We start from the raw sequence: 57671 nt of genomic DNA, 5'->3' as shown, positions 1-57671 counted from the left end.
ACAATGCTAAGCCTTCTCCCTTGGCACCGTGACAGTTTTGGCAATGTTTTTCGTAGGTTGTTTTTCCGTTGATATAATAGCGTGCTTCCTCGATTTGTGAATTGTTTTTACAAGACGAAATCAGGATACCGATAGTCAAACAGGTAAATAGGGCATAGATAGACTTATTTCTCATATTCCTTAAGGAGTATGTCCATATCCTTCATCATTTGCTCTACTTCAGATTCTTCTGTGCCGTTGTAAGCACCGCGTATTTGCCTGTCTTTATCAACAAGTATAAACCACCCCTGATGTTCAAAACCTCCAGGTGCAGCTTCATTTTCCTCTGCAAACACCATGTAAGCCGGTGAGATGCCATAGATTGTCTCACGAGTACCTGAAGCGAATTGCCATTGACTACCATTTACTCCCAATTTTTCGGCGTAACGCTTTAAGACACTAGGCTTGTCATATTTGGTATCAATACTGTGTGATAAAAACATTACATCATCGTTCCCTTTGTATTTTTCGTATACTTTAAGCATATTTCTGTGCATAATGGGGCAGATGCTAGGGCAGGAAGTGAAAAAGAAATCAGCGACATAAATGCCATTTGTAAAAGTTTTATTAGTGATTGAAACACTATCCTGATTCAAGAACTCAAATGCAGGGATCTGATGATAGACCGTATCGGTAATTGTCTGTCCGTTTACTTCTTTTGTTACCGGTTCCCTAGATCCAAGTATCGGAAGCGTTTTGTTGGATTCGGAAGATTGGCAAGCATAAAAAAATACCGAGGCAATAGCTAGTAATAAGACGGAAAATTTCTTCATTTTAAAGTTGGTATTTACTTAGTGTTTGTTTTGCAACGTCGGATACTTCAATAAACTCGTTATTAATATCCTGAATTTTGTCCTTTTCAACTTCCAGATAGGCTTTAATCTGATCGTCAGATTTACCTTCGAAATTTAAATTGAGGTCATGCATCCAGTCGTTCATAGAGTCATGGGTCGTTTCCAGTCGATCGCGAAGCTGGGTCAGCTCTGCAGTATCCAAACGTGGGTTTTGAGTCTTATATTCGTCTATATTTAGCAAAATTGAATCAATTTTCTGAATATCGCGTACAAAGGTACCCATCATCGGCATTACCTCGTCATGGATAGCGATCATTTCATCCTGAATCTTGCGATTGTTGTCAGACGAAGAACTGCAGCCGACAAAGAAAAGAGCGAAGGTCAATGAAAGTAAGAAAATGTTTTTCATGGTCTTGTTTTTGAACAAATATACAAACTATTATTTCCCAAAATCTAAATTGCGGATATAGACTTCATTTCTGACCGTTGCACACAGTAGCCCCTCCTGATCATGCAGGTCGAATTCGAACTCAACGACATGTTTCCCAATTTCATTTAAATCAATTTTAGCTTGTTCTATCTGGGTCGGAATAATTGTAATTGAAAAACCAAGGTTCTTCCGTGCTGGTTTTTTATATTGAATATGTGCGCTTTTTAACCAGATTAACACTTTGTATCCCTCGCGTTGAAGGATCTGGTCAAACAAGATGGCATAGAAAGGGTCTGTTGCTGAGAAAATCGTCCCGCCAAAAATAGAACCATTATAATTTCGATTCAGAAGACTGCGGTGAATCTTTACTTCAACACCTCGGAAGTCTTTGTGGAATTTTTTAACCCAAACCCTTTGAAACAGCAGAGGAGGGTAGAAACGCATGGCCCATTTAAGTATATTTTCTGATACCCGCATATCATTCAAAGATACAGAGAAGTACCCAAAGTAGCTATTTCTTTCTTTTCAAAAATTAATGGATATTTGCCTTTATGGACTTTAAAGAAAAGGTAGCAGAGAGTTATAAGCTGATCCAAGATGAAATTTGTCGTGGACTTGAAGAGGCAGATGGCAGCGCAAAGTTTCAAGAAGAATTATGGGATAGAGAAGGCGGCGGCGGCGGGCGTACACGAATTATACAAGACGGCTCTGTACTGGAAAGAGGTGGTGTTAATTTTTCAGCTGTGCACGGCACACTACCTGAACCCATCAAAAAATCATTTGGAGTACAAGACGATCAGTTTTTTGCAACTGGTGTATCTATTGTTATTCACCCTAAGAGCCCTTGGGTTCCGATTATTCATATGAATATCCGATATTTTGAACTCAATGAACAAACACGCTGGTTTGGCGGAGGGATTGACTTGACCCCACACTATATTAACACAGCAGATGCGCAATTCTTTCATCGTTCTTTAAAAGATGTCTGCGACCGATTTTCGGCTGACTTTTATCCCGAATTTAAAACTTGGGCTGATAACTATTTTTTTATTAAGCATCGAAATGAAACAAGAGGGATAGGTGGTGTGTTTTATGATCGCTTAAATCCTGCGAAAACATCCTTAGATTATGAAGATTTCTTTTCGTTTTCAGAAGAGCTTGGTCGCTCCTTTGTTCCTATCTATAGAGAACTTATTGAAAGAAATAAGAATAGACCCTTCGGCGAAAAAGAAAAACAGTGGCAACTTATGAGGAGGGGGCGCTATGTGGAGTTTAACCTGGTTTATGACGCTGGGACCAAGTTCGGTCTGGAGACAAACGGACGGATCGAATCTATTTTAATGAGTTTGCCACCCTATGCAAACTGGACTTATAACTACAAAGCTGAGCCCGGTAGTGACGAAGAGAAAACACTTCGCTTTTTAAAGAAGGGGGTTGATTGGATTTCTCTATAAAAAGCAGTCTAAAAGGGCTTTTCAATTCGGTAAATATGCTTATTTTTGCTAACTTCGCAACGCTCACTATGTGTGAGTTTATAGTTTAATTGAACTAATTATATATGGCTGACGAAACAGAAAACGAAAACAATTTAATACCAGCTAACGATCGTATAATCCCTATCAATATTGAAGATGAAATGAAATCAGCGTACATTGATTATTCAATGTCGGTGATCGTTTCAAGAGCATTGCCTGATGTGCGCGATGGCATGAAGCCGGTACATCGTCGGGTATTGTATGGTATGTTGGATCTTGGTGTTACCAGTAATAAACCTTATAAGAAATCTGCCCGTATTGTCGGTGACGTTCTGGGTAAATACCACCCACACGGAGACTCTTCTGTATACGGTACGATGGTTAGGATGGCTCAAGACTGGAGCATGCGTTATACCTTGGTTGATGGTCAGGGTAACTTCGGATCGGTTGATGGTGATTCACCCGCGGCCATGCGTTATACGGAAGCCAGATTGCAGAAGATTGCCGAAGAGATGTTGGCCGATATCAACAAGGAAACAGTTGATTTTCAACTGAACTTTGATGATACCCTGCAAGAACCTACAGTATTGCCCACCAGGATACCCAACCTATTGGTAAATGGAGCTTCAGGGATTGCTGTTGGGATGGCGACAAATATGGCGCCTCATAACCTTTCAGAGGTCATTGACGGCACCATCGCATATATTGATAACCGGGATATTGAGATCCCTGAATTAATGCAGCATGTAAAGGGGCCTGATTTTCCAACAGGGGGTATTATCTACGGTTATAAAGGACTTCAGAGTGCGTTTGAGACTGGCCGAGGAAGTATCATTATGCGCGCAAAGGCTGAGATTGAAGTGACTAAAAATGACCGTGAGCAGATTGTTGTCACTGAGATTCCTTACCAAGTCAATAAGTCTACCATGATTGAGCGGACAGCCGAGTTGGTCAATGAAAAGAAAATAGAAGGAATCTCATCCATTCGCGACGAATCTGACAGAGAGGGTTTACGTATCGTATACGACATAAAACGGGATGCTAATGCTTCTGTCGTACTGAATAACCTCTTTAAGTATACAGCTTTACAAAGTTCATTTAGTGTTAATAACATTGCATTGGTACAGGGAAGGCCAATGCTGTTGAACTTAAAAGACCTGATCCACCATTTTGTAGAACACCGTCACGAAGTGGTAATCAGAAGAACCAAGTTTGAACTGGCTGAGGCTGAAAAAAGAGCACATATTTTAGAGGGTCTTTTGATAGCTCTAGATCATATCGAAGAGGTTATTAAGTTGATTCGTGCATCAAACACTCCCGAGGAAGCTCGTACAGGCTTAATGGAGAAATTTGGTTTGTCTGATATCCAAGCCAGAGCTATCCTGGATATGACACTCAGACGCTTAACCGGATTGGAACGTGATAAGATCAAAGAGGAATATGCGGAATTGATGAAGACGATCGAGTATTTGAAATCGGTTTTAGCTGATGAAGGTCTGAGAATGTCAATCATTAAAAATGAGCTAACAGAAGTCAAAGAGAAATACGGCGATGAGCGTCGCTCCCAGATTGTTCACTCTGCGGGTGATATGAGCATGGAGGATTTCATCGATGACGAGGAGATCGTCATTACGATTTCGCACGAAGGTTATGTAAAACGTACTCCACTAAGTGAATACCGACTACAGAACCGGGGTGGAAAAGGAGCTTTAGGTTCGAATACAAAAGAGTCTGATTTTACGGAACATATCATCACCGCAACAGCCCATAACTACCTGTTATTCTTTACTGATGCGGGTCGCTGTTTTTGGTTGCGTGCATTTGAAATACCGGAAGGGTCGCGAGTATCAAGAGGTCGCGCACTGCAAAACATAATCAACATTCCGAAGGAGGAAAAGGTTCAGGCTTATATCAAGGTGAAGAACTTGAAAGATCAAGAGTATCTGGATAATAACTTTATCATCATGTGTACCAAGCGAGGTACAATAAAGAAAACCTCGTTGGAAGCCTATTCTCGTCCACGTGCCAATGGTATCAATGCGATTAATATACACGAGGGTGATCAGCTTATCGAAGCTAATCTGACAAATGGAGAGAGTGAAATATTGATAGCTTTACGTTCGGGACGAGCCATACGTTTTAACGAGTCAACTGTACGTCCGATGGGTAGAACGGCTGCAGGTGTGCGGGGGATTACGTTGGCTGACGATCAGGACGAAGTCATTGGCATGATTAGTGTGAATGATAGTGCATCCACTATTTTAGTGGTTTCGGAAAATGGATACGGAAAAAGAACCGATCTGGAAGATTATCGAATCACAAATAGAGGTGGAAAAGGAGTTAAGACAATTAATATTACCGAAAAAACTGGTAAATTAGTTGCTATTAAGGATGTTACGGATCAGGACGACTTGATGATTATCAATAAATCAAGTATTGTTATTCGTATTTCTGTACAAGAATTGAGGGTGATGGGACGTGCGACACAAGGAGTGAAATTGATCAATCTAAAGAAAGGAGATCAAATTGCTTCTGTCGCTAAAGTAGAGAGCGAGGAAGATGAAGAAATAGATGTGGAAGAAAATACACAGAGTGATGTTGCAGAAACGGGAAATGAAAATGAACCGGATACACCAACAGAAGATTAAAGAAAAAGCATACTGTAAAATGAAAAAAGCTTTCTTATTATTTTTCGTAACGTTCATGATGGGACAGCCTATTGTGTGGGCACAATCGGACGAGAAGGAAGGAAACAACGCCTTTGCTATGTATGCGAAGACAGCAGACTTCAAGCAATTGGAGAATGCCAGAAAGTTCTCCGATAATGCCTACAAGGAACGCCGTGACTCTAGTGCCTATAAGAACAATCTTTTAAGAGCATTGGTATATAGTAGTTTAGCGGTGGCAGACTCAAATCGTAGCTTGAAATATTCAAAGGATCCAATCGACGAAGCAAAGTTTGCTCTGTCGAAGTTGAATGACGAACAGCTTAATTACGAAAATGAGGCGCAAATAACCTATATTCATAGAAAACTGGGGAATGCGCATTTGATTCTCGGACGTCGGGCTTTGAACAATAATAAATATGAAGAAGCCTATAATCATTTGAAACAAGTAGATACCCTTAGCCGGGGAGATATTCAAGTGAATCGTAATCTCGCTGTACTCGCTTCACAGCTCGAAAAAAATGACGAAGCTATTCATTATTACAATGCATATCTAGAGAGTAAAGACAACGCCTCGGCAGAGGATATACTCATTATGGCTGACTTGTATAATAAAACCGGCAACCAAAATGAAAGACTAAATGTTTTGCTCTCGGGTTCCGATTCTTATCCGGATAATAAAGACATTCTTTTTCAGATTATCAATATTTACGCAGGCAATGGTTCCTATGATGCAGTCGTTCCCTTGATAGAACATGCCATTCGTTTAGAGCCTGAAAATGTGGAGTTAAATTATCTTGCAGGTTATGCTTATGAAGTAACTGGTAATCGAAAGCAAGCAGAGCAATATTATAAGACTACTTTAGATCTTGACGATAATAACTATAACGCCAATTTCGAGTTAGGGCTGCTTTACTTGCGAGATTTTGTAAGTGATACGGCAAATATGGAGAAGAAAGATTTGGCCGAAAAACATTTGCTTAAAGCAAACGAAATTGACCCGAACTCTGTTAATGCATTACAGTCTTTGGCTGTGTTGTTTGATAAGTCGGGTGATACTATCCAATATGAACGAGTAAGTAATCAATTAAATCAGAACACATTCAATTAACATGAAGATTAAATCACTACTATTAATTGCCTCATTGTTTTGCTCAGTTGTTGCTTTTGCGCAAAAGGGTGAACTGAATAGAGGAAAAGCAAGCTACAGCAAGTTTAACGAGGTTAAACAGATTGGTAGCGCTGAATTAGGCTTAAAAGACTTAGAAGCCGCAAAAACCTCATTGGAAAAAGCTGCTGAAAATGATAAGACCAATAATTTATCTGAGACTTGGACATATCTCGCATTGGTTTATTCAGATTATGTATTGCTTGATTCTACAGGAGGAGCTGACGAGTACAAGCAAAAAGCACTCGCAGCGATAGAAAAAGCAAAATCTACAGAAGGTGCTGATGAGCAAGCCGAGAACATCGATGTAGCTGCAAAAACACTTGCACAAGCCGAATTAACTGTCGGTGTTAAAGCCTTCGAAAATCAAGATTTTGCTGGTGCCTATACTGCGTTTGCCAAAGGGTTAGAGTATTTGCCTGGAGATACCTTGTTCTCTTATTATGCAGGTTTAGCTGCAATTAATGCGCAAGACTATCCAAACGCAATAGAGAAATATAAGACTCTTCTGGATCATGATGATTTCTCAAGTCTTTCACAGGTATATTTAGATTTGTCGCGTCTATATTTGATGCAAGAAGACACAACTTCTGCCATTCAATATGCAAAAGAAGGGTCAGCTAAATTCCCGGAGAACCAAGAATTGGCTACGCAAAATATTGAGCTGAATTTGCAAGCAGGCAATGAAGCGGAAGTTATTGCTGATATATCATCACAGATAGAGAAAGATCCATCGAATGCCGTGTTGCATTACTATCATGGTATTGCGTTAGGAGCTAGTGGTCAAAATGATGAAGCTGAAGCCGCATATAAGAAGTCAATCGAGTTAGATCCTCAGTCGGTTAATGCCTATATTAACTTAGGAGGGCTAATGCTGAACAAAGGTATCGAGGTGTTTAGAGAGGCTAGTAAGCTGCCTGCTAATGAGCAACAGAAATATAATGAACAAGCCAAAATTGGTAATCAACTGGTTGACGAGGCATTACCTTTTTTAGAGAAGGCTACTGAAATTGATCCAACGTCGGCCGTTGCTTGGCAGAATCTTAGAACCTATTATCAGTTGAAAGAAAATACTGAAAAGGTTAATGAGATCCAAGAGAAAATGAACTCGCTCAATTAGGGAGTTTTCAACTATATATGTATAAAAAAAGAGCTGTTTCTTAGAAGCAGCTCTTTTTTTATTGAGTTTTTTTTGAAACTTATCTAAATTTAATTATAGCAAAGAGCTCCGGTTCTCAGTGTATTGATTGGGTTCAAATCCTCACCCAATCAATACACCCGGTTTATTCAGAAGTGGCAATTTTATAAAGTTAGAGTCGACGATACTTTCGGGTAGAAAGATGAATTTCTTGTCATAGATAACGTCATCGATATAATAACTTAACCAATACTCATTGGTGAGGCCAAAGAGTGCATCATCGATTGGTTCGATTAACGCTGAGGATCGTCCTTTAACATCGCCAAGAAAATGGCGCAAAATACTTGTCTTAATATCTTTTCCCTCACTGCGATCGTATCCCTTTGACGTTACCAACACATTTCTAAGTGTTTCGTTTTTCTGGTTGATCAGATAGACGCGCCATATTTTCGTCTCAGGAGTCCCACCTTCCAAGCTAACCGCAATACTAATGTCCTCGACAATATTTTCAGGTAAATCCTTCTTCATGACATACTAATTCTCTTTGGCTTTCGTTTTACTTGTCGTTTTCTTTTTTGCGGGTGTCTTCTTCTTCGTAGCAGCGGATTTGGCTGTCTTATTCGCAGCCTTCGCACCCCTTTTAGTAGCTGGTTGCTCACCCGCGAGTTTCTTTATTTCCTCAAAGGTCAGGTCTTCTGCAACTGTATCTTTTGGGATTTTGATATTCTGTTTTCCAAAACGTATAAACGGACCCCAACGTCCATTTTCAACTCGGACATTCGGGTCTTCTTCAAAAGTTTTTATGATTTTATCTTTGTCCTTTTGTCGTTTTACCTGAATAATTTCTATTGCTTCGTCCTCCTCTACATCCAGCGGATCTCTGCCTTTCGGTAAAGAATAAAAAGCTCCGTCATGACGGATGTAGGGGCCGAAACGGCCGACCGCAATAACCATGTCTTTGTCTTCAAAGTTGCCAACCTTTTTGGGGAGCTTAAATAGTTCCATTGCTTCCTCAAAAGTGATGGTCTCAATCATTTGACCGGTACGCAAACTCGCAAAACGTGGTTTTTCCTCATCATCTGTGGAGCCAATTTGAACTAACGGCCCAAATCGTCCAACCCTCACGATGACTTTTTTACCTGATTCAGGATCAATACCCAACTCACGTTCATGGCTTGCCCGCTCGGCAGTCTCCAAGGTGTTTTCTACATCATTGTGAAAGGGGCCATAGAAATCACTGAGCATCTTGGTCCATTCTTTCAATCCCTGCGCTATCTCGTCAAACTCTTTTTCAACAGTCGCCGTAAAATTGAAATCCACGATATCCTGGAAATGCTCAACAAGGAAATCGTTCACCATAACCCCAATATCCGTAGGGAATAGCTTTCCGCGCTCAGCGCCCGTCATTTCTGTCTTAACAACAGAGGAAACTTTCCCGTCGCTAAGTGTAAATACCTGATAGTTTCTTGGTTTTCCATCGCGATCTTCTTTCACAACATAACCCCGGTTCTGTATCGTGGAAATCGTCGGAGCATACGTTGATGGTCGCCCGATCCCCAGTTCTTCCATTTTCTTAACTAAGCTAGCCTCTGTATATCGCGCTGGAGGTCGTGTAAAGCGCTCTGTAGCGCTCATCTCCGTTAAGTTAACCGTTTGGTTAACCGAAAGAGGAGGGAGTAGTGTATTGTCGCTATTGTCTTCTAGGTTTACTTCAGATTCCTCGTCTGTTGATTCAAAGTAGACTTTCAGAAAACCATCAAACTTCATAACCTCGCCGTTCGCTGTCAATTCTTCCTCTCGGCTGGAGATGGATATTTTTGCGGTTGTTTTTTCGAATTCAGCCTCACTCATCTGCGAAGCGATTGCTCGTTTCCAGATCAATTCATAAAGCCGTTTATCAGCTGCATCTCCCTGGATGGTATGACTAGCGAAGTTCGTCGGTCGGATAGCTTCGTGAGCTTCTTGCGCTCCGGACGACTTCGTTTTATATTGTCTTTTTTTATGATATTTCTCTCCATATGCACCTTTGATTTCCTGCTCCGCTGCGTCAATTGCGGTTTGACTCAAATTTACCGAGTCGGTACGCATATAGGAGATATAACCCGCTTCATACAGGCGTTGCGCTACTCGCATCGTACGGGCAACCGAGAAGCCAAGCTTTCTGCTCGCCTCCTGTTGCAGTGTAGATGTTGTAAAAGGTGCTGCTGGCGAACGTTTGCCGGGTTTCGTTTCGAGAGACTTGATTTTAAATTCAGCATCAGAGCAGTCTTTTAAAAACTGTTCAGCCTCTTCAGCCTTATTAAAACGTTTTGCCAGCTCCGCTTTAAAAAGTTCTTTCGGTTTTCCGGTATTGAATATCCCGATAGCTTTAAAAGAAGCCGTCGGAACAAAATTATTGTATTCGCGTTCACGGTCTACCAATAAGCGGACCGCCACAGATTGTACACGACCCGCAGAAAGGGAAGGTTTTACCTTCTTCCATAACACTGGTGACAGTTCAAAACCAACCAAGCGATCCAGTACTCGTCTCGCCTGCTGTGCATTCACAAGATTATAATCAATTTTTCGTGGGTTCTCAATGGCTTTAACGATAGCAGGCTTGGTGATTTCATGAAAAACAATACGCTTGGTCTTATTTTCATCAAGGCCCAACGTCTCAAAAAGATGCCAGGAAATAGCTTCTCCCTCGCGGTCCTCATCAGATGCCAACCATACGGTTTCAGAAGCTTTTGCCAACTTTTTTAATTCACTAACTACAGCCTTTTTATCCGCTGGAACTTCATATTTTTGTTTGAAGTTATTCGCTACATCAATCGCCTCATCAGTTTTTACGAGATCCCTGATGTGTCCATAACTTGACTTGACTAAAAAATCTTTTCCTAAATATCCTTCAATTGTTTTCGCTTTTGCGGGTGACTCTACAATCAGTAAATTCTTTGCCATTAACGTTGTTGGTTTTTGCAAATAAAGGCAATAAAAAAGGGATTTTCAAATGAATGGAAATATTTAATCATCAAGGAAGGCCGAAAACAAGAATTGCCTTAAGCCAAGAAACCACCGCCGATCACATCGTTACCTTCGTAAAAAACAGCGGATTGCCCAGGTGCAATTCCTTTCACTGCGTGGTGAAATTCTACCTGCATCGTATCTCCGTTTTGACTAAGTGTGCTGGTCATTCCTGCATCTTTATACCGTACCTTAGTTATTGCTTCCATGGGCTCTTCCAACGAGGCATATTTCATCAGGTTGATATTTCGGACAGTAGCGGCAGAGCGTTGCAATTCAACCTCATCGCCGATAACTACGGTATTGGTTTCCGGGATAATCTCCAATACAAATACCGGGCGCCCTAAAGCAATGCCCAAGCCTTTACGCTGACCAATAGTATAATAAGGATAGCCTTCATGTTTCCCCACAACGGTTCCATCGCTTAGTGTAAAGTTACCTGGTCCGATACGATCATCCAGATCCGTTACCTGGTGGCGAAGGAAAGAACGATAATCATTGTTTGGTACAAAGCATATTTCATAACTTTCTGATTTGGTAGCAAGCTCATGTTGCCCCATATCTTCAGCCATTTGCCTAATTTCCGTTTTGCTAAAATTCCCCAACGGAAAACGAGTCCGCGCTAAATTCTCTTGAGACACGCCCCAGAGTACATAAGACTGATCCTTATTTTCATCTTTTCCTTTTGACACCACATAGCGGCCATTATCGTGCACGCGTATATTGGCATAATGTCCTGTAGCAATAAACTCACAATCCAAATGGTTCGCTCTTTTGAGCAAAGCTTCCCATTTGATGTGTGTATTACACAAAACACAGGGGTTGGGTGTACGCCCCGCAATATATTCTTCAACAAAATTATCTATAACAGATCCCGAGAACTCATTTCGTATATCCAATATATAATGCGGAAAGCCATAGGCTACTGCCAATGCACGAGCATCGTTAATGCTATCCAGACTGCAGCACCCCGTTTCTTTTGATGAACCGCCAGAAGAAGCATAGTCCCATGTTTTCATGGTCAGGCCAATAACCTCATAACCTTGTTCATGAAGCATAACGGCAGCTACCGAACTGTCCACGCCGCCACTCATTGCCACTAAAACTCTTCCTCTTTTGCTCATAATATTAATTTGAATTTGCAAAGGTAAGTCAAAAAGTACAGATACTCAGCTTTGAAAATTCAGATGAAAGTCAAAAACTTATTGTTTTTGCTCTTCACTTATTGTTTTGCTCTTCGATTTCTTTCGCTGTTTCTTCAACTTTTTGTCTTAGTTGTTCTTTATAATGTATCAGGTTTTGAGCTAACTGTTCGTCTGAGGTGGCTAAGATTTGCGCTGCTAAGATACCCGCGTTTTTAGCAGCATTCAGGGCTACCGTCGCTACTGGGATACCATTGGGCATTTGTAGAATCGATAAAACCGAATCCCACCCATCAATCGAGTTGGACGATTTAACCGGAACTCCAATAACAGGTACATGCGTGATCGAGGCCACCATACCAGGAAGATGCGCTGCACCGCCGGCACCGGCTATGATAACCTTCAATCCACGGGAAGCCGCGCTCTTTGAAAAATCAAACAAACGTTCGGGTGTGCGGTGCGCAGAAACAATTGTAATTTCATAGTGCACACCCAGTTCTTTCAAGATATCCGCTGCATCCTGCATGACAGGAAGGTCAGATTTACTACCCATGATGATAGCGACTTCCGCGAGGTTATGATTTGCCATATTTCTATAATTAAGCAATTACTTTAATAGTCTGTTGAACCGTCCTTGCCGTTTCGATCGCCTTTTCACGATTTTCATTAATAATGGTAATATGTCCCATCTTTCGGAACGGCTTGGTATACTTCTTTCCATATAGGTGTACATAGACACCTTCCATCTTTAATATTTTTTCCAGTCCGGTATAACGTGCTAAGCCTTGAAAATCTGGTTCACCAAGCAGGTTAATCATCACGGCATTGGTCAAAACGTCCGTACTCCCAAGTGGCAGGTTGAATATTGCTCGTAAATGTTGCGCAAATTGGGAGGTAATATTCCCTTCGATGCTATGATGCCCACTGTTGTGAGGTCTTGGCGCCAGTTCGTTAACAAGAAGTTCACCCTCTTTCGTCAGAAACATTTCTACCGCTAGCAGACCAACAATTTGCAGATCTTCCGCAATTTTTATGGCTAGCCTTTCTGCACCTTGCTGAACTTCTAGGGGAAGGAGCGAAGGGGAGATCAGGTATTCAACTAAGTTTACATCAGGATTAAACTCCATTTCCACTACCGGAAAAGCTTTTACCTCTCCATTTTCATTTCGAGCCACGATGACACTGATTTCCATTTCAAAGTCTATCCAGGTTTCAATCAGGCTTGGTGCTTCAAAAGCCTTGTCAATATCACCTTCTGACATGATTTTCATAACACCCCGCCCATCATAACCATCCCTTCTTAACTTTTGAATATAAGGAAGTTTAAAATGTGTTGTTTTCAGATCTTCTCTCGATGAGATTAGTTGAAAAGGTGCAGTCGGAATATCATTTTGTTTAAAAAACTCTTTCTGTAAGCCTTTATCCTGGATCAGTCTGATAATCCGCGCCTGAGGGTATACCACAACACCTTCATCCTCTAATTTCTCCAAAGCATCCACATTCACCTTTTCAATTTCTATGGTGAGGAGATCGACCCGTTTTCCAAATTTATAAACAGTGTCAAAGTCATCCAGCGCACCCACTTCAAAATAATCACATAGCTTCTTGCAAGGAGCATTAGCATCCGGGTCAAGCACTGAAATGCTCGCATTAACATTAATTGCTTCTTGGATTAGCATCCGGCCTAATTGTCCCCCGCCCAGAATGCCTAACCGCAAATCGCTATAAAACTCTTTTGCCATTTATTATTTATTTAGTTTATTAATGATCGCTTGAATTATTTGATCCGCATGGATCCTTGAATTTTCTATAAACCAGGAATGAGTGTTCAGTCCCCCACAAACAACGCCAGCCAGGTAAATGCCTTCTACATTAGTTTCCATTGTTACCGGATCGTAAACCGGCGTTTTACTAATTTTATCGCTGTTTTTGATGCCGATTTTCTTTAGGAAAGAAAAGTTTGGTCGATACCCTGTCAGGGCCAGTACAAAGTCGTTCGGGATCGTTATCTGTCCTTCCGGTGTCTGGATATCAACTTCGTTCTCACGAATTTCGGTCAGATTACTAGAAAAATAAATCTGAATAGACCCTTCTGAAATTCGGTTCATTATGTCTGGTCGCACCCAATACTTTACACGCTGTCCAATTTCCTGTCCGCGTACCACCATGGTCACATTAGCACCTTTTCGGTAAGTCTCCAAAGCTGCATCTACCGAAGAGTTGCTTGCTCCCACCACCACGACATTTTGATTAGCAAAATAATGAGGTTCGCGATAATAATGGAATACCTTGTCCAGATTCTCACCCGGTATATCCAATAACATGGGTTCGTCGTAAAAACCAGTTGCAATAACTACGTTTTTGCCATGATACTCTCCTTTACTTGTTTTTACCGTAAAGTGCTCTTTTTCATCAGCAATATTTTTCACCTCCTCGAAAAGGTGAATATCCAGGTCATACGTGAGTGAAACCCGACGGTAATATTCCAGCGCTTCCGCCCGCTTAGGCTTCGGATTGATGCTAACAAAAGGCAGCCCTCCAATCTCCAGCTTTTCGGCTGTAGAAAAGAAAGTCATTCCTAGAGGGTAGTTGTAAAGGGAGTTAACAAGACATCCTTTTTCAAGGATTAAATACGACAAACCAGCTTTTTTTGCGGCGATCCCACAGGCTAAACCTATGGGGCCGCCGCCGATTATAAGTATATCAATTAAGCTACTGACTCGCATTTAAATTAAGAATGTTTATTTACCAGCCGCTTTCGCATGATCAGCAAGGAACTGAGCTAGTCCACTGTCTGTTAACGGATGTTTTAGAAGAGCTAAAATTGCAGATAGAGGTCCTGTCATGACATCTGCACCAATTTTCGCACACTCCAGAATGTGCATGGTGTGCCTTACGGATGCAGCTAATATTTGAGTTTCAAAACCATAGTTATCGTAAATCATACGAATATCTTCGATTAATGATAAGCCGTCTGTTGAAATGTCATCTAACCGACCGATGAACGGAGATACGTAGGTGGCACCAGCTTTTGCGGCCAACAAAGCCTGACCCGCTGAAAATACCAACGTACAATTGGTCTTAATTCCCTTCGAGCTAAAATACTTCAATGCCTTTACACCGTCTTTAATCATGGGAACTTTGACAACGATCTTCTCATCTAGTTTCGCCAATGCTTCACCCTCTTTGATAATCCCATCATAGTCTGTAGAGATTACCTCTGCACTAACATCCCCTTCAACAATATCACAAATAGCTTTATAGTGGTTAATAACGTTTTCTTCTCCGCTAATACCTTCTTTAGCCATTAAACTTGGATTGGTGGTTACACCGTCTAAAACACCTAAATCTTGTGCTTCTTTAATCTGAGAAAGATTGGCTGTGTCAATAAAAAATTTCATCGATTGTTCTTTTGATCTAAATTTTATTAAAAATTCCCTATGAATTCGTGAACAAATTTAGCCAATAAAATTATCAATTTATAACCTATTGTACTAAAGATTAAAAGGCGCTACTTCTGCATGTATCATGTAAAGATTAAAAAAAGGAGGCAGGCGAAAAAAGAAAGAGGCCGCACGAGAAAATCAGGAATAAAAAATGGGCAAGCCCCTTTTATCGCACCGCTACAACCTTTTACCCTTGCTGCGTTCCCGCCCTGGGGGATTTAAAGGGAGCTGGTCGTAAAAGACTTACCCACCGCAAAAGTAGCAATAAAAGTCGTATTTGCATAAAGAACGTGGCTTTTGTTGCTATTTGCTTGGTAATCTTAATGTTAATTTTTTGTTTCCTATGCGATTTGTTTTCGGTGGGTTTCGCATAATGGTTCAGGTTGTAGTAGTCGCCGATATTACTTTGAAGCATTTCCTTTCACGAATAAAATAATTTTCACTATAATTTAGAAAAATTCAAAATAAACCATTTAATATACGTTTTTTATAAAAAAAATGAGAAAAAGTATTGAAAGTATAATAAAATATCGAAAAAAATATTAATTTAGCAAATCAAATCATATTTGAACACACACAGAAACAATGAACAAATTAACACAGACAGAAGGCTTGTATCGTACTGAATTTGAACACGATGCTTGCGGGGTGGGGTTCGTGGCCCATGTAAAAGGAGAGAAATCGCATCAGCAGATCGTTGATGCATTGGTTATGCTGGAGAATATGGAGCACCGCGGAGCTTGTGGTTGCGATCCGGATAGTGGTGACGGCGCAGGGATCATGTTTCAAATTCCACATCAGTTTTTATGGGATGAATGTATTTCTTTAGATATTCTACTGAAAGAGCCGGGGCATTATGGTGTCGGTATGGCTTTTTTACCGAAAGAAGAAGAGGCTCATGCCCGTTGTCGCGCCATCATTGAGGCAGCCGCCATCGACAGAGGCTTTGATTTTCTTGGTTTTCGTGAAGTTCCTGTTAATCCTGAAGGGATTGGTGTAACTGCGTTAAGTGTAGAACCTTCCATTGTTCAATTCTTTGTAGATCGTCCCCGTGACATCAAAACAACTGAAGATTTCGAGCGTAAGCTATATGTTCTCCGCCGACTGATTGTTCAGGAAATCAAAAAAACACAGCAGGAAATACAGGAGCACTTTTATGTGACTTCTCTTTCTTGCCAAACCATTGTTTATAAAGGTCAATTGACCACCGCTCAGGTCCGGTCTTATTTTACGGATCTTCATGACGAGCGTGTTGTGTCAGCATTCGGACTGGTGCATTCACGTTTTTCAACCAATACGTTTCCCTCGTGGAAGTTGGCCCAGCCTTTCCGTTTTGTAGCTCATAACGGTGAGATTAATACATTAACCGGAAATTTGAATTGGTTTTATGCAGGAATGGAATCCTTGGTCTCGCCTTATTTTTCGGAAGAAGAAATGGAAATTCTCTTGCCGGTGATTGATAAGGGTCAGTCAGATTCCGCTTGTCTGGATAACGTAGCCGAGCTATTGATGCACTGTGGGCGTTCGCTTCCTCATGTGATGCTGATGATGGTTCCGGAGGCATGGGATGGCAATACGCAGATGGATCCGATAAAAAAAGCTTTTTACGAATTCCACGCCACATTAGTTGAGCCTTGGGATGGGCCTGCTGCGCTATGTTTTACAAACGGGAAGATGATCGGGGCAATGTTGGACCGCAATGGACTTCGTCCGCTGCGCTACTCGATTACAAGTGACGACCGGGTGGTAGTGGCTTCAGAAACTGGTGCGTTGCCGCTGAATGAAGAGTTGGTTATTAAAAAAGGTCGCCTGCAACCAGGAAAGATTTTTTTAATCGATATGGAAAAAGGTGAAATCAGCAGCGATGAAACTGTCAAGGCCGAACTTGCGAATAAACAACCTTATGCCGATTGGTTAGATCAATACAAGATCAGGTTGGATGATCTGGCTGAACCACGTGTCACCTTTACCTATCTTGCTAAAGAATCTGTATTCCGTTATCAGCAGACCTTTGGCTATTCCAGAGAGGATATACAGGATATTTTAATACCGATGGCTTTAGAAGGTAAAGAACCGATTGGAGCTATGGGTACCGATGTGCCTCTGGCCGTTTTGTCCAATCAGGCGCAACATCTTTCAAGCTATTTCAAACAGTACTTCGCTCAGGTAACCAATCCGCCGATCGACCCGATCCGCGAACGATTGGTCATGAGTTTGGCTACTTTTATAGGTAACGGTGGCAATATCGTCGATGAAAATAAAATGCACTGTCATTGTGTAGCACTTGAGCACCCGGTATTGACCAGCAAAGAACTGGAAAAGCTGCGGAGTATCGATACAGGGGTTTTCCAGGCCAAAACTTTGCAGACCTATTTCCGTGCAGATGAAACTCCCGGCGCATTAGAGGACGGATTAACGCGACTATGTCGCTACGCTGAAGATGCAGTAAAAGACGGTTTTGAAGTTATTATCTTATCCGATCGGGCAATCGACTCCCAACATGCGGCTATACCTTCGTTATTGGCGGTTTCGGCTGTCCATCATCATTTGATTAAAACAGGTCATCGAGGTTCGGTTGGTTTGGTTGTTGAAGCAGGGGATGTATGGGAGGTTCATCATTTTGCCTGTCTGTTGGCCTTTGGGGCGACAGCCATTAACCCATACCTTGCACTCGCTTCCATCCGCACGCTAAAAGAACAGGGATCTATTGGTACCGATCTGAAATGGGCAGATCTGAAAAAAAATTATGTAAAGTCGATCTGTGCCGGACTGCTGAAGATATTCTCGAAAATGGGTATATCGACACTGCAATCTTATCACGGTGCTCAGATTTTTGAAATACTGGGAATCAATAAGGAAGTTGTGGATCGCTATTTCTGTGGCGCTGTCTCCAGAATCGGGGGGCTCGGTCTGGATGAGATTGCAAAAGAGGTTCTAATTAAACACAGAAGGGGTTTTACTTCCAGTAGATCAAAAAGTCATTTATTACCAGAAGGGGGCTTGTACTCCTGGAGGCGCAGAGGTGAGTCGCATCTATTTAACCCCGAAACCGTCCATTTGCTCCAAAAAGCTTGTCGTACAAACGACTACGAGACATACAAAGCTTATTCAGCGACAATCAGTCAGCAAAGCGATAAGTATTATACGTTGCGCAATATCCTTGAATTTGCTTACCATCGTCCGGCAGTTCCGTTAGAAGAGGTGGAGCCGATTGAAAGCATCATGAAGCGTTTTGCTACGGGGGCTATGTCTTTTGGATCGATTTCACATGAAGCACACAGCACACTGGCTATTGCGATGAACCGTATTGGTGGAAAGAGTAATACAGGTGAAGGGGGAGAAGATGAAATTCGCTATGAAAAGCTGGAAAATGGCGATTCGATGCGTTCCGCTATTAAGCAGATCGCCTCAGCGCGTTTTGGTGTGACCTCTCACTATTTGAGCCAGGCTGATGAATTACAGATCAAAATGGCACAGGGCGCTAAACCCGGTGAAGGAGGGCAACTTCCCGGACATAAGGTGGATGACTGGATTGCAAAAGTTCGCCATTCCACTCCCGGGGTAGGTTTGATTTCACCTCCGCCACATCATGATATCTATTCGATCGAAGATCTAAAGCAATTGATATTCGATTTGAAAAATGCGAACCGTGCGGCACGGATTAATGTTAAACTGGTCTCAAAAGCCGGAGTCGGTACAATAGCTGCGGGTGTTGCCAAAGCCCATGCGGATGTTATTTTAATCGCCGGTTATGACGGCGGAACGGGGGCTTCGCCTATCAGCTCGATTAAGCATGCCGGATTGCCATGGGAACTTGGTTTGGCAGAAGCACATCAAACCCTTGTGAAAAACCGCTTGCGCAGTCGGGTGGTCCTTCAAGCAGATGGACAAATGAAAACGGCTAAAGATATTGCAATCGCCACACTTTTAGGTGCAGAAGAGTGGGGCGTGGCAACAGCCGCCCTAGTAGCAGGAGGGTGTATCATGATGCGTAAATGCCATCTGAATACCTGTCCCGTGGGCGTTGCTACGCAAGATCCGGAACTGAGGAAATTGTTTACCGGTCAACCGGATCATATCGTCAACCTATTTCAGTTCATCGCCGAGGAGCTCCGTGAAATCATGGCATCATTAGGCTTCCGGACGATCAATGAAATGGTGGGTAAAGCTCAATTTTTAAAACGTAAGGAAGAAATCTCACATTGGAAAATTGATAGGCTCGATTTAAGTGATGTATTATATGTGGCCCATGATGCGGATCCCAAAGCATTGTACAATACCGAGGCACAGGATCATGAAATGGACAGTATTCTGGATTGGGAGCTGTTGAAACAAGCACAAAATTCGCTTGAAAGCAAAACACCAGTTTTTGGAACCTTTGATTTGAAAAACACAGATCGTACCATCGGTACGCTGTTGTCGAACGAGGTGTCGAAAGTTTACGGATCTGAAGGCTTACCTGACAATACCATCAATTACAAATTTACTGGTTATGCCGGACAGAGTTTCGGGGCTTTCGCCGCAAAAGGCTTGTCTTTCGAATTGGAAGGTGAGGCTAATGATTATGTAGGCAAGGGGCTTTCCGGAGCACAGTTAGCCATTTATCCGCGAAAAGAGAGTGTCTACAACGCCAGTGAAAATATCATCATCGGAAATGTGGCTCTCTACGGCGCAACTTCCGGTCGACTATTTGTTCGTGGGCAGGCCGGTGAGCGTTTTGCAGTGCGTAACTCTGGTGCTGCGGCCGTAGTAGAAGGCTTGGGTGATCATGGATGCGAATACATGACCGGAGGAAGGGTTCTGGTACTTGGTGAAACCGGCCGGAACTTCGCTGCGGGGATGAGTGGCGGTATTGCCTGGATATACGATGTTTCCGGAACTTTCCATGAACGATGCAATGGTGAGATGGTCGATCTGGAGAAACTGGACACGCAAGACGAAACGGAAATTATTTCCTTACTGAAAAAACATATACACCTTACAGGTAGTGATTTGGCAACACATCTTCTGGATCATTGGCAGGATGTTAAACCTTTCTTTATCAAGGTATTCCCACGCGAATACAAACAGGTTTTATTAGCTAAATCATTGGTAAACAATTAAGAAACAGGAACCATGGGAAAAATAACAGGATTTATGGAGTTTGATAGAAAGGCTCCTGAAAAAGAAATAGTAGCTGATCGTCTAAAACATTCAGGCGAGTTTGTGAAACCGTTGACTGATGATGAACTGAACCGTCAGGCAGCGCGTTGTATGGATTGCGGAATACCCTTTTGTCACTCGGGCTGTCCGCTTGGCAATGTGATTCCGGAATTTAACGATGCAGTCTATAAGGGCAAATGGGAGGAAGCTTACGAAATACTTTCATCTACCAATAACTTCCCCGAATTCACGGGTAGAATCTGTCCCGCACCCTGCGAGTCCGCTTGTGTATTAGGGATTAACCGTTCACCGGTGAGTATCGAAGAAATCGAAAAACACATTGCAGAGATAGCCTATAAGAAAGGCTATGCAAAAGCACGGCCGGTATTGATCAGCAGTGGAAAAAGCGTTGCAATTGTTGGCTCTGGCCCTGCAGGGTTGGCCGCTGCCGCTCAGTTGAGTAAAGCAGGTCATCAGGTCACCGTTTTTGAACGTGAAGATAAGCCGGGCGGGCTGTTGCGCTATGGTATACCGGATTTTAAACTGGACAAGTGGGTAATTGACCGCAAAATTCGGATTATGGAAGAGGAAGGTGTGAATTTCATCTGCAATACAGAAGTAGGTAAAGACGTTACCGCAAAGGATTTGAATGCCTTCGACGCGGTCGTGCTGGCTGGCGGGTCAACCATCCCGAGAGATCTTCCGATTCCCGGTCGAGATGCTAAAGGCGTTCATTTTGCGATGGATTTCTTAAAACAGCAAAACAAGCGTGTCGGAAACTCAACCTTTGATGATGAAGACATCTTGGCAACCAACAAACATGTCGTGGTTATCGGCGGTGGTGATACAGGGTCCGATTGTGTTGGTACCTCAAACCGTCACGGCGCAAAGTCTGTCACCCAGTTTGAGCTGATGTTCCAGCCCCCGGCCAGTCGCACCGAGGCCATGCCTTGGCCGACTTATCCGATCTTGTTAAAGACTACAACATCGCACGAAGAAGGTTGCGAACGCTATTGGTCGGTTAACACCAAAGAATTTATCGCTGATGAAAACGGTAAGCTAAAAGCGCTGAAGGTTGTCGACCTGGAATGGGAGAAAGACAAACTCGGTCGCCCGGTCAAGTTCACGGAAATTGAAGGCTCCGAACGTGAAATTCCTTGCGAGCTGGTTTTATTAGCTATGGGGTTCCTGCATCCGCAGCACGAAGGCCTGCTCAATCAGCTCGGTCTGGAATACGATCAACGTGGAAACGTAAAAGCTCAGGAAGGCAGCTATCAGACATCGGCTGATAAGATTTTTGTAGCTGGCGATATGCGTAGGGGGCAATCGCTCGTTGTCTGGGCAATCTCCGAAGGTCGTGAATGCGCTAGAAAAGTGGATGAGTTCTTAATGGGAGTATCCGAATTAGAAACCAAAGATGCCTTGCCGGTAGTATAGCAAGAGTAATTAAAAATCTTTCATGTTGTTTAAGTTGAAAAAGGTCGTGCATTTGTACGGCCTTTTTCTTTAAGTATAATCTTTTAAGAAACATTATTAACTTGTTCGAGAAGAACGTTGGTCAAACAGTCCTTAAACAGTCCTCTAACTGTGGTCAACCTGTGGTAAAAGGACTGTTTAACCACTGTTTTAGGAGGGTTTTTCCACTGTTTATTAGAAAGAAGAGCATAATAAGGCTGGGGCAATTTATCATTGGTTAATTTTTTTAACATTTTAGAATCTGGAGCTATCAACGCTGAATACAACGCAGATACTTAATAGATGGTATATCTAAATAAAATTCTATTCTTCCACATCTGATGGGGACGGGCCTGGGAATTCTATATTTAATTCGTGGAAGAGAGTTCGAACCTTTTTTCGCCAACTTGATCGAGCAACTGGCCAACTTTTTTGATCTTTTAGAATATCAACTCTGTTTTGTGAATGGTGAGGCCTTGATTTTCTACCGTGTATATTTCCGTCGTCAAACTTCAATAAAGTCAGAGGTTGATCTATTGGATTGGTTTCTCCATCGAGATCAAAAATGGTGCAATGCTCCTTTGCTGAAAATAGAGAACGTTTTCGTTCGAGCTGCTCAAAAAGGTATATCAATGGGAATTTTTCAGAAAGGAGGTCAAGATCATAAATATCTTTTTCAGTGGCGCGGTTTGCAGCGGACATCATCTTAAATAATGCGATATCCAGTTCCGAAACGAGTTTGATACCATCTATATTTTCGATGGCATCGAGCATTTTCATATTTTGAAGAACCTCTACCTTAATTGTTTCTCCTTCGCATACAATAAAAAAACGAAGAAAGATATATTGGTCATCGATATCGCATGGAAATTGGAGGCCAAATATGCGTGCGCTATAAAAGTTCTGGACCTCGTCTTTAATTCGGTCATAACCTGCTTTTCCGATAATATGAGGGAAAAAGATATCAATGTCGGTAGATATTCGATGATTATATCGAATAGCCAGGTTAGTGCCCCCACCTAAAGCAGACCCCTCAAAACTTTCAAAAGATTGTAACTCACGAATAGTCTTTAATAGACCTGGAGCAATAGCGGACATTATTGATAACGTAAAAATTGCTTAACGTGGTAACGACGAGCAACAAGTTTACAGACCTCATTACTAATTCGTTCTTTTGTTTTTTGCAATTCTCTAACAATCTGCATTTTGCTGTAAAGTTTTTCCAAAGGTTGGATATCTTTATCAAAGGTTTCCGCTGTTGTAGCGATTAGCGCTCTAGGGATAATAAAATCTTTGTCGTCCTGAATGTCTAAATTTTTTGGATCGACATCCCAAAATAAGTGTTTGGGAAAGATTTGCGATATATCCTTTATTGTGCTCATTTATACAAATTTACAGCATATTAGAAACAAAAGAAAATAAACCAGTAAAATTTTAGCTCTTGCTAATTTTCGAGTAAAAGTCCCATAAGATAATGCCCGCAGACACAACAACGTTAAGGGAGTGTTTGGTGCCGAATTGGGGGATTTCTATGCAGGTGTCGATCATTTCCATGGCTTCTTCAGAAACACCGTTCACCTCGTTTCCAAGTATTAGCGCATATTTTTGATCGGCGCTGGGATGATATTCGTTGAGATACCTGCTGTTGTCGGCTTGCTCAATCGCAATAATCTGATATTCTTCTGAACGGAGTTGGTTGATAGCGTCCGTTATGTTCTTTTCATATTCCCAGGCGATGGATTGGGTAGCACCCAGTGCAGTTTTTTCGATTTCACGGTGAGGTGGATGACCGGTGATGCCACAGAGTATGATTTTCTCAATGGCGAAACCATCTGCCGTCCTGAATATCGAGCCGACGTTGTGCAGGCTGCGGATATTGTCAAGCAGCAGGGTAATTGGTAATTTCTTCTTACTTTTGAATTCTTCTACGGTCGGACGGTTTAGCTCATCCATCGATAGTTTACGCATGGCGGCAAAGATAAAAAAATATGAAAGTATTTTGACGAAATGGTTCGGAACACTTCTTTTAATTTCCGATTATTCTCAGTAAATTTGCCCGGCAAAAATAAACTCCAAATCGTTTTGCCATGCAGTTAGATCCACAAAAATTCGTAGCAGAAGGCCTTACCTACGACGACGTATTATTAGTACCGGCTTATTCAGAAGTTTTACCACGCGAAGTGGATACCCAAACTTTTCTTACTAAAAAAATTCAGCTTAACATTCCGCTGATATCGGCAGCGATGGATACCATTACCGAGTCGGAACTGGCAATTGCTTTAGCGCAGGCCGGTGGTATCGGTATGTTGCATAAAAATATGTCTATTGAGGCTCAGGCACAAGAGGTTAGGAAGGTAAAACGTTCCGAAAGTGGAATGATCCAAGACCCGGTGGTGTTAAATGAGAAAGCCATTGTGCAGGACGCCTTTAAGATTATGAAAGAAAATAAGATCGGTGGAATTCCGGTTGTTGACGCAAGTAATAAATTGGTAGGTATTGTTACCAACCGCGACCTGCGTTTCCAGAAGAATATGAGTATTCCCATTGTAGACTTAATGACCAAAGATAATTTGGTGGTTGCTCCGGTGGGCACCAATCTGGTACAGGCAGAAGAAATTCTTCAGGATCATAAGATTGAGAAATTACCGGTCGTTGACGAGAATGGTATTTTAAAAGGATTGATCACATTTAAAGATATTCAGAAATTTAAACACTTCCCGAGTGCCGCGAAAGATGAGCACGGTCGCCTACGCGTAGGTGCAGCTGTTGGCGTTACACATGATACACTGGACCGCATAGGGGCCTTGGTGGAAGCAGGTGTTGATGTGGTAACGATCGATACCGCTCACGGTCATTCGAAAGGGGTAATCGATAAATTAAAGGAAGTAAAGGCTAAATTCCCAGACTTGCAGGTTATCGTTGGTAACGTGGCGACTGGTGAGGCCGCAACAGCACTTGCGGATGCAGGGGCAGACGCGGTGAAAGTGGGAATCGGTCCGGGTTCTATCTGTACTACCCGTATCATCGCGGGTGTGGGTGTACCTCAATTGTACGCGGTTTATGAATGCGCGAAGGCTCTGAAAGGCCGCGGTGTTCCCATCATCGCCGATGGTGGAATTAAGCAAACAGGTGATATTGCCAAGGCAATTGCTTCGGGTGCCAGCACGATTATGGCGGGATCGTTATTTGCAGGAGTAGAAGAAGCACCGGGTGAGACGATTATCTACGAAGGACGGAAATTTAAATCCTATCGTGGGATGGGTTCTATCGAGGCGATGGAACAAGGGTCAAAAGATCGGTATTTTCAGGATGTGGAAGATGATATCAAGAAATTAGTACCAGAAGGGATTGTAGGTCGGGTACCATACAAAGGAACTTTGGCTGAAGTGGTTTATCAGTATGTAGGCGGACTGAAAGCCAGTATGGGCTACTGTGGTGCCGGAACAATTGAGAAACTTCAGGAAGCAAAATTTGTGAAGATTACAGGTGCCGGGCTGCGTGAGAGCCATCCGCATAATATTGCGATTACCAAAGAAGCTCCGAATTATAGTCGATAAAGTTCTATTTCTCTAAAAATAGAATTATCTTCGGTCATGAACCTAAAGTTTAATAAGAACGAAGATTTTAATAAACAACAACTTTCCTCTCTTAAGAATACGTTGAAAAAGGTATTCTTAGGAGGAGGGGAGAAATCCGCTGAAAAACAACGGGCAAAAGGGAAAATGCTGGCCCGCGAACGAATCAATTACTTACTGGATGAGGATAAGCCTTGGCTGGAAATTGGAGCCTTGGCGGCTGATGGTATGTACGAGGAACATGGTGGTTGTCCGTCGGCGGGGGTGGTAACGGGGATTGGTTATGTGTCTGGACGCCAGTGTGTGCTGGTCGCCAATGATGCGACTGTCAAAGCGGGGGCTTGGTTTCCGATGACGGCAAAGAAGAATCTCCGCGCACAAGAGATTGCGATGGAAAACCGGTTGCCGATTATCTATCTTGTCGATTCAGCAGGGGTGTTTCTTCCGATGCAGGATGAGATTTTTCCGGATAAAGAGCATTTTGGGCGCATTTTTAGGAACAATGCGAAGATGAGTGCCGAGGGAATTGTGCAGATATCGGCCATTATGGGGTCCTGTGTGGCAGGGGGCGCTTATTTGCCCATCATGAGCGACGAAGCGATGATTGTAGATGGTACGGGTTCGGTGTTTTTAGCAGGTTCTTATTTGGTTAAATCGGCTATCGGAGAGGTGGTTGATAATGAAACATTAGGTGGGGCTACAACGCATTCTGAGATTTCTGGGGTAACCGACTATAAATTTCCGAACGATGCTTCTTGCCTGGATTCCATTAAGAACATCATGAGCATGCTTGGTGCACCGGAATCGGCCGGTTTTGATCGGATTAAGAGTAAAGAACCAAAAGAAAAACCGGAAGATATTTATGGGATCTTGCCTGCATCGCGTGAAGAACCCTATGATATGAAAGAGATTATCCTCCGATTATTAGATGATTCAGATTTTGAAGAATATAAGGCGCTATACGGAAAAACCCTTATCTGCGGATTGGGGCGTATTGACGGTTGGGCGGTGGGAATCGTTGCTAACCAACGAAATATTGTGAAAACGAAAACAGGGGAAATGCAATTCGGCGGTGCTATCTATTCAGATTCGGCAGACAAAGCCACCCGCTTTATAATGAACTGCAACCAAAAGAAAATACCCTTGGTATTCTTGCAGGACGTAACCGGCTTTATGGTAGGCAGTCGCTCGGAAAAAGGCGGTATCATTAAAGACGGTGCAAAGATGGTGAACGCAGTAGCCAATTCTGTTGTGCCGAAATTTACAATCGTGGTGGGTAATTCCTACGGCGCTGGTAACTACGCGATGTGCGGGAAAGCCTATGATCCACGTCTGATCTTTACATGGCCTTCGGCAAAAATTGCCGTTATGGGCGGTGCACAGGCAGCAAAGACTCTATTGCAGATTCGGGCTGCTAAATCTAAGAAAGGGGGCGAAGCGCTCAGTCCGGATCAGGAAGAAGCGATGTTGAACAAGATTAAGGAACGCTACGAGTCGCAAACCAATCCCTATTATGCGGCTGCTAGGTTATGGGTAGATGGAATCATCGATCCGTTAAAAACCAGAGAGGTGATATCTATGGGGATCGAGGCTGCAAATCAGTCGCCCATTACTCAAAAGTTTAACGTGGGGGTCATTCAGACCTAGACCTTTTGATGTGCCCTTTGAAGCATCTTTTGAAGTTTAACCGACAATAGACAGGTTAAATTTTATTACTTTTGTTTTTCATAAAACTATAAATAATGGCTGAAGAAAATATACAAGCAACAGAACATGTGAAATGTTTGATTATTGGTTCTGGACCTGCGGGATATACTGCGGCGATCTATGCTGCGCGAGCTGACCTAAAGCCTGTGCTGTATACGGGAATTGTGATGGGAGGTCAGTTGACTACAACCAATGATGTTGAGAACTATCCGGGTTATCCGGAAGGGATTACAGGACCTCTGATGATGGAAGATTTTAGAAAGCAGGCCGAACGCTTCGGTGCTGATATCCGTTTTGGACATGTGAGTAAGGTGGACTTTAAAGGTTCGGTTCATACGGCGGTAATTGACGGTAATAAAACGATTACAGCGGATACGGTAATCATCGCTACGGGAGCCAGTGCTAAGTGGTTGGGTCTGGAAAGTGAACAAAAATACAATGGCTTTGGTGTGTCTGCATGTGCTGTTTGTGACGGCTTTTTCTTCAAAGGTCAGGAGGTAGCTATCGTAGGTGCCGGGGATACGGCAGCTGAGGAAGCAACTTATCTGGCTAAGCTTTGTAAGAAAGTACATATGCTGGTGCGTCGTGATGAGTTCCGTGCATCGAAGGTGATGCAGCACCGGGTTCTGAATACACCGAATATTGAGATTTATTACCATACAGAAGCTAAAGAGATATTGGGCGACGGACAGAATGTGACTGGTGTCCAAGTGATTAATAACCGGACGAATGAGGAGTCAACGATTGATGTGACTGGTTTTTTTGTTGCTATTGGTCATCAGCCGAATACGGAGCTGTTTATTGATACAATTGATATGGATGCGAACGGTTATTTGATTACAAAGCCTGATAGTACCCAGACTAATATAGAAGGTGTTTTCGCTTGTGGCGATGTTCAGGACCATGTGTACCGTCAGGCTGTAACAGCTGCCGGAACAGGCTGTATGGCCGCATTGGAAGCTGAACGTTACTTAGCCACTAAAGAACATGAATTTGTAGAGGGCTAAGCTTTATGTCTGAAAATTTAATAACTGTTTCAGGTACAAAGGAAGAACAATACCAAAGCCTGCTCCCTCAATTAGAAGCTCTTGTTCAGGGAGAGTCAAATAAGGTAGCCAACATGGCAAATATAGCAGCTGCTCTTAAAACTCAATTTGACTTTTTCTGGGTGGGATTCTATTTGGTGGATACGTCGGATGAGCTTGTCTTAGGCCCGTTTCAAGGGCCGATCGCCTGTACGCGGATTAAGAAAGGGCGGGGCGTTTGTGGTACGGTATGGCAGAACGAGCACAGTTTGGTGGTTCCGGACGTAGATGCTTTTCCTGGACATATTGCTTGTAGCAGCTTGTCGCGTTCCGAGGTAGTGGTTCCTTTGATTGATCAAGGTCGTGTGATCGGTGTCTTGGATGTGGACAGTGACGAACTGAACGATTTTGATGAGGTGGATCAGCGTTATCTGGAACGGATTGTGAGTCTACTTGTTAAAACGGGAACTTAACGCGTGATTGCTTATCATTCTATTTTTGTACATCCTTTGCCGGCGGGGCATCGCTTTCCGATGTTGAAATATGAGTTGATCTACGAACAGTTGCAATATCAGGGGATTGTAGAACCGGCTCAGTTTTTTTCGCCAGACCCGATTGAAAATCAATATGTATTTGCCGCACATGATGAAGCCTATTGGAATAGGGCATTGAGCTTGACGTTAAGTTCAGCCGAAGTCCGCCGTATCGGTTTTCCACTTTCAGCAGAGTTGATTGAGCGTGAACAGCGTATAGCGGAAGGTACCCGGCAAGGAGCCTTGTATGCGTTAGAAGAAGGTTGTGCTTTCAATATTGCTGGAGGAACACATCACGCAGGTTACGATTGGGGTGAGGGGTTTTGCATTTTGAATGATCAGGCTATCGCAGCCAGTTATTTGGTAAACGAAAAGAAATTATCCCGAATATTGATTGTGGATGTAGATGTACACCAAGGGAATGGAACAGCGAATATTTTTGAAGGAGATGATCGTGTTTTCACCTTTTCCATACACTGCGAAAAGAACTTTCCCTTTAGGAAAGAGCGTTCGGACCTCGACGTCGGTTTAGCGGATGGGGTTTCAGATGCGTTGTATCTGAAACAGCTGGAGGAGGCATTGGATCGTCTTTTTGAAGAAGTGAAACCTGAATTTGTGTTTTATCTTTCAGGAGTCGATGTGCTGGCAAGCGATAAATTGGGAAAGTTGAAGTTGACGATGGATGCCTGCAAGAAACGCGACCAAATGGTGCTGGGACGTTGCAAAGAAAAAGGGATACCTGTACAAGTGAGTATGGGCGGAGGGTATTCGGCTGATATACGGTATATCGTGGATGCACATTGTCAAACGTTTAAAGTGGCGGCCGACTTGAATTTTTAACTAAATTTGCGCTACTTTAATATAAAAATAGTATATTTGCGCCCTGATTAGAGATACAACAGTACAAAAATATAAATACAATGAAAAAAGATTTGCACCCAACTAGCTATAGACCAGTAGTTTTTAAAGATATGTCTAATGACTATGCTTTTTTAACCAAGTCTTGCATTGAGACAAAAGAAACTATTGAGTGGGAAGACGGAAACGAATATCCACTAGTTAAATTGGAAATTTCTCATACTTCACACCCGTTTTATACTGGTAAAATGAAGTTGATCGATACAGCAGGACGTATTGATAAATTCCGTAACCGTTACGCAAAAAAATAAGATTTTTAGAATATTTTATAAAAGTCCCGGTAGTATTGCCGGGACTTTTTAATTTTAGGTGTATTTGTACTTTCTAACAAAAAAGTCAAAAATATGCAAATAGTGCTTTATGATCGTGCCGAGTGGAGGGAAAAGCTGTTCCCCCTGAGCCTGACCCGACCAGTTTCTAATCTACGTACAGGGATTTGGACGATCGACGAGAAATGGTCTCGCTATTTGCAGTCTCCTGTTTCTTTTCTCACGGAAGACTATCTGAATAAGAAGTTTCCAATGGACGAACCAATGGGTGAGGTGCTGATTATTCGTGGAAATGTATTGCCAAATAATGAACTTCTGGAGGCGGTGGACCAGCTGAAGATCGGTGAGGGCTTGTGTTCAAATGATACGGTTATTGCGGTAAAACTAACAGCATCTTCGAAGCAAACATTGACTTCGCTGGATTTAGATCGTTTGGATAGTTTTGATATTCAGCTTGTTGATTATGATGGGGAATGGGTGCAAATTCGTTATCCTGAGGATCTCTTTATACAGAACGAAGCAGAACTTAATAAGGATTTTGAGCTGGCAACAAAAGGAAGAATGAGCGCCGATCTGAGTTCGACGAACCGGGTCTTGGGCGACCAGATTTTCGTGGAAGAAGGTGTTCTGGCAGAATGTGCAAATTTTAACACGCTGAAAGGTCCGATTTACCTTGGAAAAGACAGTCAGGTTTGGGAGGGGAGCTCGATTAGAGGGGCTTTTTCTTTGGGAGAGGGGGCGATTGTGAAAATGGGTACGAAAATCTATAGTAATGTCTCGGTGGGGCCGCATTGTAAAGTGGCGGGGGAGTTAAATACAAGTGTTATTTGGGGGAATACAAACAAAGGACATGACGGCTACTTGGGTAGCGCTCTTGTCGGAGAATGGTGTAATCTTGGCGCGGGAACGAGCAACTCCAATATGAAGAATAACAGCAAGAATGTAAAAGTGTATAATTATCAATCTGAAAGTAGGAGGGATACCGGTTTGGGCTTTTGCGGGGTGACGATGGGCGACCATGTACGCTGTGGAATTAATACTTCCTTTAATACGGGTGCCGTTGTGGGCAGTTGTTCAAATATTTTTGGTGGGGGAATGCCGCCAAACTTTATTCCTGATTTTTCGTGGGGAGGGTCAGAAGGGTTTGATGTCTATGATATCGACAAAATGTTTCAGACTTGTGAATTGGTTTTTCAAAGACGTAATAGTAAATTTGACGAAATTGAAAAAAATATCCTGCGGGCGGTTTTTGAATTGACAAAAAAACATCGAAAAAATTAAAAATTATTTAACATGAGAAAGAAAATTGTAGCCGGAAACTGGAAGATGAACCTGGGTTATGAAGAAGGAATCAGTCTGTTTTCTGAAATATTGCACATGGTTGGTGATGAAGCTAGAGGGGATCAACAGGTAATCGTATGTAGTCCTTTTATTCACTTACACCATATTGCCCAGCAGTCGGCAAGTTCTTCTACTGTTTCAGTAGGGGCACAGAATATTAGTCAACATGACGCCGGTGCTTATACGGGTGAGGTTTCGGCCAAGCAGGTAAAATCTACCGGTGCGGAATATGTGATCCTAGGGCACTCGGAACGTCGAGCTTATTTTGGAGAGGACGAGAAGCTATTGGAAATAAAGGTTGATCAGGCTCTTAAAAATGGATTGAAACCAATTTTCTGTATTGGGGAAACTCAGGAAGAACGTGAATCTGATAATTTTTGGGATGTTCTTTCAAAGCAGCTAAAGGAAACGGTGTTTAAATTGTCTGAAGCTGAGTTCAAGCAAATTGTTTTAGCTTATGAACCGGTATGGGCAATTGGGACAGGGCTTACGGCAACGCCGGAGCAGGCTCAGGAAGTACATGCGTTTATCAGAAATGAAATTGCTGATAGTTTTGATCAGGAAACGGCAGACGCTACAACAATTCTTTATGGCGGCAGCTGTAATCCGAAGAATGCACCTGATTTATTCGCACAAGCGGATATTGACGGTGGACTCATTGGTGGGGCATCGTTGAAATCAAGAGATTTCGTTGATATCGTTAAGGTATTGAATCAATAGGGAAAATATAGATGAACTATTTAGAGTTTAATTTCATTTGTAAGCCTTCGAACGACTGGCAACAGGATTTGTTTATCAATGAACTAGCCAATATCGGTTTCGATACGTTCGAGTCGACTGAAACGGGATTTAAAGCTTATACAGCGGAAGCTAACTTCAATCCGGTCGAGTTAGAAACACTTTTGTTGGGTTTGGAAGGCGACTTCGATGTGCACTATGAAATGGCGACAATAGGACATCAAAATTGGAATGAACTGTGGGAGTCTAATTTCCAACCTATCGTTATCCGTGACCAAGTGTATGTGCGGGCTACTTTTCATGAGAAAGCAGCAAACTTTCCTTATGAGATTGTGATTGATCCGAAGATGGCCTTTGGTACGGGGCATCATCAGACAACATCGTTGATGATGGAATGCTTATTGGAAGAGGATGTGAAAGATAAGTTTGTACTGGACATGGGCTGCGGAACAGGGATATTAAGTATCCTTGCTGCAAAACTTTTAGCAAGGGAGGTTGTTTCCATAGACAACGATCCGGTTTGTGTGGAAAGTGCCAATGAGAACTTACAGCTGAACAATGTATTGAACATGAGTGTTTTGGAGGGGTCAAGTGAGACAATCCCAATGCAAAGTTTTGATATTATCTTGGCAAACATCAATCGGAATGTTTTGTTAGAGCAGCTTGAGTATTATGCAGATCGTATTGCGAAGGGTGGAAGCCTGTTCTTGAGCGGCTTTTACAAGGGTGAAGACTTAGAAATGCTCAAAATGGCTGCATCGAAACAAGGTTTTTCTTTTCTTGGACACAAAGAGAAGGAAGACTGGGTTGCAGCTAAATTTATATTTGAAAAAGAAAACGACTAGCTATGCGGGTCCACTTTATTGCGATTGGCGGAAGTATTATGCACTATCTGGCAATAGCATTGGCAAAAAAAGGGTATATCGTAAGCGGTTCGGATGATTATATCTTTGAACCGGCTTATACTAACTTGAAAGCCAATGGTTTACTTCCTAAAGAGAATGGTTGGTTTCCGGAAAAAATAGACGATCAGGTGGATGCTATTATTCTGGGGATGCATGCGAAAGAAGATAATCCGGAGCTTTTACGAGCAAAGGAGCTAGGCTTGACGGTGTATTCTTACCCGGAGTTTATTTACGAGCAATCGGTCAATAAAACTCGGGTGGTGATTGGTGGTAGTTATGGGAAAACCACAATTACCTCAATGATCATGCACGTACTGAAAGAACTTGACCGTGATTTTGATTATGTCGTGGGGGCCAAGTTAGAGGGTTTTGATAATTCTGTGCGGATATCGAAAGATGCTCCGGTTATTATTATCGAGGGTGATGATTATTTGGCTTCAGTAGAAGACCGAAGGCCAAAGTTCCTACTCTACAAAGCGAATATTGGCCTCATCAGTGGTCTGGCGTGGGATCACGTGGATGTTTATCCGACGTTCGACAGTTATCTCCACCAATTTAATCTCTTTATAAAAAGTATCGAACCGAAAGGAACGTTGATTTATAATAAAGAAGATAAGAAAGTTCAGGAATTGGTAGCTGAGGATAGCTCTAACATCAATAAGCATGGTTACCGAACGCCGGAGTTCACCATAAATAAAGGACAGACTTCGGTTACGACTCCACTAGGAGAGGTGCCTTTGCAAGTTTTTGGCCGTCATAATCTTTCTAACCTTGCGGCGGCTTTCACGGTTTGTGAATGGCTTGGAGTAACCCGGCAAGAGTTTTACGATGCAATCCGGTCGTTTAAAGGTGCGGCACGGCGGCTTGAGTTTGTCACAAGCAATAAAGACAGTGTTGTTTATAAAGATTTTGCGTATACACCATCGAAAGTTGCTGCTTCTGTTCAGGCGGTCAAAGAACAATATCCGGAGAAAACCCTGGTTGCTATTCTTGAGATCCCTTTAAACGCCAGCATGAATGAAAATTTTCTTTCTGGATACAAGGATACAATGAATAAGGCAGATTTGCCGGTTATTTTTATTAATCAGGAATCATTCAAACAGAAAAACCTTGAACCTGTCAGCGATTATGTGCTGAGAAAAGCATTTAATAATGAGTATATTAGGTGTTTTAATACAGTTTTGGGACTTAAGGATTATTTAAAAGATATGAGCTCTGAGGGTAAAAACCTCTTGTTTATGAGCTATGGAAACTTCGGAGGAATGAGCGTAATTAATTTTGCCGATGTGTTTATTTCTTAAATTGTTAATTGTATCTTTGACTTAATACCATTAGTTAAAATATTATCCAGTTTATACAGTTTCATGAAGAATCTAGGAAAGAAAATAAGATTATTAAGACACCAAAGAGGATGGAGCCAGGAAGATGTTGCTAAACGTTTAGATATCTCGATTCCAGCCTTTTCAAAGATAGAAACGGGAATTACAGACGTAAATCTCTCTAGATTAGACCAAATTTCTCAATTATTTGATTTGAGCATTGTTGAATTGCTAACATACAACGATGCAGATGATCAGAGAAAATATAACAGTGAATTGGAAACAACGCTGGAAAAGCTGAATGGTCGAGAGGAGGAAATTATTTCTTTGCAAAAGAAAGTCATCGAACTCTATGAGGAGTTAAGAAAAGTACGAGGTTAATATTAAACTTCGCCAATAAATTTTCAGGTAGATTGATACAACATCAATCTACCTATTGGTTTTTAATAAAGATGATTTAATAATCATCATCGTCATCGTCGTAATCGTTCAGCTCATCAAAATCATCGAAGCTATCGAAATCCATATCATCATCAAACTCATCGAATGAGTCTTGTCCTTTCTTTTTCTTGTCGATGCCCTCAGATAGCGAATCTGATTTACGAAGTTTTCCCGGCGTTTTCATAGATTAATCTAAATTTTATCTTTTCCTTTTGTTATTATAAAAGTACAAAGTATTTAAATTAAAATCCTAAATTTTCTTTTGGTTTTTTTTACAAAAGCTTTCCTGACGGTTGATATAGGCTATTCTTCGGAAGATCCGATAAAATTTTCTTCAGAAATAACGTCTTTGAGTTTGGGTAAGTCAGACTTGGAATTGATTCCAAAATAATCCTGGAAAAGAGGGCTTACACCATAAAGCAAGGGTCGGCCGACGCTATCTGCTTTACCCAAAATTGTAATTAATTCTTTCTCCAGGAGCATGCGTACGGAATAGTCGCAATTCACACCACGAATTTGCTCTACCTCAAGTTTGGTAATGGGTTCACGATAAGCAATGATGGCCAAAGTTTCCAAAGCAGCCTGGCTTAACTTCTTTTTAGAACGGTGAATTTGCAGTTGATTAATGACAGGATAATAGGCTGCTTTGCTTAGAAACTGGAAACCGCCATTGATCCGCACAAGTCCGAAAGCGAATTGCTCTTCAGCATATTTTGCTTCTATCGTATCAATATGCTGATCGATTTCCTCGATGGAAAGTTCGCTTTCAAAAGTGAGATTAAGAACTTCTTTAATCTCTTTAGTTGAAATGCTTTGTTCTGAGGCGAATATAAGGGCTTCTATTTGCTGTTCTACCTGCTCGATCATGTATAGATTAAAGAGTTAATACACTATTTTAGTAGTCGATAACCTGTTCTTCCATGTTTTCGGGGATTTCTCTCCACTGATAACGTTGGTTGCGAAGTTGAGGTACAAAGCCAGCATTTTTTATCGCATTTTGGATGCTTTGTGAGGTGAAACGATGAGGTGCACCTGCGGCTGAGACTACATTTTCTTCAATCATAATCGACCCAAAATCATTGGCCCCCGCGTGGAGACAAACCTGACCTGTTTTTTCTCCGACTGTTAACCAGGATGCTTGGATGTTTTTGATGTTGGGGAGCATGATTCGGCTCAGTGCGATCATCCTGATGTATTCATCGCTCGTGACGTTGTTAGAAATGCCCCTTACTTTTTTTAGGAGAGTACCGTCGTCCTGGAATGGCCAGGGGATAAATGCAATAAAGCCGTCAGCATCTGCTGGTTTTTTCGCCTGTACTTCTCGGATCCACACCAAATGCTCAAAACGTTCGTTCAGGGTTTCAATGTGACCGAACATCATGGTTGCTGATGTGGATATATGGAGCTGGTGAGCAGCCTCCATGATGTCCAACCATTCCCGTCCACCACATTTACCTTTTGATATGAGACGCCGTACCCGATCGTTTAAGATCTCGGCGCCGGCACCAGGTAAGGAATCGAGACCAGACTCTTTCAAGGCCTTTAGCACATCGGTATGGCTCATGCCTTCCAATTTACAGATATGAGCTACTTCGGGCGGGCCTAGTGCATGTAGCTTAAGATCTGGATAGAGCTCTTTGAGCTGTTTGAATAGCGTGGTGTAGAAAGATAATCCTAAATCGGGATGATGGCCACCCTGAAGAAGAAGCTGGTCGCCACCATAGCGAAATGTTTCCTCTATTTTTGTCTTATAAGTTTCGATATCGGTAATATAACTCTCTTCGTGACCCGGGCGACGGAAGAAGTTGCAAAATTTGCAATTTGCAATGCAGACATTGGTTGTGTTAACGTTGCGGTCAATTTGCCATGTCACTTTTCCATGAGGTACCTGAATCTTCCGAAGTTCATTTGCTGTGTACATCAGTTCCGCCGTAGAGGCATGATGGTAAAGGTACAATCCCTCATCTAAGGTCAGGAATTGAAAATCAGCAGCTTTCTTGAGTAAATCTTTGGTCTCCATTATTACAAATATACGCAAGTAGCTTAGTTATCCTGAATTAATTCTTATTTTTGCAGCATAATATGACAAAGAAAGTAGCTTTTTATACACTGGGTTGTAAACTGAATTTTTCTGAGACCTCATCGATCGGGCGCCTTTTCCAGGATGCCGGTTATGAGCCTGTTCCGTTTAATGAAAGAGCAGATGTATATGTCATTAATACATGTTCAGTGACAGATCACGCGGATAAAAAATGCCGAAAAGTAGTAAAGGAAGCACTAAAATATTCTCCCGAAGCTTATATCACGATTGTGGGTTGCTATGCGCAGCTAAAGCCTAAGGAGATAGCTGAAATTGAAGGTGTTGATATGGTATTGGGCGCGGCAGAGAAGTTTAATATTATTGAGCATATTAATGAATTAACTAAGCAACCCAAAGCTATTATTCATAATGAGCCCATCGAAACGACTAATGTTTTTGTGCCTGCTTTTTCCATTGGTGATAGAACACGGACCTTTTTAAAGGTTCAGGATGGTTGTGATTATTCATGCACATTTTGTACAATTCCTTTGGCCCGCGGCACCAGCCGTAGTGGTTATATCACAGATATTGTGACCCAGGCTAAAGAGATTGCAGCGTCAGGGATTAAGGAAATTGTGTTAACCGGGGTTAATATCGGGGATTTCGGGCTGCACAATGGTGTGAGGGAAGAGAGTTTTCTGGACTTGGTCCGAGCATTGGATGAAGTGGAAGGTATCAGGCGTTTTCGTATTTCATCGATCGAGCCAAACCTACTATCAAACGACGTAATTAATTTTGTCGCTGCGTCTAAACGTTTTGTTCCTCATTTTCATATGCCTTTGCAATCAGGATCTAATAAGATTTTAGGGAAAATGAGGAGGCGCTATCGAAGAGAGCTGTATGCGGAGCGAGTTAAAACAATTAAGTCGTTGATGCCTGATTGTTGTATTGGGGTAGATGTTATTGTTGGCTTCCCAGGGGAAACGAGAGCGGATTTTTTAGAGACCTATAAGTTCTTAAACGAATTACCGGTTTCTTATCTTCATGTCTTTACTTATTCTGAACGCGAAAATACAATTGCTGCACAAATGGAAGGTTCGGTTCCGGGAAGTAGCCGCTCAGACCGGAGCAAGATGCTTCATATACTTTCGGATAAAAAAAGACGTTTGTTTTATGAAGAGCAGTTGGGTAAAGAAGGTGAGGTGTTATTTGAATCAGACGAGAAAAAAGGTTTGATGCATGGCTTTACACCGAACTACGTGAAGGTTGAGATTCCTTATGATCCATTATTAGTTAACGAAATTGTGGCTGCAAAATTGATCGAGATTAGTGAAAATAACCATGTAAGAGTAGAGCAATTAGCGGAAGAACTACATCATTAGTTATGATTGGAAGACACTTTATAGTAGGTTGCGTCTTGTTTTTGTCTGCAACTATCTTGTCAAGTTGTTTAGCTCGACCTGAACGTGCACGTGCTCCATATCCCACAAATACTTCTGTAAGTAAAAAATCATCTGATAGAAACAGTATACGCTCAGCCAAAAATTTGTCTGAAAAGTACGCAGATATGATTGGCGTTGACGTTGGGGATATCCACAATATTGAGCTATATCAATATATTGATCAGTGGATGGGTATTCCGCACAGACTGGGTGGGCAGGATCGGAGAGGAATTGATTGCTCTGCTTTTGCCAACCAATTGGTTCGCGAAGTATATCGTAAAGACTTGCCGCGTACGGCTGAGGATATGTCTAAAATTGTGAAGCGTAAATACGAAAATCAGCTGAAAGAGGGTGATTTGGTTTTTTTTAAATTTGGGGGAAGAAGGTTTGATCATGTAGGTATTTACTTAGGAAATAGTCGCTTTGTACATGTATCGACCTCAAAGGGTGTAATTATCAGTAATTTAAAAGACCCGTGGTATTACAAGTATTTTTCACGTGCGGGATCCATTTTATAATCTATTAAGAATTGATTTAGTACTTTTGTATTTTATGAAACCTAAGAAAAAGGAAACCATTTGGCAACATCTAATTTTTTACGCTAGTTCTGAGGTGTTGTTATATGCTGTGATGATTATCGGTATTCTACTCGGCATCATAATTCTTGGTTAACCTTTCTTTATTACAAAAAAACATGACTTTAAATTTAAAACGACCATTAGCCATATTTGATCTGGAAACGACGGGTGTTAATGTTGCATCGGATAGGATCGTAGAACTTTGTATCTTGAAAGTGCACCCGGACGGGAGGGAGGAAGTTCGGACAATGCGGATTAACCCAGAGATGCCGATACCTTATGAATCATCCGTTGTTCATGGGATTTATGACGAGGACGTTGCCAATGCGCCGACGTTTAAAGAAGTCGCAAAAGAGTTAGCCGAGTTTTTGGATGACGCGGACTTAGGCGGATTTAATTCAAATAAATTTGATATACCGGTTCTTATGGAAGAGTTTCTGAGAGCAAATGTCGAGTTTTCGATTGAAAATAGATTTTTTGTCGACGTACAGAATATTTTTCACCAGATGGAACAGCGTACATTGAAAGCTGCTTATAAGTTTTATTGTGATAAGGAGCTTGTGGATGCGCATTCAGCCGAAGCGGATGTGAGAGCGACATTTGAGGTGTTAAAAGCTCAGGTACAACGTTATGATGGTCAAGAATGGGCAGATAGAAGTGGAAAGGTTAGTGTACCTGTTGTGAACGATGTGGAAGCTTTGCATAATTTCACAAACTTAAATCGTACGGTAGATTTTGCGGGGCGCTTGGTTTATAATAATGAGAATGTGGAGGTCTTTGGTTTTGGTAAACACAAAGGGAAACCCGTAGCGGAAGTTTTTAAAATTGAGCCTAGTTACTACTCTTGGATGATGAGAGGCGATTTTCCGATGTACACCAAAAAATGCTTGGAACAAATATGGAATCGTAGCAAACAGGAGGCAAAGGATGATGCTGTACGCTCGAGCAGCCGTAAGGAAACTGCTGGTGGCCCGTCAGTCGAGATATCGGCGGATGCTGGTTCTAAAAAAGTAAAAAGAGGCTCGCAGCAAGTGAATGAACGACCAGCTAGGTCAGCTAAGCCAATTACATCTGACATGTTGAAAAGTTTGCAGGAAAGATTTAAGAAATAGGAGACGCTATTATTCCTTATTTAAATTTAAAAAGGATATATTTCTTTTTAAACCGGTGTATTTTGCTCTTTTAACAGCCGATTTCCTGAAGATTTCGTTAAAGGTTTCTTGGGTTATTTCTTCCCACTCTTTCTTATTCATTTCCAGTAGTTTAGAGTGAGGTGAAAATTTGGGTTCTTGGTGTGAAACAGAGAAACGGTTCCATGGACATACGTCCTGACAAATGTCACATCCAAACATCCAATTCTCCATCTTTCCTGAAAACTCGTCTGGTATTTCATCTTTCAACTCTATTGTCAAGTATGAAATGCATCGGCTGGCATCTACTATTTTATTTCCTTGGAGCGCCTCGGTAGGACAGGCATCGATGCATCGGGTGCAGGTTCCACAGTGATCAGTTGCGATATGATGGTCATATTTAAGCTCTAGATCAACGATGAGCTCTGCTAAAAAAAAGAAGGAACCCTGATTTTTGGATAGGAGTAGACTGTGTTTTCCGACCCAACCGAGTCCTGATTTTTCTGCCCAAGCCTTATCTAAAACAGGAGCTGAATCGACAAAAGCACGTCCGCCTACCTCGCCGATGTTCTCTTGAATAAATGAGAGGAGCTCTTTTAACTTGTCTTTTATAACAAAATGATAATCGATTCCATAGGCATATTTGGATATTTTGGGTGCTTCGGGATCACGTTGTTGTTTATCGGTGTAATAATTATAGGATAATGAAATAATTGACTTTGCGCCGTCTACTAATAGTCTCGGATCGAGTCGTTTATCAAAGTGATTCTCCATATAGGAGAGTTTGCCTTGATAGCCTTTCTTAAGCCAGTCTTCCAGATAAGGTGCTTCTTTCTCTAAATAGTCTGCCTTCGATATTCCACAGGAAAGAAATCCTAAGCGTTGTGCTTTTTCTTTGATTAATTTGGTATACCGCTCTGTTTTAGAAGACATGGTACAAAGGTAGGGACTTAGGTACAAGTTACCATGCCTTCGGGGTAAATTAAGGGACTTAGGTATGGGATATCCAGATTGGCACCTCGGAGGATAAACCAACTGCCCATAAGAAGGAAGAGAAAAGGGAGCCAGGATGAAAGGTTAAAAGGAATGTATTTTTTTATGTAAGACCCTGCGATCCCGGTTAGTAACATAAGAGGCAGCGTGCCTAGACCAAAGAGTAGCATAAACTTTCCACCTGCAAGGGTACTTCCCGTGCTCAGCGCCGTGGCAAGAGCCATGTATACCATTCCGCAAGGAAGAAAGCCGTTGAGCATACCTGCGAGAAAGTTGCCACCGGGTCGGTACAGCCAATAACCCATTTTCCGGTAGAGTGGCGCAAAAAACTTTTGTTGTGCTGCTATGAGCCGGTTAGATTGATGCCCTAAAAGAGTAAACAAGCCTATCGTTATTAAAATGCCACCGGTTAGCAGGCTTAGCCCTTGCTGCCAACCTCTGTAATCTGCTCCGACAGAGATGGTGCCGATAATTAGTCCAAAGGCAGCGTATGTCATGATTCTGCCTAGTTGATAAATAACGCGGTTTGTTAGCAATTTAGCGTGGGTTTTACCCGTCGTTGGTAGTGCGAGAAGTAGCGGGCCACACATAGCAACGCAATGGAGGCTGCCTAACAAACCCATAAAGAAAGCTAAATAATCTGCATTCATGGAATATAGATACTTTTATCAAACAACAAAGGCATCCCTTTTTGATTCTTCCAGTCGATTCGTACATTCCAGCGCCCGCTAGTTAGATTGCTGATGGGTAATCTGAAGCTTGTGTTTTCGGTAGAGAACGGGAAATCAATATCCTGATCAGAATCAGACTCTCGGCGCAAAATAATTTTGCCTCTGTTATTTGTTTCTTTAAAGTTGACTACCATGTATCCACTGTCAATTTTCACTGTTGGTTCCAAATTGAGTTGTACTACATTGGTTTTGTAATTGTATGTTGAATCGTATTCAAGTCCCTTTTCGTAATAATCTTCTTCAACAAGGGAATCATGATCATTACTGACCATGTAAATACCGGTTCCGACTGCGATGATGACGAATATTAGTAATGTTAGAAAGATTTTTACGCCCCAATTCATATTTAATTTCCAGGTGGTGATATAAATGTTGTCTTTAAAGTTTCAAGTGTACGCTCGCCCGATATAACTTTAACTCGTACATCCGTCTTATACGTCGAGATATCCTCTGTGTCGCTGATTAAGAAGAAACTAAATTGTGCAGTTTCACTAGGCTTCAATACCTCTCTCGGATTTACCAGCCTGATTGTAAAGTTAGGATCTTCTGTCTCTAATACAAAAGGTAGCTCGGTGTTTGATTTGTTGATCAGTTCTAAGTTATAAAGATTGCTGACTGTACCTTCAGCTTGATTGATTTGATAACTCGTGCCTTTTGCCCTCAACAGTGTTCCCCCCACTTCTGAGCGGGACAGGATAAGCCAACCGAAAATAGCAAGGAGTATAACCAAGACGATTGAGTATGCAATAATACGCGTTGTATTTTTTTCGTTCGTGTTTTCGTCAATTTGTTTAGAAGAGTAAAATCCAATTAAACGTTTCGGCCGGTTTATTTTCTCCATTACGCTATCACAAGCATCAATGCAGGCTGTACAGTTTACACATTCCAACTGCAGTCCGTCCCGTATGTCAATTCCGGTTGGGCATACCTGTACACATAGCGTACAATCGATACAGTCGCCAAGTTCTTGTTGCTCAGATCCCTTTTTTATTTTTCCACGGGGTTCGCCACGTTGATAATTATAGGCTACGACCAGACTTTGGTCATCGAGCAGCACGCCTTGCAGTCTTCCATAAGGGCATATATGCGTACAAACGATTTCCCGGACAAAAGCAAACACGCCGTAAAACAGAAAGGTGAAGACAATCATCGATACAAGTCCGCCGATATGTTGGCTTATTGGTTCGGTAATTATCTCATAAAGTGCGTCAACACCGATAACATAGGCAAGAAATAAATTGGAGATAAAAAAGGAGATAATAAAGTAGATTACGTGCTTTAAGGTTTTTTTAAAGACTTTCTCTGAAGTATTTGGTCCGTTATCTCGTTTTCTTTGTTGATTCGCGTCCCCTTCAATCCAGTATTCAATTTTTCGGAAAATAAGTTCTAAAAATATTGTTTGCGGACATGCCCAGCCACACCACACACGTCCATAGACCACGGTAAACAGTACGATGAATACTAAGCCGATCAGCATTCCGAACACGAAAATATGCAGGTCTTGTGGCCAAAATACGGTACCGAAGATTACGAATTTGCGCTCAATGATATTGAACAAAAGAAAAGGCTCACCATTAATTTTAATAAATGGCATGATTAAGAATACAATAACTAAAAAGTAACCGAACCACTGTCGGTAATTTAAAAGCTTTCCGCTAGGTTTTTTGACATAAAGCGGACGTGGTTTTTTTTCACTTATTGTGGGGTTGTATTCTGAACTTGCCATCACTCTCTTTCCCTTCCTTTATTAATATGTTCCTTAAATTTAAATGGACGTTTCTGGTCCTATTTCTTCAACCTCTGTTGTATTATCGCTATCTGTGCTTGGCGCACTAGTGGCATCGCTCGCCCGACCTTCCATTTTCTCACCTTCTGCGGCTTTCGCATTAGGTGGGTTCGTTCCTACGATAGATACGATATAATTTGCCACCTGAGCAATTTGTACGGGAGTTAAGTTCGCTTCCCAAGGAACCATCCCCTTGTCTGGAACGCCATATTTAATCGTTCTGAAGATATCACCTACTTCACCACCGTGAAGCCAAAAGTCATCAGTGAGGTTCGGTCCAATCATGCCTTCGCCCTGATTACCGTGACACATACCGCAGTTCAATAGATAGATTTCTTGGCCAGCCGCTACAAACTCCGGAGACAGATCAACGGTAACCGAATTTTCATCGATATTGCTACCCGATGCTTCCAAGAAAGCAAGGCGCTCTGCTTCCGCTTGCTCCATTTGTGCAAGGTATTCTTCCTCTTGGTTCATCCCCCATCCAAATACATCATATACCAATAGATATCCTACTGCAAAAACGATGGTTGAATAAAATAGAGCATTAAACCAGAGTGGAGTAGGATTATCCAGCTCCCTGATACCATCGTACTCATGGTCGATCATAATCTCATCCTCAGTCTCCATTGGATTGAGACCCAATACTTTGCTCCACCAAGCTTTTCGCCTTTTCTTTCTCTCTGCTTTAGGAATAACCAATGCAGCCTCTTCAGCTTCAAGCTCTGGCATGGTGACACGAACTAGTGTCTTCAATGATTTCAAAACCGTAATTGCACCCACTAATAGGATAACAAAGAGGATTAAAGTTACAATAATTAAGATGTTGACCGGACTTAGCTCGAATATCGGTTCTAATGCCGCCTCCGTTGCTGCTGCTGTTGAATCTAGAATAATTGTTTTCATAGTTATTATTCTTGCGTGTTAGTGATTTCTTTTTCGCTTTCTTCCAATGGCATTTCACTCATGTGTTTTGAGTAATCTTTCTTCATTCTGATAAGCATAATGCCCACAGCAATAAAGAATATTAGGAAGACCAATAGTGAAAATATTAAATATCTTTCGTCGCCGTTTAAGTCTGTTATCTGTTTAAACATGTTCTTTTGTTTTATTATTAATCTTCTCCTTGATTTTCGTTCGCATTTACTTTAATATCAGTACCTAATCGTTGTAGATAAGCAATCAGTGCGATGATTTCCTTGTCGCTGCTTGTTTGAACTTGATTAGCCTGTAAGTCGGCTGTTATTTCATCAGCCTGTTTTCTTGCTTCATTAATTGAGATATCAGCATAACCATCAGGGTAGGGCACTCCCAAACTTTGCATTGCTTTAATTTTAGCTGGCGTAGAGCCATAGTCCAGGTCTTGTTCCAAAAGCCAAGGGTATGCCGGCATTATACTACCTGGAGATGTGATTGTTGGGTCTAACATATGGTCAAAATGCCATTTGTTGGGATATTTGTTACCGAGTCGATGTAAATCTGGTCCTGTTCGTTTAGAGCCCCATAGATACGGATAGTCATAGACATATTCTCCTGCCTTGCTGTACTCACCATAACGCACAGTTTCCGAACGGAATGGCCTAACCATCTGTGTATGACAGCCCATGCACCCTTCTCGTATGTAGATATCCCGTCCTTGCAACTCAAGCGGAGTATATGGTTTTACACTGGAAATCGTAGGCACGTTGGACGAAATCATAAAGGTAGGCATCATTTCAACCATCCCGCCGATTAGGATGGCGATCAGTGCAAGGACCATAAATAAAGCAGGTTTTCTTTCCAGACGACGGTGAAGGCCGCGTTCTTTTTTAACGACTGGAGCAAGTGGCATAGCTTCAGCTGGCTCGTTAGCAACCAGTTTGCCAGACTTGACAGTCTTAACAATGTTATAGGTCATTAAAATAACACCGCTCAAGTACAATGCACCACCAATTGCGCGGAGCATATACATTGGTAAGATTTGCAATACAGTAGTTAGAAAATTACCATATTGTAGTGTCCCCTCGGGTGTGAATTCTTTCCACATCAAACCCTGTACTACAGCCGCCCAATAAAGTGGGATCGCGTAGAATAAAATACCCAAAGTACCTAGCCAGAAGTGGATAGACGCTAGTTTTACAGAGTATAGTTGTGTTTTATAAATTCTGGGAATTAACCAATATAAAATTGCGAAAACCATGAAACCGTTAAAACCTAAGGCGCCAATGTGTACGTGTGCTACGATCCAATCGGTAAAGTGTGCAATGGCATTGACACTCTTAAGTGAAAGCATGGGGCCTTCGAATGTCGCCATACCGTAGCATGTTAGGGATACGACGAAGAACTTCAGTTTTGGATCTTTTCTTACTTTATCCCACGCACCGCGCAGCGTAAGTAGACCGTTGATCATACCGCCCCAGCTAGGCGCAATGAGCATTACAGAAAAAACAACACCTAAGTTCTGTACCCATTCAGGCAATGCTGTATATAATAAATGGTGAGGACCTGCCCAGATGTAGATGAAGATTAACGACCAGAAGTGGAGGATACTCAACTTGTACGAGTAAACTGGTCGATTGGCCATTTTAGGAAGGAAATAATACATCATTCCCAAGAATGGCGTAGTCAGGAAGAAAGCCACAGCATTGTGACCGTACCACCATTGGACCAATGCATCTTGAATCCCAGCATAGATATAATAGCTCTTCCAGCCACTTACCGGGATCTGAAAAGAGTTAACGATATAAAGCACGGCAATTGTAACGAAGGTTGCGATGTAGAACCAGATCGCAACATACATATGCTGTTCCCGCCTTTTCAAGATCGTACCAAACATATTAATACCGAAAATCACCCATACAACAACGACGGCAATATCAATTGGCCATTCCATTTCGGCATATTCGTGCGATGTAGTAAATCCTAAGGCCAAGGTGATAATGGAAGCGACAATAATAGCTTGCCACCCCCAAAAATGTATTCTACTTAAAAGATCACTAAACATCCGTGTTTTAAGTAATCTTTGCATTGAGTAGTAAACACTCATGAAAATGGCATTACCCACGAAGGCGAAAATAACACCATTTGTATGGATCGGGCGAATCCTGCCGAAGGTAGTATACTGCGTTTCGAAGTTCATGAATGGCCAAAAAAGTTGAATAGCGGCGAGCAATCCGACAGTCATGCCCGTGATACCCCAAACGATGGTAGCCACCGCAAAATTTCTGACGATCTTGTTGTCATAGGAAAACTTTTCTAGTTGCATAGGTGTGTGTTTTGTTTTTTTTGTGTAAAAGTATTGTCAAGTTCTGTTTTTGGTCGTGATATACATTGTTTGATAATGTGATATTAGTCATTCTTTTTATTGTCCTTTTTCACGTCCGGTTCTGGTTCGATTTCATCGTCAAAGAGTATACGTATTGCAGGTGTGTGAGTATCATCATGTTGCCCCGTTTTATTCGCCCAAAAGAAAGCACCTAAGAAAATCAGGGCGATGAGGATACTACATCCTATTAAAAAATAAATTATTGCCATATCAAGCGTTTTTTAATTTGTTTTTCTTCGCATAAAGATGCGTTGCGATGCTGGTGAAACTGATGATCGTAACCGTACTCAGAGGCATTAAAATCGCCGCAAATAGGGGAGACATTGTTCCCTGAACTGCAAACGTTAGTCCTACGATATTGTATAGCAATGAAATAGCAAAACTTAAATAAATCACTCTCATCGAGTCTTTAGCGAAAGCTAAGAACTGATCCAGCATGTTCAATGAATTGCCTTCTAATATCGCATCACAGCCTGGTGAAAAGCTATTGATGTCATCGCTGACCGCGATACCAAAATCTGCCGCTTTCAAAGCGCCTGCATCGTTTAATCCGTCACCGATCATGCTAACAACTTTACCTTTTTGTTGTAGTTGTGATACATAGCCCAATTTGTCTTCTGGTAACTGATTGAAGTGCATTTTGTCTTCTTGAAAAATATCCTTTAAGGTCACTTTGTCTTTATCTTGGTCTCCTGAAACCAGATGTAATTCGTGATGTTCGCTTAATTTATTGACTAGCTGTGACAGACCTTTTCGCCAAGGCTGAAGTACGCTGAAATAGCCCTTTGCCTGATCTTCAATAGATATATACACCCTGCTACCGGCATTTCCGATTACTGTGTTTCCTGTAAATTTAGCACTGCCTACTTGGATGGTATCTCCGTCGACGATACCCTGAATGCCTTTTCCTGGCGTTTCTGTAAAACCTGAAACTTCTTTTGAGAAACTATCAACTTGAAGCCAATTAACGATTTGGAAGCTTAGTGGATGACTGGAATTTCGACAAATAGAAGCCACTTTTTGTTGTTCATTTTCACTAAGATCTCCGATAAATTGAATATGTTCTGAGTTTGGAGATGTAATTGTACCTGTTTTATCAAACACCAGCGTGTCAACTTTTGCCATTTGTTCAATCGCCGCTGTATTTTTTATAAAAAGCTTGTTCTTATCAAAGATACTGAGCGCTGCAGAGAGCGTAAAAGGAGAACTTAATGCCAAAGCACATGGACATGCTATGATTAATACAGCCGTAAACGCAGCCCAGGCTTTCGAAGAATCTCCGTTAAATAACCAAAAAGCGGCAGCACTACTGGCAATTAACAGTAATACCGTGGTGAAGTATTTGCTTATAGAATTGCTAAAGGTTTGAAACTGTCGATCGTAGTGCTTGTTGTTTTCGTTGTTCCACAGATTTGTTAAGTAGCTTTGTGACACTGGTTTAACTATTTCTAGCTCAATAGCTTCTCCAATCTGTCGGCCCCCTGCATAAGCAATCTCTCCTAACACCTTTTTTACGGGTGTGCTCTCACCAGTGACGAAACCAAAGTCGATTGCTGCATTTCCCTTTAGAACAATGGCGTCCGCTGGAATAATCTCATTGTTTCTAATCAATATCCGGTCTCCAACTTTTAGATCGGCGATTTCAACCGGTTTTTCCTCATCGTTCTGGATAACGGTAACTGCTACTGGAAAATAAGAACGGTAGTCGCGTTCGAAGGAAAGATGGTAGAATGTTCTATTTTGTACCCACTTCCCGATAAGGATAAAAAATACCAATCCGCATAAAGTGTCTGAAAAACCGGGTCCACTATTACTGATAATTTCTATTGCCGATCGTATAAACAATACTAGTATTCCGAGTGCTAACGGGACATCTAGGTTAACTTGTTTCATCTTTAAACTCTTGTAGGCAGATACAAAGTAATCTCGCGCACTATAAAGTAAAACGGGTAAAGCCAAGACAAGATTCAACCAGTTAAACAAAAGGCTGTATTGCTGATCTGTTCTGCCGAAACCAAAATATTCGGGCAAACTAAATAGCATCACATTCCCAAAACAAAAGCCCGCAACCGCTATTTTCCGCACCAATGAATTTTGGTTAACTCGCTTTTGTTCTTTTACGACGTCTTGTAAGGTGATAATTGGCTCATAACCAATGTCAATCAACAGTTTAATAACACTTTTTAAACTTATGTTTTGATGTCTAAACTTAATGTTCGCTTGTTTCTTCGTAAAGTCAACTCGGGTACTAAGGATATCAGGATTCAGCTTGTAGAGGTTTTCAAGTAGCCAGATACACGAGCTACAATGAATGGCCGGAATATAAAATGTGACCATCGTATGCTCGTCATCTTCAAAGTCAATGAGCTTTTGAATGATTTTTGGTTCGTTCAAATAATCGAGGTTTTCCGCCTTTTTCTTCTGACTTTTACCTGGATGCTGATTGTATTTATAGTAATTTTTTAGATTATTGGAACTTAAAATCGAATACACCGTTTGGCATCCTAAACAGCAGAAATCGTGGTCGTCTGCCTGGTAGAGCGTAGAACGAACAGGGTCTCCACAATGAAAACAATTTATTTTCGAGAGTATCTTCTTTTCCATTTTTATTAATAGATCAAATAGCTCTGCTAAAAAGATCTTTAGTGGGACTACTGTTATGTAAGCGTTGGTCAAACGCCATGCAGATGTTTCTTAAAAATGCATGCCCCATATCCGTAACCTCAATATAATGTTCTGTTACATGGATCAATCCATCCTCTATTAAAGGTAACAATTCTGTCTTGATTTTTGTTGCAACATGTTGATAATTTCGATATATAGAACGATTCCAATCTGTTTTTCCATTGCACATGATATCTAAAATGTGTTTACGTAAAATCAAGTCCAGTTCCGTATGGATATGCCCCTTCATCAAAGGCAATTTGCCATTTGCTAAAATTGCATGGTATTCTTCGTTCTTTTTTACATTTTGTGCGAACGCGTGCCAAGAATCGCTTATCGAAGATACACCCAACCCTATCATTAATCGCGAATAACGATCTGTATAACCCATGAAGTTGCGATGTAGTGTGCCTTCATTTGATGCTTTATATAAGGAATCTGTTGGCAGGGCAAAATGGTCCATTCCCACATCTCGATATCCTGCTTTGCTGATGATTTCTTTCCCCAATTGGTACAATTGCAATTTCTCTTCATTTTTAGGAAGATCGTTTTCATTATAATGTCTTTGTCCTGGTCTAATCCAGGGAACGTGAGCATAGCTGTAAAAAGATATTCTATCTGGTCTTAATTCGATTGCTTTCTTGACTGTATCATGGATTGTCGTTACCGATTGTTTCGGTAAACCATATATCAAGTCAAAGTTGATCGATGTATAACCAATCTTTCTGGCTTGTTCCACGACGTGACGAACTTCCTCTTCCGTCTGTTTTCGGTTGATTAGAAACTGGATCAACGGATCAAAATCCTGAATTCCCAAACTCAGTCTCCGAAAACCCAGATTGTACAGCGTTTCCAAATGTTCTACAGTTGTGTTTGCGGGATGTGCTTCAAATGAAAACTCCGATTCTTGACTTACACGACAACGGTGAAGCAAGCCTTCAATCAATAGTTTTAAATTCTCCGGACTAAAGAAGGTCGGAGTTCCACCACCAAGATGGATATCAGATATAAGAATGTCATCCCCTAAATGGTGTTTATATAAATGCCATTCCTTCAGAACATCGTTTATATAAGGTGTTTCGACACCGTGATTTTTGGTAATTCGTGTATTACAACCACAATAAGTACATAAGCTTTCACAAAAGGGCAGATGGATATATAAACTGATCCCTTTATCAGGTGACTTCTCGTAAGCCACTTTTATCCGTTCAATCCATTTCTCTTCAGTCCAGGAATCACTATCCCAAAAAGGAACTGTTGGATAGCTCGTATAACGAGGTGCCTGAACGTTATATTTGTTTATCAGATTTGATGTCTGTGGCACGTTGTCTTGAAGTTTTACTTTCTTGTAGTCCTTTTGATACATAATCGAGTATGTTGATAATTTGATGGGCTTTTTTCTCGTCAGTGAGGTTGCATTGTACATGGGTAATCGGTATCCCAACTTGTGTAGCGAGTTGCAGCACTTCTAGTGACGGTTTATGATCCCTACTAATTATAAGCTTAATTCCGATTTCTTTGATTCGCTCTAACAGGCCAAGTGTTAGTGTATCCAATTTATATAATATAAGCACATCTTTACCTATAGCAAAAATTAAGTTTGCTTCATTTAAGGCATTGGATATAAATAAGAAATCATGTTTCTTTGAATTGGCCTTTGCCAAAGACACCTTTTCATTATTTCGGATACTATAAGCAATGGCTTTCATCTCACCAAAGTTAGATTCGCCTCGATGTCTTTCCTATGGAGCTAGTCACATGAATAAATGATATTAATCACAATTTCTCAGGTTACTTTCTTTAGCCCCTGAATATCCAGAACATGGATTGAGTTTCCCTCTTTTGTTATTAGATTTTCGTCTTTGAAATCGGCGAGGATTCTGCTGACTGTTTCGTTAGCCGTACCCGCCATTGAAGCTAGGTCGTCTCTTAACACTCTTATTTTGTAGGTGTCATTTTCATGCGTGCCGCTGAGTTTTTCTGTATAGAAAACAAGTGCCTCCGCTATTCTTTTTCGGACGGTACCATATGCCAGACTTAGCAGTTTTTCACTTTTGAGCTGATTGTTACTGGCAAGAAGATGAATGAATTTGGCATTTAGAGTAGGCCGTTTAGTCACTAAATCCTGTAGGTCTGATTTGTTGATCAAAGTAAGTTCACAATCTTCCAGTGTTTCGACATTTTCATAATATTTGCTATCTGTTAAAATGGTATCGTAGCCAAAAAAGTCTCCTTTTGTAAATATTCCAATAGTAAGTTCGCGCCCCACATCGTAAAAAAGAAAACTTCTTAGTGTGCCTTTATTAACCCGATATAGGTATAGGGGCGAATCTGACTCCTGATAAATTAACTGTTTCTTTTTATATTTTCGTGTTTTTCCAGCTTCACTAAGCTCTTCGAAAAATGTTTCAACATCTTGCGGGATGATATTTGATACTACTCCATGGCTGCGGCGTTTTTTTAATCTGGACTCCACGGCATTTAGTAATTCTATGTCATCGAAAGGCTTAGTGAGGTAATCATCTGCACCCATTTCCATCGCTTTGCGCACATCTGTTCGCTCTGCTTTGGCTGTCAGAAATATCAATGGTATCTTTGAGGTTTCTTCATGTTTACCGAGTAAGTATAATACACCATATCCATCTAAAATCGGCATCATGATGTCACATAAAATTAAATCTGGAATATGTTTTAGAGCAAGTTCAAAACCTGACTTGCCGTCAGCGGCACTGATCACTTGGTAGTCAGCCATTTCTAAAATTTCTACAATACTTTCTCTAATATCATCGTGATCTTCAATTACCAGTATAGTTTTGTTGCTTTTGTTCATTTTTTTATGATTGCAGATTAAATGTTAGCCTAAACATCGTTCCTTCATCAAGCTTACTCTTCCAGGTGATCGTTCCGTTCATTAAATGGGCATATTGCATTACAATGTTCAGCCCCAAGCCTGTGCCGGGAATTTTGCCTGTATTATTGGCTCGAAAAAATGGTTCAAGTAGATGTTTTTGTTCTTCTTCAGGTATGCCTATGCCATTATCTCTGACTTCGACAATGCATTCACCGTTATTTGTATAGGTATTAAATTCGATAAAGGTGTTTTCACCCGAGTATTTTATTGCGTTTGATATCAGATTGATGATAGCGTTTTTCAGCAGATGAGGATCTAGTTTAACATTGGCGTTATCGCCGGTATGCTGATAGACAATGTGTTGATTTTGCTTCGCTATAGGCTGCATTTCCTCAATGATTTCTTCAGAAAACTTAACCAGGTTGAATTCAGAGTACTTGACTTCGATCTTTCCATCTTCCAGCCGGTCCATTGATAGAAAATCATTTAAGATACTTGTCAGCAGATCAACCGAGTTTTTAATCTTTGTTGTATGTTTATCAATACCTTTTGCGTCATTTTTGTTGGCATACTTGTTAATTAAAGAAGCGGATAATTGAATTGAGCTCAATGGAGTTCTAAATTCATGCGAAGCCATTGATACAAATCGCGACTTTAATTGGTTGAGTTCTTTTTCTTTTTGCAAGGAGTTACTTACATCGTTTTTAGCTTCTTCCAGTTTAGCTACCAGTAATTGCAAATCAGCAGTACGAGTTTTTACAATTTCCTCCAGCTCCTCTGTATACATCTTTAATTTCTCTTCAGCTTCTTTTTGCTTGGACAAGTCTTGGATAATACCGGTAAAGATTTTTTTGTTTTCATAATTTACCTCGCTTACCGATAGGTAAATAGGAAAGGTGGTTCCATCTTTTTTCTTTCCAAGCACATCCCGTCCGATACCAATGATCTTTTTTTTACCCGTATCTAGGTAGTTCTCAATATAATCGTCATGTTGTGAGCGATAGGGCTCTGGCATTAACATGCTGATGTTGTTGCCAATTACTTCTCCGCTTGTATATCCAAATAGCTTTAAGGCACCGGGGTTAATTGACTCCACAATTCCCTTTGCGTCGATTGTGATAATTCCTTCATTGGAATTTTCGATAATCGCTTTTAATAATTTAGCGCTTTCCATGAAATAATAATGAGGGAATTTAAAAATTGGGTTTCAACAGATATTTTTCGTAGAAATTAAAAATATGTTGAACCGCGTCTTCAGCTGTGTCTTCCAGACGGTACAAGTTTAAATCTTCCTCACTGATATTGCCTGCTTTCAACATGGTGTTTTGAATCCAGTCAAACAAGCCCCCATAGTATTCTTTACCTACCAGTACAATCGGAAATCTAGCCATTTTTCCAGTCTGCACCAAGGTGATAGCCTCAAAGAGCTCGTCCATAGTGCCAAATCCGCCCGGTAAAATAATATAGCCTTGAGAGTACTTAGTGAAAATAACCTTTCTCACAAAAAAGTAATTGAATTCAATGAGTTTATCTCTGTCTATATATTCATTATTGAATTGTTCAAAGGGTAAATCGATATTCAATCCAACCGATTTTCCACCTGCTTCGAAAGCTCCCTTATTTGCTGCTTCCATAATGCCCGGTCCACCACCGGAAATCACCCCGTAACCCCTTTCGGTTAATAATCGTGCACATTTTTCTGCTAATTGATAGGACACATGGTCACGAGGAGTCCTTGCCGATCCAAAAATCGAAACACAGGGTCCAATCTTAGCCATTTTTTCGAATCCCTCTACAAATTCAGCCATAATTTTAAAAATCTGCCAAGAGTCGCTCACTTTAATTTCTTGCCAAGTTTTATTTTCAAACGCTCTTCTTATTCTTTCGTCTCCCTGTTCGATCATGTCTCCTTGTTCTGCCATAGTAATCGTATTAAAGTGAGCTAATTTAAACATTTTCCTCTGATTTGATGACGTGGGATGGCTTCTAATTCAATAAAGTGATTTTATTAAGAATTTCTATCTTTGTTAAATGAATTTTTCTTCCAAGCTTTTAGAGAATGCAGTCAATGAATTCAGTCGCCTGCCAGGCATCGGGCAAAAAAGCGCGTTGAGATTGGTTCTACATCTGGTAAATCAACCAGAACAGGATGTTGCGCGTTTTAGCAATGCGTTGACGGATTTAAAAAATCAGATCAGGTATTGCAAAGAGTGTCATAATATTTCTGATCAGGAACAGTGTGAAATCTGTACATCTTTAAAACGCGATCGCAGTTTGATCTGTGTTGTGGAAGATACCCGAGACGTCATGGCTATTGAAAATACGAATCAATATCAAGGGCTTTATCACGTACTTGGCGGATTGATTTCGCCTATGGATGGCGTAGGCCCGTCTGATCTGAGTGTCGATGCATTGATCAGCCGCGTACAAAAAGAAGAAGTTTCCGAAGTAATTTTAGCGCTCAGTGCTACCATGGAGGGGGATACGACTATATTCTATCTTCATAAAAAAATTAAAGATATGGGTGTTAAAATTACTACGATTGCTCGAGGTATTTCATTCGGAGGGGAATTGGAGTATGTGGATGAAGTCACGCTTGGTCGCTCCATTGTTACCCGTGTTCCGTATGAAAGGAACATCGCATAAGCTTATCATTAATACTAGATAAACCCAACTTGAAAAATTTTAAAGATAAAGTCGTCATCATCACAGGTGCTTCTTCAGGAATTGGCCGTGCCTGTGCCATTGAGTTCGCTTCTCACGGTGCACATATTGTTTTGGCCGCTAGAAAGTATCAGGCCTTGCTTGATTTAGCAGCAGATATTGAAAAACGCTATCAGGTAATGACTCTTTCTGTACAATGCGATGTTTCGGTAGAGGAAGATTGTAAACAGTTGGTGGAACAAGCGACAGGTAAGTTCGGTCGGATAGATGTATTGATCAATAACGCTGGCATCAGTATGCGGGCACTTTTCAAAGATTTGGATATCAGTGTTTTGAAGAGTCTGATGGATGTGAATTTTTGGGGTACTGTCTATTGTACAAAATACGCCATGCCTGAATTATTAAAAGCAAAAGGTTCAGTGGTGGGCATGTCATCGATCGCCGGCTATCGTGGGCTTCCCGGACGTACGGGTTATTCAGCATCTAAATTTGCTATGAATGGTTTTATGGAATCTTTGCGTGTAGAAAACCTAAAAACCGGTTTGCACGTTATGGTGGCTTGTCCGGGCTTCACAGCTTCTAATATTCGAGCCACAGCCCTCGATGTACACGGACAGCAGCATGGAGAAACCAGTATGGAAGAAGGTAAAATGATGACAGCCGAAGAGGTTGCCATGATCGTCGTTGACGGAGTTGCTAAGCGGAAAAGAACGTTGATCATGACTCGACAAGGCAAACTTGCAGTTTTCATGAACAAAATAACCCCTTCATGGGTTGATAAGAAAGTATTTGATTTATTTTCAAGGGAAAAAAATCCTTTAATAAAATAATTTTTTTAGTTATTTTAGGTTAGTAATTAGTAACACAATAAAACACGGAAAGAATACTTGATTATGGAGAACGAGTTAGTTGTAGAGTTAATAAACAAAGAAGATTTAAGTAAATACCATATTGTTGATGCCCCCGTTGATCATAGTTCAGATTTACGTAGCAAATTGCAAAGCGCGTTGCGTTTAGGCAATGAGTTTAAATCAAAAACCAATATCGTTTTTATGACAGATGATGGGCCTAAACGTATCGAGACTACCGTATGGTCCGTAACCGATAAATACATGCAGATTAAAGCAGGGGTATTATTACCCTTAACAAGTCTTATTGCAATAGACTATTAGACTTCCTGTAAATCCACCGCCACCAACTTTGAAATACCTTGTTCCACCATGGTAACACCATAAATGATATCCGTGCTGGCAATGGTTTTCTTATTATGGGAAACAATGATGAATTGTGATCGATCCGAAAACTTACGGATGATATTATTGAATTTATCAATATTGGTGTCATCCAATGGCGCATCTACTTCATCGAATATACAAAAAGGTGCAGGTTTCAATAAGTATAGTGAGAAGAGCAGGGCAGTAGCGGTAAGGGTTTTTTCTCCGCCGGATAACTGATTAATAGACAGTGGTTTTTTGCCTTTTGGACGTGCAATGATTTGGATGTCTGAATCCAAGGGCTGTTCAGGATCTGTTAAAACCAGATCGCAGGTGTCCTCTTCGCTGAAGAGGGACCTAAATACAATAATAAAGTTCTCGCGAACTTCATTAAAAGACGACATAAACTTCTCTTTTGCAGTTTTGTCAATTTCCTTAATGGTCTCAAGCAGCGTATTTTTAGCTTCAAGTAAGTCTGTCTTTTCCTGTTGGATAAACTGATAACGCTCGTCCATTTCTTTGAAAGATTCCATAGCCAACGGGTTGATTGCTCCAAATTCATCCAGTTGTTTCTTTAGCTTTGTCGCTTTCTCTTTCAGCTGATCTTCTTCCATTTCGATTTCAGCCTCTTCCGCTTTCAAGTCATCCGCTTCCAAGTTGAATTCAACTAACAGCCGTTCCTTCAATGCGTTTAGCTCCAGATTAATCTCGTTGACTTTGTCCTTAAATTCACTTAAAAGTATGTCCGACTGGTCTTTATTCCTGCGTTCTTGACTCAGGTTATCCTCCGCGTCATTAATTTCTTTCCGAAGCGAATAATAATTTTTTTCCAGATCATTCAAACCTTCTTTCAGAAGCTCCCTTTGCTGATACATCTCTTGTAGGTCAACGTCTGATCCGTCAGCATGGTCTACCAGGTCACGAAGCGCTAGCTTGGTCTTTTCTATCTCTTCCTCATGTTGCTTAATGCGGGTCTCGATGTTCTCGAGCTGAATTTCCCTATACTCAAGGTCCTTCTCCAGATTCGAAGTACGATTTTTCTGCTGATGAAAGGCTATATTTGCTTGATTATAGAGGTTTGACTGTTCGTTATAATTAACCGAAATGTCGTCAAAGTTCTTTTGCAGGTACTCCAGTTGTCCGGAAAATAGGGTGACGTCACTCTTTTGTTTGTCCAAGTCATTCTTTTGTTTATCCAGATCGGTTTCCAGAGTCATAATTTTCTTCTCAATACTTTCTTTTCTGCTCTGGTTATGTGCGATAAAGCTTTGGTACTGCTCTTGTTTCGTTTTAATAGAAACAAGTTCATTGTTCAGTCGATTAATTTGACTAGAAAGTTCTTGGATATGATCTTTTTGGAAATTTGCGGTTAACGCCGTGAGTTTATCCTTCTCAGCCGATAAATCGGATTCAATCAGTTTTTGATTTTTAGCTGTTTTCTGTATTTCTGATTGCAAGATGCTGAGGTTCTTTGCCCGACCAATACGTTTTCCTTCAAACAGACCAACAGACCCACCGAAAAGACTGTGTTTTTTCTTAATAATCTGTCCATCTTTACTCAGTACAATGAAATCACCTGAAGGCAGATCTTTATTGATAGGAGAGCCCATGTGTTCTCTTTC

Annotated in this window: 55 protein-coding genes and 1 other RNA gene (2 of these 56 cut by a window edge); 23 read left to right on the top strand and 33 right to left on the bottom strand. The window is 41.3% G+C overall.

The window, feature by feature from the left end; translation table 11 throughout:
• The 4 genes in view from D3P12_RS12945 to D3P12_RS12930 are tightly spaced (at most 30 nt apart) and all read right to left on the bottom strand, a layout consistent with a single transcriptional unit that may run on beyond the window.
• A protein-coding gene (locus D3P12_RS12945; protein WP_118196149.1) for a c-type cytochrome crosses the window boundary here: on the bottom strand, nt 1-175 show its 5' end (the start). Its footprint begins 254 nt before the window's first position; 175 of the gene's 429 nt are visible here — the first part of the coding sequence; it begins with the start codon at nt 173-175; its stop codon lies off the left edge, out of view.
• Complete coding sequence (locus D3P12_RS12940; RefSeq protein ID WP_118196147.1) at nt 165-812, bottom strand: SCO family protein; 648 nt, start codon at nt 810-812, stop codon at nt 165-167. The genes D3P12_RS12945 and D3P12_RS12940 overlap by 11 nt, the downstream gene beginning before the upstream one ends.
• Nucleotide 813: 1 nt before the next feature.
• Nucleotides 814-1242: a hypothetical protein gene (locus tag D3P12_RS12935; protein ID WP_118196145.1), complete on the bottom strand. Its 429-nt coding sequence runs from the start codon at nt 1240-1242 to the stop codon at nt 814-816.
• 30 nt (nt 1243-1272) lie between these two features.
• Entirely contained in the window at nt 1273-1740 is a 468-nt protein-coding gene (locus D3P12_RS12930; RefSeq protein ID WP_118196143.1) for a hotdog fold domain-containing protein, read from the bottom strand.
• A gap of 74 nt (nt 1741-1814) precedes the next feature.
• Here D3P12_RS12930 and hemF point away from each other — a divergent pair, with 74 nt between their 5' ends.
• The 4 genes from hemF (at nt 1815) to D3P12_RS12910 (ending at nt 7692) form a co-directional block, all read left to right on the top strand.
• On the top strand, nt 1815-2717 hold the full coding sequence (gene hemF, locus D3P12_RS12925; protein ID WP_118196141.1) for an oxygen-dependent coproporphyrinogen oxidase: 903 nt from the start codon (nt 1815-1817) through the stop codon (nt 2715-2717).
• 104 nt (nt 2718-2821) lie between these two features.
• Nucleotides 2822-5386 carry a DNA gyrase subunit A gene (gene gyrA / locus D3P12_RS12920; RefSeq protein WP_118196139.1) on the top strand — a complete coding sequence of 855 codons (2565 nt, stop codon included), beginning with the start codon at nt 2822-2824 and terminating at the stop codon, nt 5384-5386.
• The gene (locus tag D3P12_RS12915) at nt 5334-6515 is read left to right on the top strand and encodes a tetratricopeptide repeat protein (protein ID WP_157970346.1); all 1182 of its coding nucleotides are present in this window, start codon (nt 5334-5336) and stop codon (nt 6513-6515) included. Before gyrA ends, D3P12_RS12915 begins: the two co-directional genes overlap by 53 nt.
• A gap of 1 nt (nt 6516) precedes the next feature.
• Nucleotides 6517-7692: a tetratricopeptide repeat protein gene (locus D3P12_RS12910; protein ID WP_118196135.1), complete on the top strand. Its 1176-nt coding sequence runs from the start codon at nt 6517-6519 to the stop codon at nt 7690-7692.
• 141 nt (nt 7693-7833) lie between these two features.
• Here D3P12_RS12910 and D3P12_RS12905 read toward each other — a convergent pair whose 3' ends face one another.
• The 8 genes from D3P12_RS12905 to ffs form a co-directional block, all read right to left on the bottom strand.
• Nucleotides 7834-8238 (bottom strand): hypothetical protein, encoded by a 405-nt coding sequence (locus D3P12_RS12905; protein ID WP_118196133.1) that lies wholly within the window; start codon nt 8236-8238, stop codon nt 7834-7836.
• Nucleotides 8239-8244: 6 nt separating this feature from the next.
• Nucleotides 8245-10653, bottom strand: coding sequence for a type I DNA topoisomerase (topA, locus tag D3P12_RS12900; RefSeq protein WP_118196131.1), 2409 nt, complete (start codon nt 10651-10653; stop codon nt 8245-8247).
• Between the two features lie 98 nt (nt 10654-10751).
• Nucleotides 10752-11840, bottom strand: a complete 1089-nt coding sequence (gene mnmA / locus D3P12_RS12895; RefSeq protein WP_118196129.1) for a tRNA 2-thiouridine(34) synthase MnmA — start codon at nt 11838-11840, stop codon at nt 10752-10754.
• 94 nt (nt 11841-11934) lie between these two features.
• Entirely contained in the window at nt 11935-12447 is a 513-nt protein-coding gene (gene purE / locus D3P12_RS12890; RefSeq protein WP_118196127.1) for a 5-(carboxyamino)imidazole ribonucleotide mutase, read from the bottom strand.
• 10 nt (nt 12448-12457) lie between these two features.
• Nucleotides 12458-13600 (bottom strand): 5-(carboxyamino)imidazole ribonucleotide synthase, encoded by a 1143-nt coding sequence (locus D3P12_RS12885; RefSeq protein ID WP_118196125.1) that lies wholly within the window; start codon nt 13598-13600, stop codon nt 12458-12460.
• Nucleotides 13601-13603: 3 nt separating this feature from the next.
• Complete coding sequence (locus D3P12_RS12880; protein WP_118196116.1) at nt 13604-14584, bottom strand: YpdA family putative bacillithiol disulfide reductase; 981 nt, start codon at nt 14582-14584, stop codon at nt 13604-13606.
• A 15-nt stretch (nt 14585-14599) separates the two neighbouring features.
• A complete protein-coding gene (fsa, locus tag D3P12_RS12875) occupies nt 14600-15259 on the bottom strand; it encodes a fructose-6-phosphate aldolase (RefSeq protein WP_118196114.1) in 660 nt (219 codons plus the stop codon).
• Nucleotides 15260-15454: 195 nt separating this feature from the next.
• An RNA gene (gene ffs / locus D3P12_RS12870) (signal recognition particle sRNA small type) lies at nt 15455-15553 on the bottom strand.
• 336 nt (nt 15554-15889) lie between these two features.
• Here ffs and gltB point away from each other — a divergent pair.
• Nucleotides 15890-20407, top strand: a complete 4518-nt coding sequence (gltB, locus tag D3P12_RS12865; RefSeq protein ID WP_118196112.1) for a glutamate synthase large subunit — start codon at nt 15890-15892, stop codon at nt 20405-20407.
• 12 nt (nt 20408-20419) lie between these two features.
• Nucleotides 20420-21883, top strand: a complete 1464-nt coding sequence (locus tag D3P12_RS12860) for a glutamate synthase subunit beta (protein WP_118196110.1) — start codon at nt 20420-20422, stop codon at nt 21881-21883.
• A gap of 342 nt (nt 21884-22225) precedes the next feature.
• On the opposite strand, the gene D3P12_RS12855 is transcribed toward D3P12_RS12860, so the two are convergent.
• From D3P12_RS12855 to D3P12_RS12845, 3 genes are read right to left on the bottom strand one after another with little or no spacing between them, the layout of a single operon-like run.
• Nucleotides 22226-22999 carry a nucleotidyl transferase AbiEii/AbiGii toxin family protein gene (locus D3P12_RS12855; protein ID WP_118196108.1) on the bottom strand — a complete coding sequence of 258 codons (774 nt, stop codon included), beginning with the start codon at nt 22997-22999 and terminating at the stop codon, nt 22226-22228.
• Nucleotides 22999-23283, bottom strand: coding sequence for a DUF6922 domain-containing protein (locus D3P12_RS12850; RefSeq protein ID WP_118196106.1), 285 nt, complete (start codon nt 23281-23283; stop codon nt 22999-23001). The genes D3P12_RS12855 and D3P12_RS12850 overlap by 1 nt, the downstream gene beginning before the upstream one ends.
• Nucleotides 23284-23335: 52 nt before the next feature.
• The gene (locus tag D3P12_RS12845) at nt 23336-23869 is read right to left on the bottom strand and encodes an RNA methyltransferase (protein WP_118196104.1); all 534 of its coding nucleotides are present in this window, start codon (nt 23867-23869) and stop codon (nt 23336-23338) included.
• A gap of 119 nt (nt 23870-23988) precedes the next feature.
• Here D3P12_RS12845 and guaB point away from each other — a divergent pair, with 119 nt between their 5' ends.
• The 11 genes from guaB (at nt 23989) to D3P12_RS12790 (ending at nt 34612) form a co-directional block, all read left to right on the top strand.
• Complete coding sequence (gene guaB, locus D3P12_RS12840) at nt 23989-25458, top strand: IMP dehydrogenase (RefSeq protein ID WP_118196102.1); 1470 nt, start codon at nt 23989-23991, stop codon at nt 25456-25458.
• A gap of 36 nt (nt 25459-25494) precedes the next feature.
• Nucleotides 25495-27123: an acyl-CoA carboxylase subunit beta gene (locus D3P12_RS12835; protein ID WP_118196100.1), complete on the top strand. Its 1629-nt coding sequence runs from the start codon at nt 25495-25497 to the stop codon at nt 27121-27123.
• A gap of 95 nt (nt 27124-27218) precedes the next feature.
• Nucleotides 27219-28190, top strand: a complete 972-nt coding sequence (gene trxB, locus D3P12_RS12830; protein ID WP_118196098.1) for a thioredoxin-disulfide reductase — start codon at nt 27219-27221, stop codon at nt 28188-28190.
• Nucleotides 28191-28195: 5 nt separating this feature from the next.
• Entirely contained in the window at nt 28196-28681 is a 486-nt protein-coding gene (locus D3P12_RS12825) for a GAF domain-containing protein (protein ID WP_118196097.1), read from the top strand.
• A gap of 3 nt (nt 28682-28684) precedes the next feature.
• Nucleotides 28685-29581, top strand: a complete 897-nt coding sequence (locus tag D3P12_RS12820; RefSeq protein WP_317124658.1) for a histone deacetylase family protein — start codon at nt 28685-28687, stop codon at nt 29579-29581.
• An 80-nt stretch (nt 29582-29661) separates the two neighbouring features.
• On the top strand, nt 29662-29910 hold the full coding sequence (locus D3P12_RS12815) for a type B 50S ribosomal protein L31 (RefSeq protein WP_118196094.1): 249 nt from the start codon (nt 29662-29664) through the stop codon (nt 29908-29910).
• A gap of 93 nt (nt 29911-30003) precedes the next feature.
• Nucleotides 30004-31209 carry a putative sugar nucleotidyl transferase gene (locus D3P12_RS12810; RefSeq protein WP_118196092.1) on the top strand — a complete coding sequence of 402 codons (1206 nt, stop codon included), beginning with the start codon at nt 30004-30006 and terminating at the stop codon, nt 31207-31209.
• A 12-nt stretch (nt 31210-31221) separates the two neighbouring features.
• Nucleotides 31222-31989, top strand: coding sequence for a triose-phosphate isomerase (tpiA, locus tag D3P12_RS12805; protein WP_118196090.1), 768 nt, complete (start codon nt 31222-31224; stop codon nt 31987-31989).
• Nucleotides 31990-32000: 11 nt separating this feature from the next.
• Nucleotides 32001-32852 (top strand): 50S ribosomal protein L11 methyltransferase, encoded by an 852-nt coding sequence (gene prmA, locus D3P12_RS12800; protein WP_118196088.1) that lies wholly within the window; start codon nt 32001-32003, stop codon nt 32850-32852.
• Nucleotides 32853-32854: 2 nt separating this feature from the next.
• The gene (locus D3P12_RS12795) at nt 32855-34213 is read left to right on the top strand and encodes a UDP-N-acetylmuramate--L-alanine ligase (protein ID WP_118196086.1); all 1359 of its coding nucleotides are present in this window, start codon (nt 32855-32857) and stop codon (nt 34211-34213) included.
• A 63-nt stretch (nt 34214-34276) separates the two neighbouring features.
• Complete coding sequence (locus tag D3P12_RS12790; protein WP_118196083.1) at nt 34277-34612, top strand: helix-turn-helix domain-containing protein; 336 nt, start codon at nt 34277-34279, stop codon at nt 34610-34612.
• Nucleotides 34613-34688: 76 nt separating this feature from the next.
• Here the strand turns inward: D3P12_RS12790 and D3P12_RS15385 are convergent, their stop codons facing one another.
• The 3 genes from D3P12_RS15385 to mqnC form a co-directional block, all read right to left on the bottom strand.
• Complete coding sequence (locus tag D3P12_RS15385) at nt 34689-34856, bottom strand: hypothetical protein (protein ID WP_157970345.1); 168 nt, start codon at nt 34854-34856, stop codon at nt 34689-34691.
• Between the two features lie 119 nt (nt 34857-34975).
• Entirely contained in the window at nt 34976-35539 is a 564-nt protein-coding gene (gene scpB / locus D3P12_RS12785) for an SMC-Scp complex subunit ScpB (RefSeq protein ID WP_118196081.1), read from the bottom strand.
• A gap of 28 nt (nt 35540-35567) precedes the next feature.
• Nucleotides 35568-36692 (bottom strand): cyclic dehypoxanthinyl futalosine synthase, encoded by a 1125-nt coding sequence (gene mqnC, locus D3P12_RS12780; protein WP_118196079.1) that lies wholly within the window; start codon nt 36690-36692, stop codon nt 35568-35570.
• Between the two features lie 62 nt (nt 36693-36754).
• Between mqnC and mtaB the strand changes: the two genes are divergently transcribed.
• The 3 genes from mtaB (at nt 36755) to D3P12_RS12765 (ending at nt 39824) form a co-directional block, all read left to right on the top strand.
• Nucleotides 36755-38074: a tRNA (N(6)-L-threonylcarbamoyladenosine(37)-C(2))-methylthiotransferase MtaB gene (mtaB, locus tag D3P12_RS12775; RefSeq protein WP_118196078.1), complete on the top strand. Its 1320-nt coding sequence runs from the start codon at nt 36755-36757 to the stop codon at nt 38072-38074.
• Nucleotides 38075-38076: 2 nt separating this feature from the next.
• On the top strand, nt 38077-38652 hold the full coding sequence (locus tag D3P12_RS12770) for a C40 family peptidase (RefSeq protein WP_118196076.1): 576 nt from the start codon (nt 38077-38079) through the stop codon (nt 38650-38652).
• A 176-nt stretch (nt 38653-38828) separates the two neighbouring features.
• On the top strand, nt 38829-39824 hold the full coding sequence (locus D3P12_RS12765) for a 3'-5' exonuclease (protein ID WP_118196074.1): 996 nt from the start codon (nt 38829-38831) through the stop codon (nt 39822-39824).
• Nucleotides 39825-39833: 9 nt separating this feature from the next.
• Here the strand turns inward: D3P12_RS12765 and queG are convergent, their stop codons facing one another.
• From queG to D3P12_RS12695, 14 genes are all read right to left on the bottom strand, one after another.
• Nucleotides 39834-40775, bottom strand: a complete 942-nt coding sequence (gene queG, locus D3P12_RS12760; protein WP_118196072.1) for a tRNA epoxyqueuosine(34) reductase QueG — start codon at nt 40773-40775, stop codon at nt 39834-39836.
• A gap of 17 nt (nt 40776-40792) precedes the next feature.
• The gene (locus D3P12_RS12755; RefSeq protein WP_118196070.1) at nt 40793-41485 is read right to left on the bottom strand and encodes a sulfite exporter TauE/SafE family protein; all 693 of its coding nucleotides are present in this window, start codon (nt 41483-41485) and stop codon (nt 40793-40795) included.
• On the bottom strand, nt 41482-41910 hold the full coding sequence (locus tag D3P12_RS12750; protein ID WP_118196069.1) for a FixH family protein: 429 nt from the start codon (nt 41908-41910) through the stop codon (nt 41482-41484). The genes D3P12_RS12755 and D3P12_RS12750 overlap by 4 nt, the downstream gene beginning before the upstream one ends.
• Nucleotides 41911-41912: 2 nt before the next feature.
• On the bottom strand, nt 41913-43292 hold the full coding sequence (ccoG, locus tag D3P12_RS12745; RefSeq protein WP_118196067.1) for a cytochrome c oxidase accessory protein CcoG: 1380 nt from the start codon (nt 43290-43292) through the stop codon (nt 41913-41915).
• Nucleotides 43293-43331: 39 nt separating this feature from the next.
• On the bottom strand, nt 43332-44258 hold the full coding sequence (locus tag D3P12_RS12740) for a cbb3-type cytochrome c oxidase N-terminal domain-containing protein (protein WP_118196065.1): 927 nt from the start codon (nt 44256-44258) through the stop codon (nt 43332-43334).
• Nucleotides 44259-44263: 5 nt separating this feature from the next.
• Nucleotides 44264-44449 carry a hypothetical protein gene (locus D3P12_RS15450; RefSeq protein ID WP_118196063.1) on the bottom strand — a complete coding sequence of 62 codons (186 nt, stop codon included), beginning with the start codon at nt 44447-44449 and terminating at the stop codon, nt 44264-44266.
• A gap of 17 nt (nt 44450-44466) precedes the next feature.
• Nucleotides 44467-46596 (bottom strand): cytochrome-c oxidase, cbb3-type subunit I, encoded by a 2130-nt coding sequence (gene ccoN / locus D3P12_RS12730; RefSeq protein ID WP_118196061.1) that lies wholly within the window; start codon nt 46594-46596, stop codon nt 44467-44469.
• An 83-nt stretch (nt 46597-46679) separates the two neighbouring features.
• Nucleotides 46680-46865 carry a cbb3-type cytochrome oxidase assembly protein CcoS gene (ccoS, locus tag D3P12_RS12725; RefSeq protein WP_118196059.1) on the bottom strand — a complete coding sequence of 62 codons (186 nt, stop codon included), beginning with the start codon at nt 46863-46865 and terminating at the stop codon, nt 46680-46682.
• 1 nt (nt 46866) lies between these two features.
• Nucleotides 46867-49260, bottom strand: a complete 2394-nt coding sequence (locus D3P12_RS12720) for a heavy metal translocating P-type ATPase (RefSeq protein WP_118196058.1) — start codon at nt 49258-49260, stop codon at nt 46867-46869.
• Nucleotides 49261-49273: 13 nt separating this feature from the next.
• A complete protein-coding gene (gene hemN, locus D3P12_RS12715; RefSeq protein WP_118196056.1) occupies nt 49274-50686 on the bottom strand; it encodes an oxygen-independent coproporphyrinogen III oxidase in 1413 nt (470 codons plus the stop codon).
• Entirely contained in the window at nt 50610-51029 is a 420-nt protein-coding gene (locus D3P12_RS12710) for a Rossmann-fold NAD(P)-binding domain-containing protein (RefSeq protein ID WP_118196054.1), read from the bottom strand. Before D3P12_RS12710 ends, hemN begins: the two co-directional genes overlap by 77 nt.
• Before the next feature lie 77 nt (nt 51030-51106).
• Nucleotides 51107-52150, bottom strand: coding sequence for a response regulator (locus D3P12_RS12705; protein WP_118196052.1), 1044 nt, complete (start codon nt 52148-52150; stop codon nt 51107-51109).
• Between the two features lie 4 nt (nt 52151-52154).
• On the bottom strand, nt 52155-53345 hold the full coding sequence (locus tag D3P12_RS12700) for a PAS domain-containing sensor histidine kinase (protein ID WP_118196050.1): 1191 nt from the start codon (nt 53343-53345) through the stop codon (nt 52155-52157).
• Nucleotides 53346-53364: 19 nt separating this feature from the next.
• Nucleotides 53365-54093, bottom strand: a complete 729-nt coding sequence (locus D3P12_RS12695) for an LOG family protein (protein ID WP_245977448.1) — start codon at nt 54091-54093, stop codon at nt 53365-53367.
• Nucleotides 54094-54202: 109 nt separating this feature from the next.
• On the opposite strand from D3P12_RS12695, the gene recR reads away from it, so the two are divergent.
• The 3 genes from recR (at nt 54203) to D3P12_RS12680 (ending at nt 56007) form a co-directional block, all read left to right on the top strand.
• The gene (gene recR, locus D3P12_RS12690) at nt 54203-54817 is read left to right on the top strand and encodes a recombination mediator RecR (protein WP_118196048.1); all 615 of its coding nucleotides are present in this window, start codon (nt 54203-54205) and stop codon (nt 54815-54817) included.
• Between the two features lie 29 nt (nt 54818-54846).
• Nucleotides 54847-55665, top strand: a complete 819-nt coding sequence (locus tag D3P12_RS12685; RefSeq protein WP_118196047.1) for an SDR family oxidoreductase — start codon at nt 54847-54849, stop codon at nt 55663-55665.
• Between the two features lie 63 nt (nt 55666-55728).
• A complete protein-coding gene (locus D3P12_RS12680) occupies nt 55729-56007 on the top strand; it encodes a hypothetical protein (protein WP_118196045.1) in 279 nt (92 codons plus the stop codon).
• Here D3P12_RS12680 and smc read toward each other — a convergent pair.
• Nucleotides 56004-57671 carry the end of a chromosome segregation protein SMC gene (gene smc, locus D3P12_RS12675; protein ID WP_118196043.1) on the bottom strand. 1863 nt of this gene lie beyond the right edge of the window, so the window shows 1668 of its 3531 coding nt (coding positions 1864-3531); its start codon lies off the right edge, out of view; the stop codon is at nt 56004-56006. The genes D3P12_RS12680 and smc overlap by 4 nt on opposite strands.

It is taken from the genome of Pedobacter indicus (assembly GCF_003449035.1).
GTDB classification, from domain to species: domain Bacteria; phylum Bacteroidota; class Bacteroidia; order Sphingobacteriales; family Sphingobacteriaceae; genus Albibacterium; species Albibacterium indicum.
Note: the sequence above shows the minus strand (reverse complement) of the source record. Positions and strands in the feature narration are given on the sequence as shown.

Coding starts and splice junctions, on each gene's coding strand:
- D3P12_RS12940 (WP_118196147.1), bottom strand. CDS start 812: ATGAAGAAATTTTCCGTCTTATTACTAGCTATTGCCTCGGTATTTTTT.
- D3P12_RS12935 (WP_118196145.1), bottom strand. CDS start 1,242: ATGAAAAACATTTTCTTACTTTCATTGACCTTCGCTCTTTTCTTTGTC.
- D3P12_RS12930 (WP_118196143.1), bottom strand. CDS start 1,740: ATGCGGGTATCAGAAAATATACTTAAATGGGCCATGCGTTTCTACCCT.
- hemF (WP_118196141.1), top strand. CDS start 1,815: ATGGACTTTAAAGAAAAGGTAGCAGAGAGTTATAAGCTGATCCAAGAT.
- gyrA (WP_118196139.1), top strand. CDS start 2,822: ATGGCTGACGAAACAGAAAACGAAAACAATTTAATACCAGCTAACGAT.
- D3P12_RS12915 (WP_157970346.1), top strand. CDS start 5,334: ATGTTGCAGAAACGGGAAATGAAAATGAACCGGATACACCAACAGAAG.
- D3P12_RS12910 (WP_118196135.1), top strand. CDS start 6,517: ATGAAGATTAAATCACTACTATTAATTGCCTCATTGTTTTGCTCAGTT.
- D3P12_RS12905 (WP_118196133.1), bottom strand. CDS start 8,238: ATGAAGAAGGATTTACCTGAAAATATTGTCGAGGACATTAGTATTGCG.
- topA (WP_118196131.1), bottom strand. CDS start 10,653: ATGGCAAAGAATTTACTGATTGTAGAGTCACCCGCAAAAGCGAAAACA.
- mnmA (WP_118196129.1), bottom strand. CDS start 11,840: ATGAGCAAAAGAGGAAGAGTTTTAGTGGCAATGAGTGGCGGCGTGGAC.
- purE (WP_118196127.1), bottom strand. CDS start 12,447: ATGGCAAATCATAACCTCGCGGAAGTCGCTATCATCATGGGTAGTAAA.
- D3P12_RS12885 (WP_118196125.1), bottom strand. CDS start 13,600: ATGGCAAAAGAGTTTTATAGCGATTTGCGGTTAGGCATTCTGGGCGGG.
- D3P12_RS12880 (WP_118196116.1), bottom strand. CDS start 14,584: ATGCGAGTCAGTAGCTTAATTGATATACTTATAATCGGCGGCGGCCCC.
- fsa (WP_118196114.1), bottom strand. CDS start 15,259: ATGAAATTTTTTATTGACACAGCCAATCTTTCTCAGATTAAAGAAGCA.
- gltB (WP_118196112.1), top strand. CDS start 15,890: ATGAACAAATTAACACAGACAGAAGGCTTGTATCGTACTGAATTTGAA.
- D3P12_RS12860 (WP_118196110.1), top strand. CDS start 20,420: ATGGGAAAAATAACAGGATTTATGGAGTTTGATAGAAAGGCTCCTGAA.
- D3P12_RS12855 (WP_118196108.1), bottom strand. CDS start 22,999: ATGTCCGCTATTGCTCCAGGTCTATTAAAGACTATTCGTGAGTTACAA.
- D3P12_RS12850 (WP_118196106.1), bottom strand. CDS start 23,283: ATGAGCACAATAAAGGATATATCGCAAATCTTTCCCAAACACTTATTT.
- D3P12_RS12845 (WP_118196104.1), bottom strand. CDS start 23,869: ATGCGTAAACTATCGATGGATGAGCTAAACCGTCCGACCGTAGAAGAA.
- guaB (WP_118196102.1), top strand. CDS start 23,989: ATGCAGTTAGATCCACAAAAATTCGTAGCAGAAGGCCTTACCTACGAC.
- D3P12_RS12835 (WP_118196100.1), top strand. CDS start 25,495: ATGAACCTAAAGTTTAATAAGAACGAAGATTTTAATAAACAACAACTT.
- trxB (WP_118196098.1), top strand. CDS start 27,219: ATGGCTGAAGAAAATATACAAGCAACAGAACATGTGAAATGTTTGATT.
- D3P12_RS12825 (WP_118196097.1), top strand. CDS start 28,196: ATGTCTGAAAATTTAATAACTGTTTCAGGTACAAAGGAAGAACAATAC.
- D3P12_RS12815 (WP_118196094.1), top strand. CDS start 29,662: ATGAAAAAAGATTTGCACCCAACTAGCTATAGACCAGTAGTTTTTAAA.
- D3P12_RS12810 (WP_118196092.1), top strand. CDS start 30,004: ATGCAAATAGTGCTTTATGATCGTGCCGAGTGGAGGGAAAAGCTGTTC.
- tpiA (WP_118196090.1), top strand. CDS start 31,222: ATGAGAAAGAAAATTGTAGCCGGAAACTGGAAGATGAACCTGGGTTAT.
- prmA (WP_118196088.1), top strand. CDS start 32,001: ATGAACTATTTAGAGTTTAATTTCATTTGTAAGCCTTCGAACGACTGG.
- D3P12_RS12795 (WP_118196086.1), top strand. CDS start 32,855: ATGCGGGTCCACTTTATTGCGATTGGCGGAAGTATTATGCACTATCTG.
- D3P12_RS12790 (WP_118196083.1), top strand. CDS start 34,277: ATGAAGAATCTAGGAAAGAAAATAAGATTATTAAGACACCAAAGAGGA.
- D3P12_RS15385 (WP_157970345.1), bottom strand. CDS start 34,856: ATGAAAACGCCGGGAAAACTTCGTAAATCAGATTCGCTATCTGAGGGC.
- scpB (WP_118196081.1), bottom strand. CDS start 35,539: ATGATCGAGCAGGTAGAACAGCAAATAGAAGCCCTTATATTCGCCTCA.
- mqnC (WP_118196079.1), bottom strand. CDS start 36,692: ATGGAGACCAAAGATTTACTCAAGAAAGCTGCTGATTTTCAATTCCTG.
- mtaB (WP_118196078.1), top strand. CDS start 36,755: ATGACAAAGAAAGTAGCTTTTTATACACTGGGTTGTAAACTGAATTTT.
- D3P12_RS12770 (WP_118196076.1), top strand. CDS start 38,077: ATGATTGGAAGACACTTTATAGTAGGTTGCGTCTTGTTTTTGTCTGCA.
- D3P12_RS12765 (WP_118196074.1), top strand. CDS start 38,829: ATGACTTTAAATTTAAAACGACCATTAGCCATATTTGATCTGGAAACG.
- queG (WP_118196072.1), bottom strand. CDS start 40,775: ATGTCTTCTAAAACAGAGCGGTATACCAAATTAATCAAAGAAAAAGCA.
- D3P12_RS12755 (WP_118196070.1), bottom strand. CDS start 41,485: ATGAATGCAGATTATTTAGCTTTCTTTATGGGTTTGTTAGGCAGCCTC.
- D3P12_RS12750 (WP_118196069.1), bottom strand. CDS start 41,910: ATGAATTGGGGCGTAAAAATCTTTCTAACATTACTAATATTCGTCATC.
- ccoG (WP_118196067.1), bottom strand. CDS start 43,292: ATGGCAAGTTCAGAATACAACCCCACAATAAGTGAAAAAAAACCACGT.
- D3P12_RS12740 (WP_118196065.1), bottom strand. CDS start 44,258: ATGAAAACAATTATTCTAGATTCAACAGCAGCAGCAACGGAGGCGGCA.
- D3P12_RS15450 (WP_118196063.1), bottom strand. CDS start 44,449: ATGTTTAAACAGATAACAGACTTAAACGGCGACGAAAGATATTTAATA.
- ccoN (WP_118196061.1), bottom strand. CDS start 46,596: ATGCAACTAGAAAAGTTTTCCTATGACAACAAGATCGTCAGAAATTTT.
- ccoS (WP_118196059.1), bottom strand. CDS start 46,865: ATGGCAATAATTTATTTTTTAATAGGATGTAGTATCCTCATCGCCCTG.
- D3P12_RS12720 (WP_118196058.1), bottom strand. CDS start 49,260: ATGGAAAAGAAGATACTCTCGAAAATAAATTGTTTTCATTGTGGAGAC.
- hemN (WP_118196056.1), bottom strand. CDS start 50,686: ATGTATCAAAAGGACTACAAGAAAGTAAAACTTCAAGACAACGTGCCA.
- D3P12_RS12710 (WP_118196054.1), bottom strand. CDS start 51,029: ATGAAAGCCATTGCTTATAGTATCCGAAATAATGAAAAGGTGTCTTTG.
- D3P12_RS12705 (WP_118196052.1), bottom strand. CDS start 52,150: ATGAACAAAAGCAACAAAACTATACTGGTAATTGAAGATCACGATGAT.
- D3P12_RS12700 (WP_118196050.1), bottom strand. CDS start 53,345: ATGGAAAGCGCTAAATTATTAAAAGCGATTATCGAAAATTCCAATGAA.
- D3P12_RS12695 (WP_245977448.1), bottom strand. CDS start 54,093: ATGGCAGAACAAGGAGACATGATCGAACAGGGAGACGAAAGAATAAGA.
- recR (WP_118196048.1), top strand. CDS start 54,203: ATGAATTTTTCTTCCAAGCTTTTAGAGAATGCAGTCAATGAATTCAGT.
- D3P12_RS12680 (WP_118196045.1), top strand. CDS start 55,729: ATGGAGAACGAGTTAGTTGTAGAGTTAATAAACAAAGAAGATTTAAGT.